The organism is Streptosporangium album (assembly GCF_014203795.1).
Taxonomy (GTDB): domain Bacteria; phylum Actinomycetota; class Actinomycetes; order Streptosporangiales; family Streptosporangiaceae; genus Streptosporangium; species Streptosporangium album.
The window spans coordinates 170,014-225,547 of record NZ_JACHJU010000006.1 but is presented as its reverse complement, the minus strand read 5'-3'; the positions used below and the strand labels follow the sequence as shown (position 1 = coordinate 225,547).

Sequence of the window (55,534 nt, the reverse complement as noted above, 5' to 3'; positions counted from 1 at the left end):
ACGCCGGTCGTCCCTGTCGCGACCGGTACGGCGTGCGCTGCTGGCCCGGCTCGACCGCATGGCCGTGCCGTACCTGGTCGAGGACCTGCACCGCCACTCCGAGGCGTGGAAGCACATGGCCGAGGTGCTGCACCCGTTCGAGCAGTACCGGCGCCACCCGGACGCGGCGCTGGCCTTCGCCGCGCTGCGCGGCACCCGGCTGGACACCGGCACACCCTTCGCCCGGGCGCTGCTGGAGCGCGCGGCCGAGCACCCCGGCGTGCTGCGGTTCGACGGCGTACGGCTGCGTCCCATCACCTTCGCCGCCTCGGTGGAGACCGCTCTGCGCGACGGCGACCACGCGCGGGCGCTGGAACTGCTCACCCGGCGCCCCGGCGAGCTGGTCAGGCGGGTCGTTCAGCTGGCCCGGAACACCCCGGCCGGACATCTCGCAGAGGCCGTGGCCGGTGCCGCGCCGAAGGCCTCCCCCGGCGTGCTGATCGCCGCGCTCGGCCAGCTCCGCACGCCCCCCGGCGGCACCCGCATGTTCCTGCCCCGCGGCGGCTCGGCCCGGATCTGGGCCGAGCCCGACACCCGCCGGCCGATCCCCGCGGACGCGGTCGCCTCGGTGTCGTCCGCCCTCACCGCCGAGATGCTCCGCCGGGCCGCGGCCCTGCCCGCGGTGGAGGTGGCGGTGCTCGACGAGGCGCTGGCCGATCTCCTGGCGCCGACCGCGGAGCGGTCGGCCTCCTCGGCTCTGGTGCGGCTGCCGCGCGGCAGCGTCCAGCCGATCCCCGCGGGAGAACGGATCCGGCTGTTCCTGCACTGGGCGGAGCCCGCGGAGCAGCGGGTCGATCTGGACCTGTCGGTGGCGCTCTTCGACGAACGGTGGCGGTTCACCGGCCTGTGTGACTACACCAGTCTGCGGCTGGGCGGCACCGCCGCCGTCCATTCGGGTGACCTGACCTCCGCGCCCGAGCCGCTGGGCGCGTCGGAGTTCGTCGACCTGGACGTCCGCGCGCTGCGCGCGCTCGGTGGCCGCTACGCGGTCCCGGTCGTCTTCAGCTTCAATGATGTGCCCTTCGACCAGCTCGTCCGTGGCTTCGCCGGGTTCATGGACGCGCCCGACGGACTGTTCGACCCGCTCGCCGTACGGCAGCGGTTCGATCTGGCCGGACCGGCCAAGATCCTCCTCCCACTCGTGGCGGATCTGTGGTCGCGCACGATGCGCTGGGCCGACCTCAACCTGTCCGCCGCCGGGGCCTTCCACAACATGGACGGCAACCACGAGCAGCTCGCCCGGCTGGGCGCCGCCCTGGAGGACGCGTTCGGGCTCGGTGACCGCGTCACCCTGTGGGAGGTCTCCTGCTGGCACGCCGCCGCCCGGGCGCCCGTGGTGGTCGTACGGCACCGCGACGGCACGACCAGCCGCTACCTGCGCGGCCCGGCCGAGGGGATGGGCGACTTCGCCGGTCGCCTCACGGCTCTCACCGTGCCCGATGACAGCCGGGAGACGCTCGGCGGAGCGGGCTTCGCCGGGGCCGTCGAAGGCGACCTCGAACTCGCCGACGGAGCGCAGGTGTATGCGCTGCACCCCCGCGACCTGGATCCGGCCCGGGTCCATATGCTCGGCGCCACCGACCTGGTGGGACAGCTCTCTCCCACGCCCCCGTCCGGCACGGCGTAGCCGCCCACCGATCGGGGATCCAGGGCGTGACCGCCCCCGTGCCGGCACCGGTCACGGGGGGGCGGATCGATGTGATGGCGCCGGCGCGATCGCGCTGGTGGGCGCTCCGGTACGGGAAGACGATGGGCGTGAATACATCGCGACGCCCGCCATCACGGGCGAGAGCACGACGGTGGCATATCGGAAGATGCACCTTCACGGTGAGGAAGTCCGCCGCTTCACTCCTGGCGAGAAGCCAGAGGTTCTGGAGATCGACGGATGGCGGCTGGGCCTGGCCATCTGTACGGTCACTCGGCGACGAATGACTCGCCCGGCCTTGAAACAGGCCCTGGCCACCCTTTCGTCGAGAGTGGGCCAGAGCCCCGGAAGGTCAGTCCGTGGCGCGGGAGTGATATCCGGGGACGGTGATCATCGGAGGCCGCTCGGCGACGGCCACGTCACGGACCGTCGGATGGTGGCCGCTCGGGCCCCGGCGGAACTGGGCCAGCCGTCGTGACGGGGTGTGCAGGGAGATCATCTTGTTCTGGCGTTCGAGACGGGACCAGGCGGTCTGCAGGATCTGGGAGGCCATGCCGCCGAGCGCCTCGGTCGACTGGTGGGAGTGGACACGCTCGCCCAGGTCGACCTGGGCGAGGGCGTCGAGACCCGCGAGTTCGAGCAGATCGATCAGCAGGCCCAGCTCCACACCGTAGCCGGTGACGAACGGGACCCGTTCGAGCACGGACCGGCGTCCGGCGTACTCCCCCGCGAGGGGCTGCACGAATCCCGCCAGCGGCGGCCAGTGCAGGTTGAGCAGGGGCCGCGCGACGAGTTCGGTGACCCGGCCGCCGCCGTTCTGCACGTTCTGCAGCGGCCGGTCGTAGCAACCCTTGACGTAGACCACGCCGGGATCGCCGAACAGCGGGCCGAGCAGCCCGGTCACGAACGAGGTGCGGAACTCGCGCAGGTCCGCGTCGATGAAGACCAGCAGGTCACCGGAGGTCACGGCGAGAGACTTCCAGAGCGCCTCTCCCTTGCCGTCCATCGGCTTCAGGTCGCCCAGGATCTCGTCCTGGGCGACCACCCTGGCCCCCGCCCGCGTGGCGCGCGTGGCGGTGTCGTCGGTGGAGCGGGAGTCGATGACCACCAACTCGTCGACGAGCGGCACCGTCTCCATCAGGTCATGCCGGATCGCGGCGACGATCTCCCCGACCGTCTCCCCCTCGTCCCGGGCGGGCAGCACCACGCTGACCGTCGTGTCCCTCTTGGCCTCCAGCAACCACGGCAACGGCCAGTCGTCCGATGATGAAGTGCGCCCACGCAGCCATGCCTCCACCTCAGGCAGCACGGCTCACCCTTCCCATCCCCTCGGAACTCACGGCTATCACCCTATGTGGCACCGATTGTCACCGGGTACCTGATCCCTGCCCCCCTCGGTAGATGGGAGGATCGGTTCAGACCGGAGCGAGGGGGGCGTCATGGACCCGGTGGTGGTGATGAGGGCGGCCCATACCGTCCGTGACGAGCTGGACCATCTGCTGGGCGGAGCCTCGGGGGAGCTACGGGAGCGCCTCGACCCGCTGCTGGCCGAGGAGGGCGAGCAGGACCCGGGACCGCTGGCCGACGCCGTGGTGATGCTCATCGCCCAGTACGGTCCCGCCTGGGAGCGGTTCACCCAGGTGCGCCACCTGAACGGCCAGGCGGCGGCCGAGGACCAGCCGGCCCCGGCTCCCCCCGGGCAGGCGCCCTTGCCCCCCGGGCAGGCGCCCTTGCCCCCCGAGCCGGACCGCGGCCCCTCGTTGCTCAACCGGCTGACCGGCGCCTTCCGGAGAAGGCGCGGGCAGCCGGATCCGGGCGGACCGGAGTGGGAGGCGTTCCCACTGATCGAGGCCCCCGGCGAAGTGGTCACGGGCTGGAGCGCCGAGGTCGAGGTGGGGCTCTGCCCCGCGCCTTCCCCGGAGAGCGGCGGACCTCCCGGCTCCGGGGAGCGGCAGGTTCCCTTCCCCCATGAGCCGGCCGATCTGGACATCCAGCTCATCGCCGAGGGGTTCGAGGCTCCCGGCGGGTGGCGGGTACGGCTCCGCGTCGACGGAGCCTCGCCGTACCCGAAGGCGACGGTCCGGCTGGTCGCCCTCCCGCAGGACCAGCCGGTGACCGCCCGGCAGATCCAGGCCGTCCATGCCGTCCGCGGTCAGGTGACCGGATTCGGCGTCCGCGCGCTCGCGGTGCTCGACTCCCCCGGCATGCTCGGCCGGGAGGTCGTCGCGCAGCCGGTCGCCGGAACCCGGGTCCGGGTCGCCGACGCCGGCGGGCCGGCGGACGTCACGGCGGTCATCGTCCACGGCGACCAGCCGGGACGGCTGTGGTGGACCTACCAGTCGCCGCACTTCACCACGCCCGACCAGGCCGAGACCTGCGACCTGGGAATGCGGACCTCCGAGTTCGGACGGCACGTGGCGGAGCAGGCGCAGAGCGTCGAGGACATGGGCCGGCAGATCGCCGCGAAGATGCCCCGGGGGTTCTGGGAGCTGTTGCACGCGGTGGCCGGGCGCGTGGCTCCGCGCCGCCCGAGCGTGCTGATCCTCTCCCAGGAACCGCACATCCCCTGGGAACTGGCGACGTTGGAACAGCCGCTCAACCCGGCTGTTCCCGCTCTGCTGAACTGCCAGACGGCGACCGGCCGCTGGCCCCTCGGCGGACGGCGTCCGGAGCTGCCCCCGCCGACGCGCGCACGGGGCGACAGCATGGCGGTCGTATACGGCGGGGCGGAGGCCCACCCGCTGATCACCGCCTACGGCGCCACCCGGGTCACCCCCGTGCTCGGCGACGTGCTGGCCATGCTCGGCGATCCGCCGGACGTGATCCATTTCGCGTCCGGCAGCTCGGCGCCCGAGGCTCTGGGCCGGGGCATGGCCGGCGGGCCGTTCGTCTTCCTGGAGGAGCCGGGAGACTGCCAGGCGTTCCTGCTCGCGGGCGCGAGCGGGGTCGTCGCCCCGCTGTGGCCGGTCGCCGACGGCCTGGCGCCGGAGTTCTACCGCCGCTGCCTGGGCGGGGAGCCCGTCGCCGAGGTATTGCGCTCCCTGCGCTGCCAGGTCCCCGCCACCGGGGCTGCCTACCAGTTCTTCGGCCACCCGTCGCTCATCCTGTCGCGGGGTCACTCGGCGGCGTGACGCTCCAGGAAGGTGTAGACGTCCGCCTCGTCCACACCGGGGAAGGATCCCGGGGGCAGCGCGGCGAGGACGTGGGAGTTACCGCGCGCCGACGGCCAGGCGTAGCCCTCCCAGCGCTGGGTGAGCTCGGCGGGCGGGCGGCGGCAGCAGTCACCGGTGGGGCACTCCGACTTGGTGCGGTGGGTGGTCTCCCTGCCACGGAACCAGCGTGACTCGCGGTACGGCACGCCGAGGGTGATGGCGAAGTCCCGCTCCCGCGAGGGGTCGACGTGGGCGACGCAGAAGTAGGTGCCGGTCGGCGAGTCCGAATACTGGTAGAAGACGGAGAACCTGTCCGGGGAGTGGAAGACCTGCCTCCCCGACCACTGCAGGCACATCCGCTGGCCCTCGATGGCGCCCTGCTCGTCCGCGGGGAAGACGATGCCGTCGTTCTCGTAGGCCTTGTAGATGATCCCGCCGGCGTTGTTGCGGACGAAGTGGCAGCTCAGGTCGAGGAAGTGGGTGGCCAGGTTGGTGAACCGGTGCGCGGCCATCTCGTAGGAGACGGCGAACACGTCCCGCAGGTCCTCAACACTCAGCGCCCGGTCCTGTTTGGCCTCTCTCAGGTACGGCACGGCGGTGGCCTCGGGCACCAGCACGGCGGCGGCGAAGTAGTTGGCCTCGGTCCGCTGGCGGAGGAAGTCGGCGAAGTCGCGGGGCTTGTGATGGCCCAGGGCGAGGTGGCCGAGGGTCTGCAGCAGGATTGTGCGGGGGGTGTGCATGCCGAGCTGCTCGTGCTTGACGTAGATCCGCCGGTTGCGCAGGTCGGTGATGGAGCGGACCGTGCGGGGCAGGTCCTGGACCGTCTGAACGGTGTAGCCGAAATGGGTGACCAGGGCTTGGACGGTGCTCTGCGACAACGCGCCCGCGCGGTAGCCGACCGCGGAGAGCGCCTCGGCCGCCGCCTTCTCGATCTCCTCGAAGTAGTTGCCCCGCTCACGCTGCATGCGGCGGAGCTCGGCGTTGGCGACACGCGCCTCCTCGGGGGTGGCGGTGCCCTTCGCCTGGCGTGAGCGCAGCTCGCCGTAGAGGCCGAGGATGTGTTCGAGCACGTCGTTGGGGACGCGCGCGGAGACCTTCAGCCTGGCCAGGCCGAGTCCGGCGTACAGCGGGTCGCGCTGCGCCTCCTCCAGCGCCATCTCCAGCTGCGCCCGGCGGCTGGGCGCCTGGCGGCGGAGCAGCTCCTCGACCGGCACGTTGAGCGCGGCGGCGAGGGACTTCAGCAGGGACAGCTTCGGCTCGCGCTTGCCGTTCTCCAGCAGGGAGAGCTGACTCGGCGCGCGGCTGACCCGTTCGCCCAGGTCGGAGAGGGTGAGCCCGCGCTGCTTGCGCAGGTGTCTCAGGCGCTGACCGAACGCGATGAGGTCGAGCTCCTGCGTCAAGGACAGCGGTTCTTCACCGACCAGGGATGCCATAGCACGATGCTAAACGAAATTTCGAGGATTATTTCACCCCTCCCCTCCCCCGCGACCCCCAACCGCCCGGATTGGTCTAGTCCATATCGCAAACTCTTAATTTCTTCTCTCTCCAATACCGGTCAGTATTAGCGATACAAGAAAATAATAGGTTTTTTCGGGAAGGTCGGCCTTGTTGACCCATTTCGCCCGAGCGCACACTCAGAGCAAGGCACCCAGGGGACGACAAGGAGTGAAAAATGAACGATCGCCTCAAGGGAGCCGCAGATGAGCTGCGGCGCGAATGGGAGACCAACCCCCGCTGGCAGGGCACCGAGCGGACCTACACGGCCGAGGACGTCGTCCGGCTGCGGGGGTCGGTCCAGGAGGAGCACACCCTCGCCCGGCTCGGCGCCGAGCGGCTGTGGGAGCTGCTCACCACCGAGGACTACGTGCACGCGCTCGGCGCGCTGACCGGCAACCAGGCCGTGCAGCAGGTGAAGGCGGGCCTGAAGGCGATCTATCTGTCCGGCTGGCAGGTCGCGGCCGACGCCAACCTCGGCGGGCAGACCTACCCGGACCAGAGCCTCTATCCGGCGAACTCGGTCCCGGCCGTCGTCCGCCGCATCAACAACGCGCTGCTCCGCGCCGACCAGATCACCTGGTCGGAGGGGGACCAGGACGCACCGCACTGGCTCGCACCGATCGTGGCCGACGCCGAGGCGGGCTTCGGCGGCGTGCTCAACGCCTTCGAGCTGATGAAGGGCATGATCGCCGCAGGTGCGGCGGGCGTGCACTGGGAGGACCAGCTCGCCTCCGAGAAGAAGTGCGGCCACCTGGGCGGCAAGGTCCTGATCCCGACCGGCCAGCACGTCAAGACCCTCAGCGCGGCCCGCCTCGCGGCCGACGTGCTGGGTGTCCCGTCCCTGATCATCGCGCGGACCGACGCCCAGGCCGCGACGCTTCTGACCACCGACGTCGACCCCCGTGACCAGGAATTCACCACCGGCGAGCGCACCGCCGAGGGCTTCTACCGCGTCCGCAACGGCGTCGACTCCTGCATCGCCCGGGGTCTGGCCTACGCACCCCACTCCGACCTGCTCTGGATGGAGACCTCCCTGCCGGACCTGGACGTGGCCCGCGAGTTCGCCGAGGCCGTCAAGGCCAGGTATCCCGACCAGATGCTGGCCTACAACTGCTCGCCCTCCTTCAACTGGAGGAAGCACCTGGACGACTCGACCATCGCCAAGTTCCAGCGCGAGCTCGGCCACATGGGATACAAGTTCCAGTTCATCACGCTGGCGGGCTTCCACTCGCTCAACCACTCGATGTTCAACCTGGCCCAGGGCTACGCCGCCGACGGCATGACCGCCTACGTCGAGCTCCAGGAGGCCGAGTTCGCCTCCGAGGCGCACGGCTACACCGCCACCCGCCACCAGCGCGAGGTCGGCACCGGATACTTCGACCTGGTCAGCACGGCCATCGCGCCGGACTCCTCCACCACGGCCCTGCGGGGCTCCACGGAGGAGGAGCAGTTCGAGAAGGCTCACTGATCCCTTCGGACCACGTCCGCCCGGGGACTTCCAGGGCATGGGAACCCCCGGGTGGACGTGACGACCAGGTCGTCGACCGAGGCCCCGCCGTACGGACTCCCCCCACGTCCGTACGGCGGGGCCTCCCGCTTCCGTCAGCCGGCTCCTTGAACGGTCGCCCGGCTCCGGAGGGCGGCCACCACCGTCTGAACGGTCCGCCCGGTCCTGAGTGGTTCAGACGGTGCGGGCCCGCGAGACGGCCGTCACCGGCCGCCTCAGCCGGTGACGGCCTCGATCAGCTTGCGACGCTGCTGCGCGCCGAGTCCACCGAGACGACGGGCCTCGTCCACGTCGGCCTCCTCCATGAGCTGCGCGGCCTTCACATTGCCAATGCCCGGCAGCGCGCGCAGGGCCTGCGACACCTTGATGCGCTTGGCGATGTCGTCGTCCCGGCCGAGCAGCTGTTCAAGGCTCACAGACCCGGACTTGACCTCGGCCAGAAGCTTGGCGCGGGCCGTACGGGTCTCGGCGGCCTTGGCAAGAGCGGCCTGACGCTGTTCGGGGGTTAGCTTGGGCAGAGCCATGTTGACTTCTCCTCAAATACTCGGATTGGGACGTCCTGTTACCCACAGCGACTCGGCTAATCATCGCCGAACCAGGGGAAACCGGCACATTTGACACAGACCATCACGATATGCCCGGATGGTTACCCCGGCCTTACCTGACTCTTCGTAACCTCAACCTCATGGGTATCTGGGAAGGGCCCGACGGCATAGAAGTCGAGGCGATCATGCTCAATGACCTGCCGTTCCTGCGCGTGACCCAGCGGATCGGAGGGCAGCGGGTCGTGCTGGCCTACTGCATGGACGTGCGCGACGTCGGACGGCTCGTGGACCTTGGAGAGCTCGTCGCGGCGTAGTGATCGGGCCTCGAGCGGCAGGAGTTACAGCCGAGTCCCATCCGATATGGAGGTGAACTTCTGCGGCCCCCGGGACGTCGGAGTAGACAGGGAGGCCCGTATGGGAGTTCTGGACGGCCTCGTTGACGAAGTCCTCCGCCTGGAGCTTCTCCTTGTTGAGGCCCTGCACGAGGAGGCGGAACGACTGGCCGCCCAGTCCGACCGCTGAACAGCGGAGGGTGCCCGTCGTCCGGCCGGGCGGCGGGCACCCTCCGTCACCCAGCCGCCGGCCGGCGACGGGCCGGCCCGGACCAGATCGTCCGGCGCGCGCCGGCGACGCCGCGGGGCGGGACGGGGCTCGATGGACACGGCCGGAATAGCGTTAACTGTCCTCATGAACAAGCGCGAGCTGATCGAGAAGGCCGCGGCCGAGGCGGGGCTCAGCAGGCGGCAGACCGCCGCGGCCCTGGACGCGATCCTGGGAACCATCCAGACGGCCGTGGCGGCCGAGGAGAAGGTGGCGATCCCCGGTTTCGGGTCGTTCGAGATCGTGCACAAGCCGGCACGGACCGGGCGCAACCCGCAGACCGGTGAGCCCCTGGAGATCGACGAGACCTGGACGGCGAAGTTCAAGCCGAGCCCCGGGTTCATGGGCCTCATCCGCCAGCGCAAAAAGGACTGACCGCGCTCCCCTGCCCGCGGGCGACGACCACGGGCAGGGGCCACAGGCGGACCCCGCCGCCGGCGCACCGATCTCCCTGGGAAACGGACGGCTCAGCGACGGACGGCCCGGGCGTACCAGCGGCCGTCGAGGTTGTCGATCCGCAGCCGCCTGCCGAAACACTCCGACAGGTTCTCGCCCGTCAGGATCTCCGCCACCGGGCCGGCCGTCTGAACGCGGGTGTCGCGCATCAGCAGGGCATGGGTGGTGGTGGCCGGAACCTCCTCCAGATGGTGGGTGACGGTGACCGTGGTCAGCGCCGGACGGGTCGCCGCCAGATCCTCCACGGCGGTGATCAGATCCTCACGGGCAGGCAGGTCGAGCCCCGCGAACGGCTCGTCCAGCAGCAGGACCACCGGGTCGGCCATCAGTGCTCTGGCCACCCGGACCCGGGCCCGCTCGCCCTGGGAGCAGACACGGAAGAGCCGGTCGGCGAGATCCTTGCACCCCAGGTCCGCCAGCAGCGTGTGGGCCCGCTCGTGCTGCGCCGGGCCGTACCGGTCCCACAGGGGGGCGCTGGTCCCGGTGTGACCGGTCAGCACGACGGTGTGCGCGGTGGCCCCCTCCTCCTCCAGCAACTCCTCGTCGACGAGCCGCTGGCTGGCCGCGACCAGGCCGATGTGGCGGCGCAACTCCCTCAGGTCGACCCGGCCCAGCCGCTGGCCGAGCACGGTGGCGACCCCCTCGGTGGGATGCCGTACGGCGGCCAGCAGCGACAGCAAGGTGGTCTTGCCCGCCCCGTTGGGCCCGAGCACCACCCAGTGCTGGCCATACTCCACCCGCCAGTCGATATCGGCCAGCAGGGTGCGCCCGACCGCCCGCACGCCGACCCCGCTCAGCTCCACCGCCCCGGACACGGACCCGTCCATCGGTCTTCCCCCTGACTCGATATGCGCCGACCACCATAACGGATGCACCAGTTTGCACCGTGGCCCGTCCATGCGGTGACGATCAAGGAAAAATGATCACTCCGGAACCGGCCGGCGGCTCGGGGAACAGACGGCGATCACCGGCCCGCCGGAGCCGGGCGGGCCCCCTCAGTCACCGATCTGCATCGAGGGACTCATGCTCGGCGGGGGCGGGGTTGCCGTCGCGGACGGCACCGGCGAGGGGACCGGGCTCTCCCCCTCTCCGGTCTGCGGAATCTGGGTGAAGGAGGGCGAGGGCCTCGGGCTGGCCGGCGTCGTGGGACAGTCCCTGTCGCGGCCCTTGCCGCGGCCCTTCCCCATCCCATCCGCGCAGGTCTGCGGCTCACCTTCCTCCGACGGGTCGTCACCGCCCCGCGGACGGTCCGGCCGGGGCTTGCCGTGATAGTCGCCCAGCGGGGGCACCGAGACGGTGTGGGTCGTGGTGACCCGGACCGTGGAGGGCGTCACCGGCGGCGTGGTCTGCGGCCTGTCCCCCGGCAGGCGGGGACCTCGGGAGGTGGAACCGAGGGTCGTCTCCTGGACGGGAACCACCATCGGCACCTGCTGGGGGGCGGCGGGGCCGCCGTCGACACCGGCCCCGCCGCTGCCGCTGCCGCCGCTGCCCGCGGCGACCACCGTGACGGCCGCCATGGACACCGTGGCCAGCGCCGCGAAACTCGCCTGCGACAGGTGAGCACCCTTGCGCGGCGCCGCCCGCCGGGAGGTTTTCGCGGACGTCGGCGGCTGCTCCGGCACCGGTCCCGCGGGAACGAGCCGCACGTGACCGCCCCCGGGCGGATGGGGCACCGGTGTCCAGATCTCGGCCAGCACCTCGGCGACCGCGACGCGGAGATCCCACGGCTCGCCCACGCCACCCGCCGCGAGCAGCGCGCCGAGCAGGTCGGCGGCCCGGGGCCGGTACGCGGGGTCCTTGGCCAGGCAGGCCTCGACAGCCGGACGCAGCAGGGCCGGCACCGAGGCGACACGGGGCGGCTCGACCATGACGCGCCGGGCCAGCCCGTCGGGCTCGCCGGCACCGAAGGGATGGTGGCCGGTGGCCGTATAGGCGATCAGGCATCCCCAGGCGAAGACGTCGGAGGCGGGCAGCGCGACACCACCGGTGAGCCGTTCCGGAGCCACCCAGCCGGGACTCCCCATGACCTGCCCCGCCTGCGTGTGCATGGCAAGGGCGTCCACGTCCCTGGCGATGCCGAAGTCGATCACCCGGGGCCCGGTGGCCGACAGCAGAACGTTGCCGGGCTTGAGGTCGCGGTGGACCAGCCCCGCCTCGTGCACGGCCACCAGCGCGGCGGCCACCCCGAGTGCGACGCCGTAGGCGAGGTCCGGGGTCAGCGGCCCCCAGGCGGACACCACCTGGGACAGCGCCGGCCCGGGGATGTATTCGGAGACCAGGTAGGGCCGGCCCCGGTCGGTGCCGTCCTCGACCACGGCGGCGGTGCAGAAAGGGATGACTCGCCGGGAGAATTCCACTTCCTCAGCGAAACGAGCGCGGAGCGTGGCATCGTTGAGATGCACCGGATGCGGGGTCTTCAGGGCTACCACCCCACCTTGCGGGTGTTCGGCAAGGTAGACCACGCCCATGCCGCCGGCGCCGAGACGGCCCAGCAGAAGGTAGCGGCCGATGATGACCGGGTCCCCGACGGTCAGCGGCCGCACACCGGGCGGCATGCCGCTTATGGGACCAGTTCCGCCACGCGCCATCCTGGATGAACCTCTCGTGTACCGGCTACGGCAAGCACACTGTGGCGGTATCCAAGGGAGCTTCGCCTCCGACCTGTCACAAGGGTTATGACAGGTAAGGCGAATGATCCCTCGCGGTAAGCCACCGGTGATGTCCAGGACATGTCGTGATACTGGATGTGCCGGCGTGACCGGAGAGCCATGCCCTGTCACGCCGCCGCGGAGCCGGACCGCGCGGGCGGTTTCCCTGCCGCGACGGCACCGGCGTCGGACCGTTCCGGAACGCTCTCCGCGGAGAGGTCCGGCGCCGCGGGCTCCCGCGCCGGAGCGTTCCCGGCGGAGAGCTCCCGCACGGCGCCGAGAAAGCGGGCGATGTGCCAGAAGACCCGACGGGCCTCGGGGACGAGGTCGGCGAGGATCGCGAAGACGTGGGGCATGCGGCGCCACTCCTCGTAGGTCACCGGGACCCCGCCGGCGCGGGCCCGCTCCGCGACACGACGCCCCTCGTCGCGGAGGACCTCGGTGGAGCCGGTGACGATCATCAGCGGCGGCAGGCCGCTGTAGTCACCGAAGACCGGAGAGACCAGCGGATCACGAGGATCGAGACAGGCGGTCCAGCGGCGGGCGAGCCAGTCGACACGGCCCGCCGGGATCAGCGGGTCGACCAGGCGGTTGGCCCGGCGGGACACATCGGTGAGGTCGGTCCACGGCGACAGGCACACCGCGGCGGCGGGCAACGGCAACCCCCTGCCGCGTAGCGCCAGCAGCGTGACCAGAGTGAGATGGCCGCCGGCGGAGTCGCCGGCGAACAGGATGCGGGCCGGGTCGTAACCGCGTTCCAGCAGGAACAGGTAGGCGGCGATCGCGTCCTCGAGGGACTCGGCCAGCGTGTGGGCCGGGCACTGGCGGTAGTCGACGGCCAGCACCGGGCAGCCGGCGGCGGCCGACAGGCGCCAGGTGATCGGCCGGTGCGTCGCCGGAGAACAGAAGAAGTAACCGCCTCCGTGGAAGTACAGCAGCACCCGGCTCTCGTCGAGTTCCCGATCGGCGCCTCCGTCGAGCCCCCGGCCCGCGCGGACCCACTCACCCGAGCACGTCCCGACCTGTTCCTGCCCCACGCTCACGTGGTCGGGCAGGGGGAGGCGCATCCTCCCCGCCAGCCCGAAGAGGCGGGAGGCCGCCACGACACCGACATCGGCCCTCAGCAGCAGACCGGAGATCGGTTTGAGGGTGCCCCGCATCACCGCGTTGAGGGCAGCAGCCTGCCAGCTCACCGGATAACCCGGGCAAACGTCCACGTCGATCTCGTAACGCATGCGGACCTCCACCAAAGAGGATTCCCGCAGAACATCCTTCCATTCAGCAGGTCCCTGCATTATCACTATTGAGGCCATATGTCGACCAAACCACGCCTGTGGCACGACCCGTCAGAGATAAACCCGTTGCCGCCGCCGGAGACACCCATGATGGCCGCCGGCTCGCTCGCCGTGAACGCGCTGGACGTCCTGGCGATCTGGGTGATCTTCCAGCACACCGGGTCGCCGGCCGGTTTCGACCTGGCCGAGGTGATGTTCCTGTACGGCACCGCGAGCCTGTCGTTCGCGCTGAGCGACATGCTCTTCGGCAACGTCGACCGGCTCAGCCCGCACATCAGGGCCGGCACCTTCGGCACCATGCTGATCCGCCCGGCCGGCGCGTTCGTCCAGGTGGCCACCGACCGCTTCGGCGTGCACCGTCTCGGCAAGACCGTCCAGGCCCTGATCGTGCTCTGCATCGCCCTGTCCCAGCTCGGCGTCCCGCCGGCGTTCGCGAACTGGCAGCCCGGGCTGTTCGTGCTGGACCGGCCCGGCCCCCTCGGCCTGCCGTACGGGCTGCGCTTCGCCGCCCCCCTCGCCGCCCTGGCCCTGGCCGTCCTCGCCGTGCTCGCCTGGCGGGCGGGCATCCGCCGCTACCGTTCGACGGGGAGTTGACCGCATGATCGAAGTCGACCGGGTCTGCCGCTCGTTCACCGTGGGCCGCCGCCGCGCGCGTAAGACCGTGCACGCCGTACGGGATCTGTCCTTCACCGTCGCGGCCGGAGAGTTCGTCGGCCACCTCGGCCCCAACGGCGCGGGCAAGTCCACCACGATCAAGACGCTCACCGGAATCCTCGCGCCCACCTCGGGCAGCGTCCGGGTGGCCGGGCTCGACCCGGCACCTTTACAAAGTAGATCAAAACGACTTCCGTCGCAGGCTGGACGACCTGACCGGCCTGCTCGGCCTCGCCGAGTTCATGAACACCCCGGTCCGTCGGCTCAGCCTCGGCCAGCGCATGCGCGGCGAGATCACCGCCGCCCTCCTCCACTCCCCCGCCGTGCTGGTCCTCGACGAGCCCACGATCGGCCTCGACGTGGTCAGCAAGGCCGCCATGCGCGAGTTCCTGCGCCGTCTCAACGCCGACCACGGCACCCTGGCCTTCGACGGCACCCTGGACGCGCTGCGCGCCACGGTCCCCGGCGAGACCTCCATCGAGGACGTGGTCGCCCGCCTCTATGCCGGCTGAGCGGGCACGCCCGGGAGTGCCGTTCAGGCCCGGCCGGAGCGGGCACTCCCGGGCGTCAGGCGTCCACGCCCACGTGCACGGTGCCGCCCTGGGGGTCGACCCCGGCGAGGATGCCCGTCGGGATGCGGAACACCCGGCCGGGAGCGGCGGGCCACCACAGCCGTCTGCGGCCGACGACCTTGCCGTCCTGCCGTAGGACGATCCGCGGGAACGGGATGTAACGGTCGCTCCACAGCAGCAGGCGGCGCCGGGCCGGAGCGGGATCGCCGGGGCGGAGGATCTCCGGCGACACCCACCGGAAGGGCTCGTCGGCGACGAGGCGCACCTGACCTGCCGGCGGGATCGGCGACCGGAAGGTGTCACGGATCTCGCCGGCGGTCACCCGCTCGCAGAAGCAGACCACGGTGCCGTAGGCGGGGTCGGCGGCGATCCTGGCGGCGTCCCGGTAGGGACGGAGGTACGCCTCCCCGATGTTGGGCATGTGCGGCGGCTCGGGCAGGTCCTCTCGTGGCACGAGCACCAGGCCGGCGTCGCGGGCGAGGTCGGCGACATGCTCGGCCACGGCGATGCCCGAGGTCAGACCGGTCGAGCGGATGCCGCCGGCCAGGACGTAACGTCGCCGCCCGTCGGCTTCCACGAGGTAGTCGGGGTGGTCGCTGGCCGCGCGGAGGCCGGCGTAGGTCGCCGTGACCTCCTCCCGCAGGAGCTCGGGCATCAGTTTCTCCCCCTTGCCCAGGAGGAACGCAAGGCCCCGCTCCGAGGTCCCGGTGTCGGTGCGGTCGGTGAGGTCCTCCGCGGTGGGGCCGAGCATGACGTTGCCGTAGATGGTGGGGCTGATCAGGACGCCCTTGCCGCGGGCGGTGGGCACGGGCAGGACGATCCTGTCGACCAGCGGGCGGGCGAGCTTGTCGTAGACCAGCAGCTCGCCGCGTCGCGGGGTGACGGTGAAACGGTCGTAGCCGAACAGCCGGTCGATGACGTCGGCGCCGAGTCCGGCCGCGTTGACGACCCAGCGGGCGTTCACCTCGCCGGCGGAGGTGCGCAGCACGGTGGAGTCGCCGTGGACCTCGACCGCCTCGACCGAGCGGCCCAGCAGGAGCGTCGCACCGCGTAGGACGGCGTCCGTGGCCAGGGCGAGGTTGGTGGTCCAGGTACAGATGATGGACTCGTCGGGGACGGTCAGACCGCCCAGAGCCCCTTCTCCGAGGTGGGGCACCTGCCGGTACACCTCGTCTACGAAGAAGGGCTCGGCCCGGCGCAGGGTGGTGGCCGGTGAGGCGGGGGAGATCATGCGGCGGGTTCGGTGGCGCCGGGCGGACTTCAACGCCCAGAGCGCGCACCGGCTCACCCGCGACTACGGGCACATCGTCTTGGAGGATCTGGGCGTCCGTGGCATGACCGCCTCGGCGTCCGGCACGATCGAGGAGCCGGGTTCGCGGGTCGCTCAAAAGTCTGGCCTCAATAAGGCGATCTTGGATAAGGGCTGGTATGGGCTGGAAGTCGCGTTGCGGTCCAAGGCGCGCTGTACCGGCAGCGTCATCGGTAAGGTCCCTGCTGCCTACACGTCCCAGACGTGCTCGGCTCCGGCCTGCGGGAAGGTGGACGCGAAGAGTCGCGAGAGCCAAGCCCTCTTCCGTTGCACCAGCTGCGGGTATACCGAGCACGCTGACGTGAACGCCGCAAAATGCATCAAGGCCAGAGGACAGGCGGCCGGGCCGGTCGTCTCAGGGCGTGGAGACTCGGGGTTGCCCGGGTCGGTGAAGCGTCAAGCACCCCGTTCCATAGCTCGCGGCGTGCCGCGAGCTGCCGCGTAGGCGGCACGGGAATCCCCGTCCCTCAGGGCAGGGAGCAGGTCAATTGTCAGATGGTGCAGCAGTGGGTGGTTCGAGCCGGGTGACGTTGCCGCGTCGCCCGGCTCACTGAACCCCTCAGGGGAGGACGACCACCCCGCCCTTACGGGTGATGGCCTGGTAGAGGCTCGGTGGCGGTGGTGCCTCGGTGATGACACCGGTGAGTTCATCCACACCGGCGACCCGGTGACGGGCGATCCGGTCGAACTTGCTGGAGTCGGCGAGCGCGTACGAGCAGGCCGCGTTCCGCAGGATCGTCTTGCGCACGGCCGCCTCCTCCAGGTGGTAGTCGGTCAGTCCGGCCACGGCGTTGATCCCGCCGGAGCCGAGGAAGGCGACATCCGCGTGCAGGTCGGCGAAGAACGCCTGGGCGATCGAGTTCGAGAGGGCGAGGTCTCCGCCGCGGAGCCTGCCTCCGCAGACGAGGACCTCGACGCCGGACCGCTCGGCGAGCTCCGCGGCGACCAGCAGGGAGCAGGTGGCCACGGTGCCGGAGAAGTCCAGTGGCAGGGCACGCGCGACGTTGACGGCGGTGGTCCCCACATCGATCACAACCGTCTGGCCGGGCCGTACCAGTGCCGCAGCTCCCGGACCGCCCCCGGCACCGGCGAACTGGACGTCAGCGCGATCACCGCCCGCCCGGGGACCACGCGACGGCCCTCCCGCCGGCGCCCTCGGCGGGCGGGGCTATTCGTAGTCGTCGTCCTCGTGCCGTGCCCGGCCGGACCAGCGGGAGGGCATGAGGATGGGGACGAACAGCGCGACACCGAGGAGGGCGTAGACGCCGTTGGCGAGCAGCAGGGCCATCCCCTGGCCCGCCGGTCCGAGCCCCTCGTGGAAGGAGACGAGGTCGGAGAGCATGCCGGCGGCCCGCTTGGCGTCGAGGGCGTAGACCACGTTCCAGGAGAGCAGGACCATCGACGGGATGAAGGCGGCCACCGGGGATACCCGGCCGGCGGCCACCAGGCCGAAGAACAGGCCGATCCCGGCCATGACGCCCAGCACGGTCCACGTCGCCGGACCGCTCTCGACCGGGAGCGTGGTCACGCCCACCCCGGCCTTCTGTACCGCCCAGCCCCCGCCGACCAGCAGGACAGCCGTCATGACCAGTCCGACGAGCAGCCCGAAGAAGTGCCGCATCACCACCACCTAGGCCTGGAGCGCTTGTCGCGGTCGCGGCAACCATAGCGACAAATGACATAAAACGGCAGACGTTGCAGGCGCCCGGGAATGGATGGAGCACCGTGCGGTCGATACCTCGAAATGGCAGGCGATGCGGGCACGTGAGAACATATGGCCCACCATGCATGCCAGGCTCCCCCTACGGTTGACGCGCGCGGCCGCCTTCTCGGCTGTCTGCGTGATGCTCGCCGCCCTCGGCCACCTGGCCGCGGGCGGGTCGGGACCCGCGCCGTGGGCGATGGTCGCCGGAACCACGGCGGTCACGGCCCTGGCCGCACTGCTCGCCGGGCGCGAGCGGTCCACCACGACGATCAGCGTGGGCCTGGCCGCCATGCAGCTGTTCCTCCACGAGCTGTTCGCCTACGGCGACCCCTCGGGGACCTCCCTGACCGCGCACCCGCACGGCCAGGGGCTGGGCGAGGGCCTGGGCATGCTGGTCGCGCACCTCACCGCCACGCTGATCACCGGCTGGTGGCTGGCACGCGGCGAGGCGGCCCTGTGGACGCTGCTCCGCGCGGCGGGACGGCGCCTCGGCGCGGTGCTCCTCCTGCTCTTCCTCCCCACGACGCCCGCCGCCCTCCCCCGGGTGGCCTTCCCCGCCGTCGTGCCCGTCCCGACGCGGGGCGTCCTCCGTCACACCGTCAGCCGGCGCGGTCCTCCACTTCCCGCCGCCTGACCCGCTCTCACCCCGTCACCCGCACGTCCCCGACATCCCGACGTGCTCAACGTCGTCACCCGTGCGCCCCGGCGTATGCGGCATTCCGATGTGCCCGGCGTCCCGGCGTGCTCGACGTCCGAAGCCCCGAGGTTTCCAAGTGGAGAATCCCCATGTCGTTTTCCTCTGCCTGCCGCCGTGCCGCGGCCGTGGCCGCCGGTGTCACCGCCCTCACCCTCGGCCTGGCGCTGCCCGCACTCGCCCACGTGAGCATCAATCCCGGCAGCGCCGAACAGGGCGGTTTCACCAAGGCCGCCTTCCGCGTCCCGAACGAGCGTGACACCGCCTCGACCAGCAAGATCGAGGTGACCTTCCCCACCGACCACCCGCTGCCGTTCGTCTCGGTCAAGCCGGTGCCCGGCTGGGAGGTCAAGGTCACCGAGGGCAAACTGCCCAAGCCGGTGACCACCGAGTACGGAGAGATCACCGAGGCCGTCACGAAGGTCACCTGGTCGGGCGGCAAGATCGGTCCCGGCCAGTTCCAGGAGTTCGAGGTGTCGATGGGCGCGCTGCCCAAGGACACCGACCACCTCCTCTTCCCCGTGACCCAGACCTACACCGGCGGCGAGGTCGTCAAATGGGCCGATGAGCCCAACGCCGACGGCTCCGAGCCCAAGCACCCGGCCCCGGTCCTGAAGCTCACGCCCGCTGCCGCCGGCGGCGACGGCCACGGCACGGCCTCCACCGCCCCGGCGGCTCCGGCGGCTCCGGCCACCGCCGCCGCGCCGTCGGTGGCCCCGGTCTCGGCCACCGCCGGCGCGGACTCCTCCGACGGCACGGCCCGCCTGCTCGGCGGCGCCGGCCTGCTGGTCGGCCTCATCGGCATCGTGGTCGGCGTACTGGGCATGCGCCGCGGCAGCCGTACCTCCTGACCGTTCCCCATCCCGCCAGGCGGGCCGGGGACCGACCGGACTCCGGTCCGATCCATCCCCCGGCCCGCCGCCAGGACGCCGACCGTGAAACGCCCGGCGTACGGCCGGCCTGGAATGAACGGTGAGGCGCTCTTCGCACGCCCGTATTCGAGGCCTCTCAGCAGGCTGCGGCGATACGGGTGAGGGCTTCGGTGAGGGTCTTCCGCGTCCCCCGAGCGCGCTTGGAAATCCGTCCGGGAGCTCGTCCTCGACGGCCGGGGCGATGCCCTCGCACTGGCCGCCGAGTTCGCCGAGATCGCCGAGCCGTCCACCGACAAGCTGCTCAAGCTCTGGTGGGAGGCCCCTGACCCGGACGGCTTCGCCGAGCACCTTCTCGCCCCTGCCTTCGCCGATGAAGGGCGTACCGAACTCGAGCTGGACGGCTGCGCGGCCGTCACCGACCTCACACCGCTCGCCGGGCTCACCGCATTGGAGACTCTCAGCCTCCGGCAGGCAGAAAGCCCCCGACGGCGTAACGCCTGTCCGGGGGCTTTCCTCGCTGCGAGCCGGCGAGGGGAGTCAAGCCCCTTGCCGTCTGCTCGCATGTCAGCAGGTGATGTCCTTGCTGGTGAAGCGGGCCCAGGCGATCGAGCCGAAGACGGCGATGTAGGCGGCGAAGACCAGCAGGCCCTGGCCCATCTCGCCGGTGGCCACCGGATCGCGCAGCACCCCGTCGAATCCGTTCCACCAGTGGGTCAGCAGGTACGGCTGGAGCCCGGCGAGCTGCGGGATGACGCCGAGCACCTGGGCGACGATCACGAGCACCACGGCCGAGGCGATGGCGCCGACGGCCACCTCGGTCAGCGTCGACAGTGCCAGGGCGACGGCGGCCAGTGCCGCCATGCCCGCCGAGACGTACAGCACGACGACGCCGATCCGCAGGATGCCGTCGAGCAGGGGGATCGTCGTCCCGGACAGCAGGGTGATCGGACCGGCCGGGAACAGCAGCACGCCGACGAGCAGCGCGGACAGCGCCACCAGGGTCACGGCCGCGAGGGAGAAGACGACGGCGCCCGCGTACTTGACGCCCAGCAGCCGGCCCCGGCCGGCCGGGGCGGCCAGCAGGTAGCGCAGCGTGCCGATGCCGGCCTCTCCGGCGATCCCGTCTCCGGCGACCACCACGACGGCGACCGGCAGCAACAGCTGCACCAGGACCGAGAGAGCGGCGAAGGTGAGGAACAGCCCGTTCCCGGTGACCTGTCCGAAGATCGCGGGCCCCCCGTCGCCCGCGTCTCCTCCGCCGAACGCCCGCAGCGCGACACCGATCAGCAGCGGGACCAGGGCGAGCACGCCGAGCATGGAGATGTTCCTCGGCCGCCGGAAGATCAGTCCCAGCTCCGAGCCCAGCAGCCGCAGCCACGCCCGGGGCGCGCCCATCGCGCGCGGCGGGGAGACCGGCGTCCCGCCCGGAACCGGCCCGGCGACGGCCTGCGCCGTGCCTTCACGGACCGGTGCCGCTTCCGCTCCTTCACGGACTGCCGCTTCCATGCCCTTACGGACCGGCGGCGTCCCCACATCGGCCGGCATGACCTCTTCCCCGCTAACCGTCGACATCGAAACCCTCCCCGGTAAGGCCCACGAACACGTCCTCAAGGCTCGGCCGCTGCACGGCCAGGCCGCGCACGGCCACCCCGCCGTCCACCAGTACCGCGCAGATCCGCTCCGGAGCGTCGGTGCCCAGCTCGGCGCTGACCTCCCCGTCGCCGGCGCGGACCTGCGCCAGTCCGAGCGCGGCGAATACGGCCGCCGCCTCGGCGATGTCCGGGGTCTCCACCCGGATCCGCACCGCCTCACCGGCCCGGAGCCCGGCGATGGGGCCCTGGGCGACCAGCCGCCCGGCGCGCATGACGGCGATGTGGGAGCACATGTGCTCCACCTCGGCCAGCAGGTGGGAGGAGACGAACACGGTCGTCCCCTCCGCGGCGATCTCCTTGACCAGCCCCCGCACCTCACGGGTGCCCTGCGGGTCGAGGCCGTTGGTCGGCTCGTCGAGGACGAGCAGCTCCCTCGGCCCGAGCAGTGCCCCGGCGATGGCCAGCCTCTGGCGCATGCCCAGCGAGTAGGCCCGGTAGCGTTTGCGGGCCGCGGCGGCCAGCCCGACCCGCTCCAGGGCGAGCCCGATCCTCGCCGCGGCGGTGCGCGGGTCGGCCGCCGGATCGGCGGCGTCGTAGCGGCGCAGGTTCGCCTCCCCCGACAGGTAGGGGTAGAACGCCGGCCCCTCGACCAGCGCGCCCACCCGTGGCAGTACGGTGCCCATCCCGCCCGGCATGGGCGTGCCGAGCAGCTCCCAGGTGCCCGAGGTCGGCGCGGCCAGACCGAGGAGCATGCGGATGGTCGTGGTCTTGCCCGAGCCGTTCGGGCCGAGGAAGCCGAAGACCGAGCCCCTCGGCACGGCCAGGTCGAGATCGTTCACGGCCACCTGGCCGCCCCGGAAGCGCTTGGTCAGCCCCCGCGTGACGATCGAGCACTCTCCGGTGGAGGCCGTGGCGGACGGCGAGGGCTCCTGGACGGTCAACATGGCTCTCCTCCTGGTTTCGCGTCCCTGGCGGCGGGCGCCCCCGGGCTCTCGGCGAACCCCGCCCGGTGGGGCCCGCCGCGGCGAGCCCCACCGTCGCCCGCCAGGAGTCGTGTGTCTCCCGGCGTCTTCCTCACCTCTGGCCGGCCACCTCGGTCAGCTTGTCGGGGGTGACCGCCCCGACGAGCAGACGGCCGTCGTCGGTCAGCAGCGCGGAGACCAGCTTGGTCCGGATGACCTTGCCGCTGCCCCACGTCCCGCTGACCGGCTCGGCCGCCTTCAGCAGGGCGTCGGCGATCGCGTTCTGGTCCTGCCCGCCGGGCCGCTCCCCCTTCTCCGGCTGCGCCTGGCCCATGAGGTCCTTCGAGGGGAGCACCATGACCGTGGTCCATCCCTCGCCCACGGTCGTGGCCTCTCCCTTCAGCTCCTCGGCCCTCTCCCGCTGGGCCTCCGGGCCGCCGCTCAGGTCGGAGAGCGACTTCTCCTCCACCTTCGTACCGGCCGGCGGGGTGAAGGCGAAGTTGTCCGGGGCGGGCGGGGTGAACGTCACCGAGGTGAACCCGACCTCGAAGGCCGGTTCGGCCGCGCTCTTGGCGTAGACCTGGACCCGCAACGGGACGAAGGTCTCCCCGTCGAGCGCCACCTTGACCTCCTTGACCAGGGAGGAGGCGTCCTTGGGCGCCAGGACGAGCTGGTAGGCCGGGCGGTCGGCGACCTTCTCGGTGTTGCTCACACTGACCACGGTTCCGGCCTCGGTCCTCTTCAGCAGCTCGCCGGCGAGCTGCTGCGGGGTGGTCGCCGTGGGCATGGCCTTCTGCTGGTCCGGTCCGGCCTGGGCGGCGCCCTTGATACGGGTGGCCTTGTTGGCCTCGCTCTCCCACAGCCAGGCCTGGTCGCCGTTGACGATCAGGTCGGTCTCGCTCATCCGCCCGGGCAGGGCGAAGCGGAACCGGTCCGCGCCGCCGTACCAGACCTTGAGTTCGTGCGAGCCCGCCAGCAGTGCCGCGGGCGACGAACCTCCCATGCCCGTGACATCGGGCAACCCCGGCAGGCCGAGGGACGCGGTCTGCATCACGGTGCCCGACATGGGCTTCAGGCCGGACTGGGTGGCCTGGGCCGCGTCGGCGAGCAGTTGCTCGGCGGTACGCTCGGGCAGCACCGGCTCTCCCTGGACCGCCGCGATGACCGGTCCGGCGCCGATGGCCCCGGCGACCACGGCGATCACCGCGATGGGCACTCCCCATCTCATCGCATGGCCTCGTCTCGTCCGCTCCGACATTTCACTCCCTCACGGTATGCCGTCAATCCCTGACATCTGTAGCTTGCGTGAACGGTCCTGTGCCGGAGCTGAGACAGACTGAGAGTGCTCACAGACTTCTCAGCCGTCTCTCAGGGCGGCTGCCCGAAGATGGTACGGACACCGGAGGAGGTGCAGGATGCGGGTTCTCGTCGTGGAGGACGAGCGGCGGATGGCCGCGGCGCTCCAGCGCGGGCTGCAGGCCGAAGGGTTCGCGGTCGATCTCGCGCATGACGGTGAGGACGGTCTGCACCTGGCCAGACAGGGCGACTACGACGTGGTCGTGCTGGACATCATGTTGCCCAGGATCTCCGGCTACAACGTCTGCAAACAGCTGCGGGCCGAGGAGAACTGGGTGCCGATCCTGATGCTGTCGGCCAAGGACGGCGAGTACGACATGGCCGACGGGCTCGATCTGGGCGCCGACGACTATCTGACCAAGCCGTTCTCCTACGTCGTGCTGGTGGCCAGGCTGCGGGCGTTGCTGCGGCGCGGCGCGGGCCGGCGTCCCGCCGTGCTGCGGGCGGGGGATCTGGCACTGGACCCCGCGCGGCGGCGGGTGTCCCGGGGGGAGACCGCGGTGGAGCTGACGCCCAGGGAGTTCGCGCTCCTGGAGTATCTGATGCGCCGCCACGACGAGGTCGTCTCCAAGTCGGAGATCCTGGAGCACGTCTGGGACACCTTCGACACCGATCCCAACGTGGTCGAGGTCTACGTCGGCTACCTGCGCCGCAAGATCGACGTGCCGTTCTCCCGGAGCGCGCTGCAGACGGTGCGCGGGGCCGGATACCGGCTGGCCGGCGATGGGGGCTGATCCGCGCTCCCGGCAGAGCGCGCGGGAGAGTCCCCCGGAGGGAACCCCTGGGGACACGCGGGAGGCCGGCGGGAAAGGACGGCGCACGGCCGGCTGGTGGCGGCGCAAGAGCCTGCGTTTCCGGCTGACCGCGGTGGCCTCGGCCGTGCTCGGGGTGGCACTGGCTCTCTCGGCCTACGTGATGATCGGCGTGCTCGGAAACTCGCTGCTGGCCACCATCGACGAGTCGACGTACCAGCGTGCCCGCGAGGTGGTGTCGCTGGCCGACGCCGAGCGGCTGCCGGACGAGCTGACCTCGCCGGACGGCATCCTCGTGCAGGTGATCGACGGCACCGGGCGGATCACCCACGCCACCACCGGCACCGACCGGCTGGTGCCCCTGCTGAACCGCGGGGAGCGGACGGCGGCGATCAGGGAGAACCGGGCGCGGTTCCTGAACGGCGCGCCGTACGGCGTCCCGCACACGTTGCGCGCGCGGGTGCTCAGCGCCGACCACGGCCTGACGGTGATCGCCGCGCGCCCCTTCAGCGAGGTGCAGGCCAGCGTCACCACAGCCGGGCACGTGCTGGTCGTCGGCACGCCGCTGCTGCTGATGCTGCTCGCCGGGGCCAGCTGGGTGATCATCGGCGGGACCCTGCGGCCCATCACCGCACTACGGCGGGGCGCCGAGGAGATCACCGACACCGCTCGCTCGCGGCGCCTGCCGGTGCCCGAGGCCCATGACGAGGTGCACAGTCTGGCCGTCACGCTCAACGACATGCTGGCCCGGCTGGAGAAGGCCGACACCCGCCAGCGGTCCCTGGTCTCCGACGCGGCGCACGAGCTGCGCAGCCCGCTGGCCAGCATCCGGCTCCAGCTGGAGGTGGCGCTCGGCCATCCGCACGGACAGGACTGGCGGGAGACGGCCGAGGGTGTGCTGGAGGACACCATGCGCCTGGCCCGGCTGGCCGAGGACCTGCTCGCCCTGGCCCGGCTGGACGAGCGCGGCGGCGCGCCGGGCCGCAGGGAGCCGGTGGAGCTGGACCAGCTGGTCCCCCAGACCGTCGAGCGGTACGGCGAGACCGTCACCGTGAAGATCGGCGACGGTCCGATGGTGATCACCGGGGACGCGCTGGATCTGGGGCGGGTGCTGGTCAACCTGGTGGACAACGCCCTGCGGCACACCAACGGCCCGGTGGCGGTGGAGTTGCGCGCCGAAGGCGCCGACGCGGTGCTCAGCGTCACCGACGACGGGCCCGGCGTCCCCGAACCCGACCGGGAGCGGGTCTTCGACCGGTTCACCCGGCTGGACAGCGCACGCAGCCGGGACGAGGGCGGAGCAGGACTGGGGCTGGCCATCGTCCGGGAGACCGTCAACGCCCACGGCGGCGCGGTCCATCTGGAGGACGCCTCTCCCGGACTGCGGGCCGTCGTCCGGCTTCCGCTATCTTGAGCGAGGTTTGACCGCCAAGTGATTGGCCGGGGATGCTTTCGGACCTAGCGTCGTTTTCATGACTTCCGCTGACGGCGGCCAGCGGGAGCTGATCCTGCAGGTCGCGACCCGGCTGTTCGCCGCGCTGGGCTATGACGCGACCTCCCTCAGCCAGATCGCCGAGGCCACCGGGATGGACGCCTCCGACCTCCTCCGGCAGGTCGGAGGCAAACGAGATCTGTATCTCGCGGTCATGGAACGGTTGCACGAGATCGAGATGGCCGACATGAGAGAGGCGGTCAAGGGCGCCCCCGCGTCGGACCCCGAGCAGGCGGCGAGCCTCGTGCACCGGATCATCGACTGCTATCTCGACCTGTGCGTGGCCAACCCCGAGCTTCCGGCGCTGTGGATGCACCGGTGGCTCTCGGACGCCAGCGACGTCACCGAGCTGGAGCAGCGATACACCGAGCCGCTGATGAGTCTCATCAGCGGCGCGATCGACCCCTCGGTGGCATCCGGCTACACCATCCCCGACCTCGACGTGGAATACCTCATGTGGTCGATGCTCTGGTGCGTGAACGGCTTCGCCCAGGGCGGGGTACTCGACAAGGAAGGCGTGCGCAGGCGCATGGACGACCCCGAGGCCCTGCGCAGGTTCCGCGCCCACCTTCACCGGAGCGTCCACCGTGCCACCGGCCTCCCCGGATCCCCTCCCTGACACCGGAGCGCTCCCCCGGCGGCGCGGGACTCGCGGCCGGCCGGGGGAGCCGCCCGGATGGCCGTCCTGGTCCGTTTCCTGCCGGTGATCTATACCTGATCCCGCGCCGCGCCCTGGCCTCGCAGTCCGGCGACGGTGGCCAGCGCGGTGCGGGCGGAGGCGGCGTCGTGCACCCGGAAGACCCGGGCTCCCTGCCAGGCGGAGACGGCCAGGGTCGCCATGGTGCCGGCGTGACGCTCGTCGACGGCGAGGCCCCCGAGGGTCTCGCCGACGAAGTCCTTGTTGGAGACGGCGACGAGCACCGGCCAGCCGGTGGCCACCATCTCGTGCAGGCGGCGGCTGACCTCCAGGGAGTGCCAGGTGTTCTTGCCGAAGTCGTGCGCCGGGTCGATCAGGATCGACTCCCTGCGGACCCCGGCGGCGACCGCCCGCTCGGCGAGGTCGGTGGTGTAGCCGATGACGTCGGCGACCACGTCGGCGTAGGCGATGCGGTGCGGGCGGGTGCGGGGGGCGACGCGTCCGGCGTGCGCGCAGACCAGCCCGATGCCGTGCTTGGCGGCGACCTCCGCCAGGGCGGGGTCGACTCCGCCCCAGGTGTCGTTGAGCAGGTCGGCGCCCGCCTCGGCGACGACCTCGCCGACCTCGGCGCGCCAGGTGTCGACACTGATGATCAACTGGGGGTGGCGCTCCCGGACCGCCGCGACCAGGTCGGCCACCCTGCGGATCTCCTCGGCGGGGTCCACCTCGTCGCCGGGGCCCGCCTTGACGCCGCCGATGTCCACGATGTCCGCGCCGCCGTCGACGGCCCCGTCCACCGCCTCCAGGGCGGCCGCGAAGCCGTAGGTCCTCCCCCTGTCGAAGAAGGAGTCAGGGGTGCGGTTGACCACCGCCATGATCGCGAACTCGCCGGGCCGGAACTCACGGCCGCGCAGGCGCAAGATAGTCATCGAGACCGAGCCTATCGCCCGGTGTCGGAGAGGCAGGCGCTCCCACCTGCGCCGCCTCTGTGAGTTTTCGGGTGGAACGGACGATGGTCCCTAGGCGGCCGACCCACCTTCGGCCACGGACAGGAACTCCTGGGCGATGGCGGGCAGCCGCCGTCGCGCGTGGACAAGGGCGATGACCCGGCGGACCGAGGGGGCGAGCGGACGGACCACCAGCCCGGCCCGGACCGCCTGCTCGGCCATCCCGCGGTACCACAGCAGGGAGGCCGTCCCCGAGCGGACCGTGTTCAGCCAGTTGCCCCGCTCGTCCAGCTGCACGGTCGGCACCGGGGTGACGCCGTACTTGGCGAACAGCGCGTCGAACTCCCTGCGCCGGGCGCTGCCGGGGATCGGCAGGACCAGCGGCATGCCGTTGAGCCTGTTCATCGGCACCGGGTCGGGCAGGTTCATGCCGGGCGGTGAGATCAGCACGATCTCCTGACGTTCCAGCGGATGGCTGATCAGATCGGTGGGGACGGGCAGGTCCGTCAGGCCGAGATCGGCCCGCTGGTCCCTGATGGCGTTCACCACGCCGTCCCGTCCGTCACAGCGGACGATGTGCACGCGCACTCCGGGATGCTCGGCGCTGTAGGCGGGAAGGAGACGTCCGGCCAGTCCCGGCTCAAGGCTGGGAGTGGAGGCGATGCGGAGCTCCGCCTCCGAATGACCGCTGCTGGACAGAGCCTCGATCTCGCGGACCGCGTCGAGTGCCTCCCGGGCGAGCTTGACCACACGGCGCCCCTGCGCCGTGACGACCACGCCACGCCCGGAACGGGCGAACAACGTCATCCCGAGCTCTCGTTCGAGATCCCTGATAGCGCGCGAAAGAGCAGGTTGCGCGATGTACAGGGATCTGGCCGCGTCTGTCATGGTGCGGTGCTCCGCTGTCGCGACCACATAGCGGAGCTGCTGCAGATTCATGGTTTTGAAGCTAAATCACCGGGCCCTGCCCGGTCCCGGACATCGCGGAGATCACCTCGGATGATTTCGGAATGTAATCGAATGCGGCGACATCCGTGACGGATGAGAAATCAGTATGCTTACGCCCCGAATTTGGCAAAAGTCCGGGCCTTCAGGCTGAATCGGACGCTCGGGTTAACGGGGAGACAGCGTGACAGGCAACGGGCACTACCCCCCACCTCCACCCCGGGGCCCACAGCAACCACCCGGGTGGGCTCCCGCCCCGCCGCGGGGAGCACCGCAGGGCTATCCGCCGCAGCCGCCCCCCGGCCAGGGGTATCCCCCGCCGACCCCGCCCCGGGGGAGGATGCCGTACGGCCAGGCGCCTCCCCCGCCGCCGCCGAACCCCCAGCACCGGCAGCCGTCGTACCCGCCTCCCCAGTGGCAGCCGCAGCGTCCCCGCTCCGGCGGCGGCGCCGGAGCGATCATCGGCGGGATCTTCGGCGTGGTCGCGCTGCTGTTCGTCGGGCTCGCGGTGATCGGGGCACTGATCAGGGGGGGCCGCCACGCGGATCCGGTCTCGCCGGTCGCGATCCCCACCTTCACCCCTTTCGAGCGGCCCACGAGCACGCCCGACTCCTCCGAGACCGCCGAGTCGCGTCCCACCGAGACCCGGACGAGCTCCTCCGACACCACGGTCACCCGCCCGGCCAAGCAGGTCCTGAACACCAGCCTGAAGAACAACACGCTCTACCGGACCGGGTCCCTGCCCCGGGTGAGCTGCCCGGCGGGCTCGGCCAGCATCTACAGCCACAGCCAGCTCAAGGCGCTGATCATCAAGACGTCCAGATGCCTGGACAAGGGCTGGGCACAGATCATGCGCGCCCAGGGCATGACGTGGCAGCGCCCGAACTACGCCATCACGTCCACCCGGGGACGCGGCGCCTGCGGGGACTTCCCCTCGATCGGCAACATCGTGCCCTACTACTGCCCGCGCAACGAGACCATCTACGCCTCGACCACGGCCATGGTCAAGGGATCAGGCAACTCCGGCGGGTACGGCCAGCTCACCGACTGGCACGGCGGGGTCATCAGCATGATGGCCCACGAGTACGGACATCACGTCCAGCAGTTGTCGGGCCTGTCCAACGGGTGGTGGGGGCAGACCCTCCGTTCCAGCAGCCAGAGCGGCAAGCTGGCGTTGAGCCGCCGGTTCGAACTCCAGGCCACCTGTTTCGGCGGGATGTTCATGCGCTCGGTAGCGGCCAGCTACCCGGTCACCCCGGCGCGGCGCAACACCCTCTACTACTTCTACTCGCGGGTCGGCGACTGGTCGGGCAATCCCCGCGACCACGGCTCCCCGGCGAACAACAACCGCTGGTTCCGGCAGGGCTACGAGAAGAACAAGGTGTTCCAGTGCAACACATGGCTGGCCCCGTCTTCATCGACGTCATAGCTTAGATGACCGTTAACTGAGAATTGGTCATCTGTCTGTCATTCCCAGATATGGGGGCTAGAATCCTGGCAATTCTGTGTAATCGGGGAACCTCGGCCGTTTTGCCAGGTGGACCGGGATAGCCATAGTAGGAAGCGGTGTGACGATGCACCTTGGGCAGGACTCGGGGGATCTCACCGGTGACGGCGGGAAACGGCGCACCGGGCGGCGCGGCTCGGGCCGTGAGGCACAGCCCGGTACAGGCGAGGCACAGGGCGCTCCTGACACGCCGGCCGCGGGAGCGCCGGGCGCCGGGCCCGCGGAAGGGCCCGAGCAGGCGGCGGAGGCCACCACGCAGGTGAGGAAGCCCGCGAAGGAGACCGGGCAGGACGGATCCGGCCAGGCCCGGGACACCGGACGCGTCCAGGTCTCCGGCCAGGCCACGGAGCCCGGACGCGCCACCCGCGGATCCGGCAGGGCCACGGGTTCCGGGCGCGGTCCCGGGGCCGAACCCGCACCGCCCGGCACCCCCGCCTCCCCGGACCGGCCGCGGTTCGCCAAGCCGATGACGACCGGCTCGATCATCGGCTGGACCCTCCTGTCAGCGATCCTGCCCGGCGCCGCGCACCTGCGCGCCGGGCGTCGCCGTACCGGCTACATCCTGCTCGGCGCCTTCGGCGTGCTGCTGGTGACCGCGCTGGTCGGCGGTCTCATCCTGGCCGGCAACGCCGGCTTCGCCACCCGGGACGGCTTCCTCCTGGCCGGAGCGATCCTCGCCGGGGCCGGCGCGCTCTGCTGGTTCCTGGTGGTGCTGTCGTCCTACGTCTCCCTGAGGCCCAACCGGCTGACCGGCAGGGGGCAGATCATCTCGGGCGTCGCGGCCGGCGTGCTGTGCGTGTCGGTGATGGCGCCGTTCGCGCTGACCGCGAGCACCGTGCTGACCGCCAAGGAGACGGTCAACGTCCTCTTCCCGAGCGTCCACGACGACCTGACGACGACCACCTACAAGCCCGAGGACCCCTGGAACGGGCGCGACCGGGTGAACTTCCTGCTCATCGGCGGCGACGGGGCCGGCAACCGGGAGGGTGTGCGGACCGACAGCATGACCGTGGCCAGCGTGCATGTCACGACCGGCAACACGGCCATGTTCAGCCTGCCCCGCAACCTGCAGCACGTCCGCTTCAACCCCACCGGACCGCTCGGCAAACACTTCCCCAACGGCTTCATGAGCGAGCTGCCCAACGGCGGGCTGCTCAACGAGGTCTGGCAGTACGGCGAGGAGCACCCCGAGGTCGTGCCGGGCAAGAACGGGACGCGGGGCCCCCGGGCGCTCATGGACGCCATCGGCTACACGCTCAACCTGAAGATCGACTACTACGCCCTGGTGAACATGTTCGGCTTCGCCCACCTGGTGGACGCCATCGGCGGGTTGAAGATCCGGGTGGACAACGACGTCAAGTGGGGCGGCCACTTCGGCACCGCGGGCACGATCAAGGCCGGTTACCAGAACCTGTCCGGCGAGGAGGCGCTCTGGTACGGCCGTTCCCGCGTCGACAGTGACGACTTCTCCCGCATGGCCCGCCAGCGGTGCGTCATCGGCGCCTTCGCCAAGCAGGCCACCCCCCAGGTCGTGCTCACCAACTTCACCAAGATCGCAACCGTCGCCAAGCAGATGGCCAAGACCAACATCCCCCGCGAGATGCTGGAGCACATCACCGACCTCGCCGTCCGGGTGAAGGACGCCAAGATCACCAGCCTGCAGTTCGTGCCGCCGGACTTCTGGCCCGGTTCCCCCGACTGGCAGAAGATCCGCGCCGCGGCCGCCAAAGCGCTGCGCCAGTCCACCCAGCCCAGCCGCCGCGCCCTGGCCGCCGGGGTGACGGCCTCTCCCGGCGCGAGCGGCAGCACCCCCACCCCCGCGCCCACGAGGACCGCGACGGTCCGGCCGAGCCAGACCCCCACCCAGAACGGCAAGGCCGCCAAGTCCCTCGACGAGCTCTGCGGGTTCTGACCCGCCCCGCCTGACAGAAGGCCGTGGCCCGGCTCCCTCGCGGAGCCGGGCCACGGCCTTGTCCGGACCGCCCTCAGCCGGCCTCGGTCATGTTCAGGCGGCCCTGGCGCTCCGGGGAAGCAGCACGAAGGCCCCCAGGTAGAGCAGACCCGCCACGATCAGCAGCGCCTGGTAACCGATGACCAGCGCCAGATACTCCAGGCAGCCGCCGACCATCGCGCCCAGCAGGTTGGCGCCGAAGGCGGTCGTGCCGTCGGCCGAGCCGGCGAAGCGCTTGGCGAACACCACGTTGGCCGCGAAGATCGGCAGGAACGCCACGGACACGGCGACCACCGCCCGCAGCGGCAGCGGCAGGCCCAGCAGCCAGGAGTTGGGCACCAGCCAGGCCAGGACCAGGCCGCCGAGGAGCACGCCGTACATGACGGGCAGGGGCGGGACCCTGAAGCGGCGCGTCACCTCCACCGCGGCGAGCACCGCGACCAGCACCCCGGCGAACACGATCGCGTTCACCACCCAGGTCGTCCCGAACAGCAGCGCGAACCCGGTCACGCTCTTGGTCTCCAGCAGCAGGAACGCCACGCCCAGCAGGAACAGGTCGGCGTAGGGGCGCATCCGGGCGTACGGCCCGGCGACCAGCCGGACCGCGAGCAGGCTCACGATCAGGATGAGGCCGAGGGTGATGACGTAGATCGCCGGGACCGTCCGGTCCTTCAGGTAGAGGAACGGCCGGTCGTCCCCGGTCGGCGGCGGGGTGCCGGCGGTCGCGCCGGCCCACTCGGCGCCGCAGCTCTGGGTCTGGGGGGTGAGACCCGCGGTGATCACGGCCTGCTGGCCGGTCTGGCTGACGATGTCCACGCACGGCTTGTGCCCGAAGGCGGCCTGCACGGTGGCGGCGAGCCGGTCCACCAGCCAGCTCTCCCGGTAGTAGTTGTACATCGAGAAGGTGCCGCCGGGCTTGAGGTGGTCCCTGGCCGCCTCCATGGCCTGCTGGGTGAACAGGTAGCTCTCCAGCCGCAGCGAGCTCGCCCCGGAGACCAGGGTGAGGGAGTCGGGCAGCGCGAAGAGGATGAGGTCGTACTTCCCGGAGGCGCCCTCCAGGAACGCGCGGCCGTCGGTGACCACGGTGGTGACGCGGGGGTCCGCGTAGGGCCGGTCCGGATGGTAGGTCTCGCCGAGCTCGTGGAGCTTGGGGTCGATCTCCACCGCGTCGACGTGCTTGGCGCCCTTGGACAGCGCGATCGCCACATCGGTCCCGCTGCCCGCGCCGACGATCAGGACGTCGTCCAGCTTCTGCGCCGCCGCCCGCTCGTACGGCAGCGCGTACTGCCGCTCCCACTCCAGCCGGTTGGCGGCCGGCATGGCCTGCTGGTGCGGGATGCCGTTGACCTGGATGTCCATCACCGGGACGCCGCCGTAGTCCTGCCGGTTGTAGGTCACCTTGTAGTAGGGCGACCACAGCGCCCCCGCCGTCAGCGTCTCCACCGCGAGCGCCCCGACGACGACCAGCGAGGGAACGGCCAGCGCGATCCGCCCGACGGCCGTGCGCGGCCACAGCAGCACCAGGTAGGCGGCCGCGGCGACCGTCCCCCACACGACGGGGGGCGCGCTGAGGAACGACAGCCCGGTGAACAGCGCGATGCCGGTGAGGCTGCCCAGCAGGTCGTAGCGGTAGGCCTCCAGGCGGTCCAGCTCGGGGAAGCAGCGCCCGACCAGCTCGGCCGGGCCCATCAGCACGATCGCCGCCGCCGCGAAGATCACCGGCAGGATCAGCCACGGCGGCGGGCCGTCGGTGTTCAGGCTGGTCCAGTACAGAACGCCTTCGGTCTGCCGGTCCACGGTGACCGGGAAGAACAGGATGACCAGCACCAGGATGGCCAGCGTGATCGGCGAATAGTACGGAGGTCGCGTCGTGCGCCCCACCCGCAGGAAGCCGAGCCCGATTCCGAGGAACGAACCGAGCAGGACAAAGTTTGTGAAATAGCTCAAATGCACGATGTTCGATCCGGTCCACCGGATCAACGCCAGCTCCAGGAAGAGCATGAAGGCGCTGGCCACGATCAGCCTCGGCCGGGTGCCCAGCCAGTGCGTGGACGGGGCGTCGGGAGGGGGATGTGGCGTCGTCTTGGCCGCTGCGGTCATGCCACTCAACGCTAGTGATCGCCCCGCCGCCGGGGAAGGAAATACCTGTCAGCGATTTGCACGGGTCAAAGAAGGTGAATGCCGATGCGTGATGATTTGAATGGGTGGACGCGATCCGGGTGAATGAAGGAACGTGGTGGAGTCCGTTCCCCCCGAACCTGGTGGTGCACCATGCGGGTCCTGATCCAGCTCCGCCCCTCTCCGGACGTCGTCGCGGCGGTCGCCGATCCCGACGTGACCGCGACGACGGCCGACGTCGCCGACGGCCTGCCCGGGGTCGTCCTGGACGCCTCCTTCACCCCGGTCGCCGTGCCCCGCCCGGTGCCCGCGGCCGGAGGCGACCCCCTCTCCCTGAACCAGGTGCTGACCTTCTCCCTCGCCCCCGACGACGCCTCGGTCATCGTCCGGGGGGAGATCTCCGACGACGAGGTGTCCACCCGGCTCACCCTGCTGCCCGCCCTCCGCAACGACGTCGTGGGCGTGTTCGCCGACCCGGTCATCGAGTCGAACCTCACCTGTGGCGGCGACGCCCCGGTGGGCGACTGGCACGACGTGGAGCGGCTGCTGCACGTCACGGAACTGCACGCGGAGGGACTGGACGGGGCGGGCGTCGCCCTGGCGATCCTGGACACCGGCATCAACGCCGCCCACGTGACCCGCCGTCTCGGGCGGGACCTGGTCCTGGACAAGGAGCGGAGCTGGAACCCCGACGGGGTCACCGGCAGGCCGGGCGAGTTCCCGGTCAACCACGGCACGATGTGCGCGTTCGACACGCTGATCGCCGCCCCGCGGGCGACGCTGATCGACGTTCCCGTGCTGCTCTCCCAGCGCCCCGGCGGCTCGGCCCTGGACGGCCTGCTCTCGGACGCGGTCGCGGCGTTCTCCCACCTGCGCACCGTCCTTGCGGGCCAGCCCGTGGAGTCACGGTCCCTGGTGGTCAGCAACAGCTGGGGCTCCTTCTCGCCCCGCTGGGACTTCCCCGTCGGCCACCCCGGCAACTACTCCGACAACCCGGCCCACCCGTTCAACCTGATCGTCGCCAGCCTGGAGCAGGCGGGCGCCGACGTGCTGTTCGCCGCCGGAAACTGCGGGCGCGAGTGCAAGGACGGCCGGTGCGCGTATCCGGACCGCCCGATCACGGGCGCCAACTCCCACACGGGCGTGCTGTCCATCGGCGGCGTGGACACCCGCGGCGAGCGGGTCGGATACTCCTCCCAGGGCCCCGGCCGCCTCACCCTCCGCAAGCCGGACATCTGCTTCTACACCCACTTCTCCGGGTCCAAGGCATTCGGCGACGGCGAGCCCGACTCGGGGACCTCTGCCGCCTGCCCCGTCGCCGCGGGCCTGGTCGCGGCCATCCGCACCCGCTGGCCCTCCTCCCGTCTCTCCCCCGCCCAACTGCGCGCCCTGCTCCGCCGCACCGCCGACGACCGCAGCGACGTCGGATTCGACTACGACTACGGCTACGGCGTCGCCGACACGGCGGGGGTTCTCGCATCGTTGCGGCGCAGGTCCAAAGCCGACCGGTAGGGCGCGGTTCCGGCTCCCGCTCCCGCTCCCGCCCGGGACCTCCGGGCCGGAGCGGGAGCCGTGCCGGGCGGCCGCGTCGCGGAGGTGTTCCGCGACGCGGCCGCCCGGCACGCGGGGTCAGATCAGCGCGTCCTTGTAGTACACGTTGGCCCGCCGGGCGCCGGCGACCCCCGAGGCGAATCCGAAGCAGAGCCGCACCTCCTTCGGGCCGGCGACCTGGATCGCCATGCCCTCCGGCTCACGGAATTCGACCTCCGCGCCGTCTGTCACGAACTGCCGGTCGACGACCGCTCCCGTCCGCCAGTCGACGCAGGTCAGATACGTGTTCCCGGGCGCCGCACCGGACGTTCCCTCCAGGAGGTACAGGTACGACCCGTAGGTCGCGTATCCCTGGAAGGAGTACGTCAGCTCCGGCTGGGCGACCACGGCGAGCGGGTCGTACCGGTGGCGCCGGACGTCCTTCAGGTCGTACAGCGCGTAGCGGAACGCTCCGTCGACGCGGTGCCGCATGACCAGCCGGCGGTTGACGGGGTCGATGCCACAGGTCGTGCGGTCCGCGCCGGGCACGGGGACGTGCCGTACGAGGCCGGGAGAGTCCGGGGTGAGAACGGAGCCGTCGACGAACGGGAACCGGCACAGCCGGGAGCCCCAGCCGCTGACACCGTCGTCGGAGACCGAGTCGACCTCGGTCCACAGGAACGTGTCCCGCCCCTGGGGCTCCGCGCCGATCTGCACTCCGTGTCCGAAACCGAGCAGATACATGTGGCCGGTCTCGCGGCCGTCGCGGTCGAGCCGGGTGAGGCACAGGTCGCCGTTCTTGGCGCGCACCGCGCCGCTGACGGGCTCGGGCTCGCCGGGCAGCTGCAGGCCACCGGCCATGAGCTGGACGACGTAGAGGTGACCGTTGACGTCGTCGAACGCGAACGACTGCATGACGGTCACGTCGTGCAGGGGCACATCTCCAAGCAGCCGCGCACCTGGTGCGGCACAGTCGAAACGGGCGGCCCGCGGCACGGTGGCCGCGGCGGCGGGGCGAGCCGCGAGGAGCACGGCGCCTGTCACGGCACCGCCGATCAGGAAGGTACGTCGTGTCGGCATGGGGGGATCTCCGTCACTGGAAACGTTTGACGACGCCGTCGGCGAGGGCGTCGGCCGCGGCGGCGAGGTGCGCCCCCGCGGTATCGAGCCGGTTGAGCAGGAGCAGTGAGGTGAGGGACGGTTCCGGTCGGGTGAGCAGGACCGCGACGGCCTGCTGGTACGCGGGACGCACACCTCCTTTCTTCGCGTGCAGCGCCGCGTCGGCGGCGGCCTGTGGCCGGTCGGCGAGAAGCTCGACCGCGGCGGTGAGCCGGCCGACGCCGTCGGCGAGAGCGGCCAGCACCGGTCCGTGCAGAGGGTCGGGCGAGGCCTCGTAGAGATCCACCTCGCGGACGAAGTCACGCAGGGCGTCGAGGATGTCGTCCACGCTGCGGGAGAGCCGGAACAGGTCCTCGCGGTCGACGGGGGAGGTCACGCTACGGCGCAGCCGGGTGATGAGCCGCGCCCGGTCGGCATCGCCCTCGTGCTCGACGAGGGCCATGCGGCGGCGGGCCTCCGCGGGACGCAGATCACCGTCGACGGCGGCGCGGGCGAGCACCACACCGCGGGCGGCGGCGCGTAGCTGGGCGACCACGAGACCCGCGAGCGTCCGGTCGGTACGGCCGGACAGGTCGCGCAGGACACGGCGTACGCGTCCGGGGCTCACAGCCGCGCCCCCGCACGTGCCCGGGTCATCTCAGCACTCCGATCGCGGCGTGGGTGAGCGCGGCGAGCCCGTAGGCGAGCGGTAGCGTCAACAGCCAGGCCCGGCCCAGGGCGAGGACGCCGCGCCATCGCACGCGGCGGGCGCCGCGAGCGAGACCGGTGCCGATGAGCGCCCCGGCGAGAGACTGGGTCATGCTCACCGGGGCGCCGAGCGCGGCGGTGCCGAGAACGACGCCCGCGCCGGTGAACTCCGTGGCGACGAGGGTGTCGGTGCGCGTGGGCGTGAGCGTGCCTCCCAGACCGGCCGCGAGCTTGGGGAGCCCGGCCAGCCCACCGACGAGAAAGCAGCCGCCGAGCAGCACGAGCACCGGTGCGAGGTCCGCCGCACCGTGGAACGCGCCGTCGCGGGTGGCGAAGTACACGGCGAGAACCTTCTGCCCGTCGTTGGCGCCGTAGGCGACGCATCCGGCGGAGAAGGCCGCGGTGTGCAGCCATCGCAGCCGGACACCGGCCGTGCCGACGTGCGGCAGACCGCGCACCAGACGGCAGGCGGCGCCCGCGACGAGCGCCACCAGGGGAGGCAGCCCGCGGGCACGGGTGCCCAGGCCGACCTGGGCACCGGCGTCGTTGAATCCGGTGAACACGGCGAAGACAGCTGTCACCACCATCCCCACCTCCATCGGGTATGCCTTCTTCCCATCCATCTGTGTTGTATCGGCCGCAAGTTAACATTAATTTGCCTGTACTTATCAACATCAAAGCGGAATCAGAGCGCAAATATCGATAGATTCGGTGCCTCGGCTACCTGCTCTGACACGGGGACGCCTGGAGTTCTACCGTAAACAATGTTAAGTTCACATCGCTTAATGACTCTTCCGTCCGAGCGGGGGCCGCGACTTCTCATGCGCACAGACCAACCAGCCCAGGTGTGGGCGGGTGTCGACGTCGGCACTCAGAGCCTGCGGGTCGTCCTCGTCGACGACACCGGCCGTGTTGCCGGACGTGGCGCGGGAAGCCTGACCAGCCACCGCACGGGTGCCGTGCACGAGCAGGACCCGGCGCAGTGGTGGGCGGTGCTCGGCAGCGCGTTCCGCCAGGCCCTGAAAGACGTCGATCCCCGGGCGGTCCTCGGGGTGGCGATCTGCGGCACCTCCGGCACCTTCCTGCTCGCCGACGCCTCGGACGGCGTACCCCGCACCCCCGCGCTGATGTACGACGACGCCCGGGCCTCCGCCGAGGCGCCTGACGTGACGGCCGCCCTCGGCTACGCGACGCAGCCGTCATGGGCCCTGCCGAAGCTCGTGCACCTGCTGCGCACCGGTCCCGCCCCGCTACGCGCCGACCTGGAGTCCGGGCGCGTCCGGTTGGTCCACTGCCCCGATCACCTCGCCGAACGCCTGGTCGGCGGGCCCGTCGCCACCGACTGGAGTCACGCGCTCAAGACGGGATACGACCTCGACGGCCTCGACTGGCCCACCGAGGCGCTCGGCAGGCTCGGCCTGCCCCAGGCGGTCCTGCCCGCGGTGGTGCGGCCCGGCACTCCGCTCGGCACGGTGTCCGCGTCTGGGGCGGACCATACCGGGCTGCCCGCCGGCATCCCGGTGCTCGCGGGCATGAGCGACGGCTGCGCCGCCCAGATCGCCGCCGGGGCGCTCGCCCCCGGTAGCTGGAACTCCGTGCTCGGCACGACCCTCGTCCTCAAGGGGGTCACCGCCACCCGCATCGTCGATCCGGCCAACGTGATCTACTCACACCGCCATCCCGACGGCGGCTGGCTGCCCGGCGGTGCCTCCAGTGTCGGCGCCGGCATCCTCGAACGCCGGTTCCCGAGTGTCGACCGCGACGCCCTCGACCGGGCCGCCGCCCGGTACGAGCCCTCAGGAGGCATCGCCTATCCCCTGCTCGGCCGCGGCGAGCGATTCCCTTTCGTCGCTCCGGACGCGGAGGGCTTCGAGCTCGGCACCCCGGTGGACGAGGCCGACCGGTATGCCGCCGTCCTGCAGGGCGTCGCGTTCGTCGAACGGCTCGCCTACGCCACGCTGCGCCATCTCGGCGCCGACGTGGACGGGCCGCTGTCGGTGACCGGCGGCGCCGTCCGCAGCCGATACTGGACACAGCTGCGCGCGGACATCCTGGGCCGGCCGATACGTCTCCCGGCGAACCCCGAACCGGCGTTCGGCATGGCCGTCCTCGCCGCCGCCGGAGACGGCCGCCTCTACGCGACGTCCCAGCGCTTCGTCCGCATCGCCGAGACCGTCGAGCCCCGGTCCGGAGCCGCCGAGCGGTTCGCCGACGCCTACGGTGGTTTCGTCGACGAGTTGGCCGCCCGCGGCCATCTCGACCCCGGACTCGCCCGCTACGCCAAGGAGCAACCGTGACCACGACCGTCGTCCTCGCCCGCCACGGCCGGACCTCCTGGCACCATCCCAACCGCTACACGGGCCGCAGCGACATCGGGCTCGACGACGTCGGGACGGACCAGGCGCGGGCACTGGCCGCATGGGCGCCGTCCCAGGGATTCACGAGCCTGGCCAGCTCACACCTCTCACGTGCGGTCGCGACCCTCGCACCGGTGGCGGCGGCGCTCGGGCAGCCCCCCGCCGTCGACCCGAGGCTGCGCGAGCTCGACTTCGGCATCGCCGAGGGGCGCACCCTGGCCGACGTCCGCGCGGACCGTCCCGACGTCGCCGACCGGTTCGTGGCCGACCCCTCCGGGGACCACTTCCCGGGCGGGGAGGCTCCCCCCGACGCCGTGACCCGCGCCATGGCGGGGCTCGGCGACCTCGTCACCGCCGATCCCGGCGGGCGGATCCTCGTCGTCGCCCATTCCACCCTGATCCGCCTGCTGGTCTGCGCGGTGCTCGGCGTGCCGCTCGGCGACTACCGGAGGCGGCTGCCGTCCCTCGACCCGGTCTCCACGACGACCTTCCGATTCTCCGGCGGAGACGGTCCGGTGGCGCTGCTGGCGTACAACGTGCCCGTGTCCCGAGGATGGACCGCATGACGACCTCCAAGTCCTCCGAGCGCAACCGTCCCGCCCAACGGCAGGCCGAGATCGCCGAGCTCGTGCTGCAGCGCGGCTCCATATCGGCCAACGATCTTTCCGAGCTGTTCGGCGTCAGCCTCATGACCATTCACCGCGATCTCGACGAGCTGGAGCGTCAGGGCATCGTGCACAAGTTTCGCGGCGGCGTGAGCGCACAGCCGTCCAGCGTCTTCGAAAGCAACGTGACCTACCGGCTGCGCGCCGCCCGCGAGGAGAAGATCGCTCTCGCCCACCGCGCCCGCACGCTCATCGAGCCGGGCATGGCCGTCATGCTCGACGACTCGACGACCACGCTGGAACTGGCCCGCCTCCTTGAGGACGCCGCCCCGCTGACCGTCATCACCAACTTCCTGGAGACCATCAAGCTGGTCGCGGGAATGCGCGGCATCCGGTTGATCGCCCTCGGCGGGGAGTACTACCCGACGCACGACTCGTTCCTCGGCGTGCCGTGCATCGAGGCGATCGAGGCGCTACGCGTCGACATGTTGTTCGCCTCCGTCTCCGCGGTGTCGAACAACTACGCCTACCACCAGGAGCAGGAGATCGTCCTGGTGAAGCGGGCGATGATCCGCGCGGCCCAGAGGTCGGTGCTCGCGGTCGATCACAGCAAGCTCGGCCGCGTCGCCCTGCACCGGCTCGTTCCGCTGTCCGACTTCGACCTCGTCCTCACCGATTCCCGCGCCCCCGAGGACAGCCTGCTGGAGATGAGAGAGAACGGTATCCGCTATGACGTCGTCTGATCCGGTCGTCGTCGGCGTCGACGTCGGCACCACCGTCACCAAGGCCGTCGCCTTCGACAGCGACGGCACGGCGTTGCTGCGCACCGCCCGGCCCACGGTCCTCGACCGGCCCGGCGACGGCCGGTACGAACAGGACATCGACACGGTCGTCGCGTCCGCCGTCGGCGTGCTCGCCGAGCTCGCGCGCGGCCTCGACCGGACGGTGGCGGCCGTCGGCATCACGGGCCAGGGCGACGGGGTGTGGCTCGTCGACGCCGAGGGACGGTCCGTGCACCCCGCGATCTCCTGGCTCGACGCCAGGGCCGCCCCCGTCATCGAGGCGTGGGAGACCGAGGGGCTGCTCGACTCCGCCTACCGCCGCACCGGGACCCTCATGTTCCCCGGCTGCTCGGGCCCCGTCCTCGCCTGGCTCGACGCGCACGAGCCCTCGGTGCTCGACCGCGCGGCGACGGCCGGATACTGCAAGGACATCGTCATGCAGGCTCTCACCGGGCTGCGCGCGACCGACCCGTCCGACGCGTCCGCGCCGTTCCTCGACCCGCTCCGCCGTGACTACGACGAGGAACTGATCGCCGCGTGCGGCCTCGCGCACCGCCGGCATCTGCTCGCCCCGGTGACCACCGCTCCGACCGGCGCGCTGAGCCGGTCGGCCGCGGCGGCGACCGGGCTGCCCGCGGGCACGCCCGTCGTCGCCGCGCCCTACGACCTGCCCGCCTCGGCGCTGGGCGCCGGCGTCACCGAGGTCGGCGACGGGCTGCTCATCGTCGGTACCACCCTCGCCTGCCAGGTTCTCGTCGACACCGTCGACACCGGCGGCGAGGCGTGCGGGCTCACGCTGAGCACGTGGCAGGACCGGCGCTGGCTGCGGGCGCTGCCCGCGATGGTCGGTACCGCCGCGCTCGACTGGGTGCTGCGCCTCGTCGGCGCGACCGTCTCCGACCTGCCGCGGCTGCTCACCGACGGCAGCTCGAACGGGCTGTCGATGCTGCCGTTCCTCGCCGAGGCGGGAGAGCGCGCCCCGTTCGTCGCGCCCCGCGCCCGTGGCCGGATCGACGGGCTGCACCTCGGCGTCGGTCCCGCCGACCTCGTCCGCACCACCTGCGAGGCGATCGCCTACAGCGCCCGGCACTGTCTGACGACGGCCGGGCTCGCCGGGTCGCTGACCGCGTGCGGCGGCGGCGTCGCGTCCGCGGCGTGGGCGCAGATATTCGCCGACGTCCTCGACCGCCCGCTCCACGTCCTCTCCGGTGACGAGACCGGTGCCCGCGGAGCGGCCCGCGCCGCGGCCGAGACTCTCGGCAGGCCCGCCACGGCGCCACCCCCCGGACGGACACACCATCCCGACCCCGCCGCGTCCGCCCGTTACGCCGCGGGTTACGAGCGCTACCTCACCCAGATCACGGCTGCCCGCCCCGCGTGGGTCGCCTCCGGATAGCAGAACAGAAGGGACTCCCCCTGTGAAAGTCCTCGTCGCCGGTGACCACTTCGTCACCAATGACCTACTCCTTGGCGCGTTGAACGCCCAACTCGACGTGGGGTTCGACGTCACGACGCTGACGCTGCCGTGGCCGCACACGCCCTTCGGCCCGGTCGCCGAGGTCGACGAGGCGTCCGGTGACGAGGACGCCCTCATCGAGGCGCTCGACGGAGTCGAGATCGCCATCACCCAGATGGCCCCGTTCACCGCCCGGGTCATCAACGCCTCCGACACGCTGCGGCTCATCGTCGTCGCGCGGGGCGGGCCCGTCAACGTCAACCTCGACGCGGCCTCGGCGCGCGGTGTCGACGTCCGCTCCACGCCCGGCCGCAACGCCGTGGCCGCCGCCGAGCACACCGTCGCCCTGCTGCTCGCCGCGCTGCGCCGCATCCCCGCCACCCATGCCTCGACGGTCGCGGGAGAGTGGCGCAGCGACCTGTACGCCCTCGACGCCGTCGGCTCCGAGCTCGCCGGGACCACCGTGGGCCTCATCGGGTACGGCGCGATCGGACGGCGCGTCGGCCGCATACTCGCCGCCTTCGACGCCGAGGTGCTCGTCTACGATCCGTACGCCGACCCCGCGACCCTCGACGGCGCCACGCCGGTCGGCCTGGACGAGCTGCTCGAGCGCTCCCGCGTCGTGAGCGTGCACGCCCGCCTCACGCCCGAGACCCGCCGCCTCGTCGACGCCGCCGCGCTCGCCCGCCTGCCCAGGGGCGCGGTGCTCGTCAACACCGCCCGCGGTGGGCTGCTGGACTACGACGCCGTCGCCGACGCGCTGCACGACGGAAGGCTCGGCGCCGCGGCGTTCGACGTGTACGACGTCGAGCCGCCGCCTGCCGGCTCACGGCTGTTCTCGGCTCCGAACGTGGTGTGCACCCCCCACCTCGCCGGGGCGACGGTGCAGACGGCGCAGCGCGCCGCACGCCAGTGCGCCGACGCCGTGGCCGCGTTTCTCGCGGAGACGCGGTGAGTGCCTTCACGCCGCTCCTGCCCGTGGCGGAGAAGGCGGTGGAGCTCGCCGCGGGTCTCGTCCGTGAGGGGCGGCCGGGCGTCCTCACCGCCAAGGGCGAGCGGGACATGGCCACCGAGGTCGACTTCGCCGTCGAACGCGCGGTCCGCGACTATCTGCGGCAGGAGACCCCCGCGATCGGGTTCCTCGGCGAGGAGGAGGGCACCCGGGGGGAGGGTGAGCTGACCTGGGTGCTCGACCCGATCGACGGCACCGTCAACTTCGTGCACGGGCTGCCGCTCGTCGCGGTCTCCCTCGGGCTCGTGTACCGGCGACGGCCGGTGCTCGGAGTGGTCGACCTGCCGCTGCTCGGCAACCGTTACACGGCGGTCCAGGGCGCCGGCGCCCACGCCGACGGCAGCCCCATGCGGGTGAGCGCACCGCGGCGGCTCGCCGACGCGGTGATCGCCGTGGGCGACTACGCGGTGGGCGCCGACGCCGCCGCGCTCAACGCCGAACGTCTCGCGGCGACCGCGGAGCTCGCCGCGCGTGCCCAGCGGGTAAGGATGCTGGGCACCGCGGCGGTGGATCTCGCCTGGGTGGCGCAGGGCCGCCTGGACGGCCTGATCATGTTCTCCAACAATCCGTGGGACACCGCCGCGGGCATCGCACTCGTACGCGAGGCGGGCGGAGACGTCGTCGACCGCGGCGGCGCGGAGCACTCCATGGACTCGGAGGTGACCGTGGCGGGATCCGGCCCCGTCCTCGACGACCTCGTCGCGCTCACAGGCCCACGCCCCTGACGCGTTGTAACGATATTCTTAACGTCTGAAATAACAGAGCGGTTGCAATATGGGGTGGCACAACGGCCACCCCTGCCCGCCAGCACCACCCTAAATGCGGAAATTTGTCCGATTAATTCCATTTTGCCGTGAGCAAATAGAGCATTCCCCCTCTTGCTTGGCATGTAACCATCGTGTTAACTAATTTCGTGAACAGAACGCCAAATAGTGTTAAGAGCGTTAGGTTCCGGCCCCGCCTCCCGCCGCAAGGAGAATCCGTGTTCCTCACGATCGCGCACCGTGGCGACCCCCTCGTCCACCGCGAAAACACCCTCCCGTCGTTGCGCTCCGCGGTCGGCAAAGGTGCCAACACCCTTGAGTTCGACCTGCGCCTCACCAGGGACGCCCACATCGTGCTCCTCCACGACGCGGGCCTCGGACGGCTCTGGGGCCACGACGCCGACATCTCCGACCTCACTCTCGCCGAGGTGCGCGAGACCGGCGGCGAGTATCAGGTGCCGACCTTCGGCGAGGTGCTCGACGCGTTCGACGACACCACGTTCCTCGTCGACCTCAAGACCGACGACGTGATCGCCCCCGCGGTCGCCGCGCTACGCCGGCACGGCGACGCCTTCGACCGGTCCATCTTCGTCGCCGCCCGTCGCGGTGGCCGTGAGGCCCTGATCAGGCTGCGCGCGGACGCGCCCGACGCCACGATCGGCCTTGACTGGACCGAGGAGCAACCGCCGCCCGAGGAACTGCTCGAGGCCATGCGCCCGCAGTACTTCGGCCCGCGCTGGAAGGTCGCCGACGCGGCCGGGGTGCCCGCGATGCGTGAGCGCGGCTACCGCGTGTGGGTCGGCCCTCTCGGCGACGAGGCCGAGGTCGTCGCCGCGATGGAGTACGGGGTCGACGGGGTCGTCGCCGACGACATCTCCTCGTTGCTGCGCCTGCGTACGGACGCCGGGACGTCCTGATGCCGGCCGCGACGACCACCACCGCCGGGACGGCGCCTCCCACGACGGCGCACAGGATCCCGTCCGGCGCCGGCGGGGCACGGCGGCGCCGACGCCGCGAGTACCTGATGTTCCTTGCGTTCGTCGCACCGAACTTCCTGTTCATCGTGGTGTTCTCGTACTGGCCGGTGCTCTACAACGCCTACCTCAGTCTCACCGACTGGGACATGATCTCGCCGATCAAGAACTTCGTCGGTCTCGACAACTACGTCGACATGTTCACCAGCCTCGGGTTCGCCGACGTACTGCTGACCACCGTGTACTTCACCGTCGGCGTCGTGGGCGGCAGCATGCTCCTCGGCCTCGGCATCGCGCTGCTGCTCAACCTGAAGCTCAGAGGTCGCACGTTCGTCCGGACGATGGTGTTCGCCCCGCACGTGCTCTCGGGCGCGGCGGTGGGCCTCGTGTGGGCGTTCATCTTCGACCCGAACTACGGCCTGTCACGGGTGTTCTTCTCCGCGCTCGGCGCTGAGTCACCCTCGTGGCTCACCGACTCCGACTGGGCGCTGCCCGCGGTCATCATCGTCTACCTCTGGAAGAACACCGGCTTCGCCGCGATCGTCTACCTCGCCGGACTGCAGGGCCTGCCCAAGGACGTGTACGAATCGGCGGCCCTGGACGGGTCCGGCCCCTGGACGACGTTCCGGAGGTTCACCCTGCCGCTGCTGTCGCCGGTGACGTTCTTCCTCGTCGTCACCTCCACGATCGGCTCGTTCCAGGCGTTCGACGTCATCGCGCTGACCACCGGCGGCGGTCCCGGCGACGCCACCACCATCCTGTCGTGGTTCGTCTACGACTCCGGGTTCCGGAGCTTCCAGGCCGGCCCCGCCGGAGCGAGTTCGATCGTGATGTTCGTCATCCTCCTGGCGATCACGCTCGTGCAGACGCGGTACCTCGAGCGGAAGGTGCACTACAAGTGAGAATCGCCCGCACCGTTCAGTACGCCCTGCTCGTCGTCATCGGCGTCATCATGGTCGGCCCGCTGTACTGGCTGCTGTCCTCCTCCCTGAAGGACCCGTCGCAGATCTACACCTGGCCGCCGGTCTGGTTGCCCACCAATATCCGTCCCGGCAACTACAGCGACGCCTGGAACGCCGCCCCCTTCGCCGACTTCTACCTCAACTCCGTCATCACGACGTTCGCCGGCAGCATCCTTGAGGTCGCCAACGCCGTGCTCACGGCGTACGCGTTCGCGTTCCTGCGGTTCCCCGGCAAGCGGGTGCTGTTCGTCGTGCTGCTCGGCGCGATGATGGTGCCCGGCCACGTGACGCTGCTGCCCAACTACCTGACCGTCTCCGAGCTCGGCTGGATCAACACCTACCAGGGGATCGTCATCCCCGGTGTCGCCTCGGCCTTCGGGGCGTTCCTGCTCCGCCAGCACATGCTCACTCTGCCCGGCGCGCTCATCGAGGCCGCCCGCATAGACGGCGCGGGCCATCTGCGTGCCCTGTGGAGCGTGGTGCTGCCCATGTCTCGGCCGATGCTCGTCACCGTCGGCATCGTGTCGCTGGTCAGCAAGTGGAACGACTTCATCTGGCCGCTCATCGTCACCAACACGGCGTCGATGCGCACTCTGCCCGTCGGACTGCTCCTGCTCAAGAACCAGGAGGGATACACGAACTGGGGTGCCGTCATGGCCGCCGCCATGTTCGTCGTCGCCCCCGTGCTCATCGTCTTCTTCCTCGCTCAGCGCCACATCGTCACCGGCCTCACCCAGGGTGCGGTCAAGGGCTGACCCTCGTCGCCTCCTCGAAAAGGATCCCCCCATGAACACGTCCTTCTCCTCGTTCAACAGGCGGCAGTTTCTCGGCACCGCCGGCGCCGGCCTGCTCGCCTTCACCTCCGTCGGTTGCGGCGGCGGTTCCGGCGCGGGCATGGCACAGCCCGAAGGCAAGGTGCCCGGGCAGTACGCCAAGCGGCAGCGCATCGTGATCTGGTTCCCCTGGACCGGTGGTCCCGGCGAGGCGTTCCAGCGGCTCGTGGCCAAGTTCAACGGCTCCCAGAACGACATCTACGTCGAAGCGCAGTTCCAGGGCACCTACGATGAGACCACCCAGAAGCTGGCCACCGCCCTGCAGGCCCGCCAGATCCCCGACCTGTGCGTCTTCAGCGACGTGACCTGGAACAAGTTCTACCTCAATGACACCCTCGAACCGCTGAACGGATACTTCGGCAAGGGGCTCAAGGCCGCCGACTACACCGACCAGCTCATCGCCGAGGGCACCGTCAAGAACGAGGTCTGGTGGGTGCCCTTCGCCCGGAGCACCCCGATCTTCTACTACAACAAGGACCTGTTCGACGCCGCCGGGCTGCCCGACCGGGGCCCGAAGACCTGGAGCGAGCTACGCGAGTGGGCCCCCGCCCTCACCGCGCAGAAGGTCGCCGGCCAGTCGCCCAAGCTCACCGCCTACGCCCAGATCGACGGCGACTGGCAGTTCCAGGGCACCGTCTGGCAGTGGGGTGGCAACTACTCCAAAGGGCTGGAGGTCACCGTCGACACCGGCGGCGCGGTCGAGGCCGGCGAGTGGCAGCGCAAGCTCATCCACGACGACAAGCTCGCCTACATGGCGCAGAGCCCGAAGCTCGACTTCACCAACGGGCTCATCGCGACCCTCACCGAGTCCACCGGCGCGCTCACCGGCATCACCAAGGACGCCCCGTTCAAAGTCGGCACCGCGTTCCTTCCCGAGGAGACCGCGTTCGGCTGCCCCACGGGCGGCGGCGGCATCTCCGTCATGGCCGGCGCGCCCAAGGAGCGCAAGCAGGCGGCCTTCGAGTTTCTGACGTTCCTCGCGAAGCCCGAGAACGCCGCCCAGTGGACGATCGACACCGGGTATCTTCCCGCCACCAAGGCCGCGGCGGCCACTCCCCAGATGCAGAAGCTGTTCACCGACAACCCGAACTTCAAGAAGGCGGTCGACCAGCTGCCGAAGACCCACGAGCAGGACCAGGTGCGGCTGCAGGTCCCCAACGCCAACCGGGTGCTCTACGGCGGCCTCCAGAAGATCTACGCCGACAACCAGCCCGCGGCGGCGGTGTTCAAGACCGTGGCGGAGGAGCTGAGGAAGAGCACGGAGTCGGTCCGCAAGACGATCGAGAGGCGCATGTAGGCCGGTCCGGCCCGCAGGGACCGGGCATCCGCGTCCGGATGCCCGGTGCGACGGAACACCCCGGAGCGCTCCCCTCTCCACAGCGCGGGCGCGAAGCGTAGCGTTGGTCCCATGCTCCTTGTCACCGTACGGCTCCCGCCCCAGGCGACCCTCTCGCAGGCCATCCGCCACCTGGGGCTGTCGGAGAAGGAGGTCGACACCGGCTACGGCCTGGTGCTCATCGATCCCGACCAGGGCCTGTACGGCCTGCGCGTGAGTGAGGAGGCCGCCCGCGCCCTCGACCCGGAGGCGGGCGGCGGCCCCTACTCCGACCCGAGGATCGAGCCCTACGGCCCGCCGGAGTGAAGCGGGGCGACACCCGGGCCATGGGACGCGGCCGGCCCTCCGGTCCGGGCACGCGGAGCCGCACGCTGACCGCGCGGCTCCGCCCGGCGCCGCCGGTCAAGCGTTCTCGCGGTTGAAGACGCGGGTGCCGACCGTCACGCAGACCACGGAGAGAATCAGGGTGACCGCGACTCCGGCCGCCACGGCCGGAGTCGCGTAGTGTCCGGCGAACAGCTCGCGGACGGCTTCGAGGACATAGCGGAACGGGGTCGCCAGCGACAGCGCGTTCAACCAGCCGGGCGCCATCGACATCGGCAGGAAAGCACCCGACAGCAGGACCAGCGGGACGATCCCGGTGCTCATGATCGGCGGGAACAGGTCGGGGTTCATGGTGAGCGCGAGCGCGTTCGACAGGGCGGCCAGGCTCACCCCCAGCAGTGCCATGAGGACGAGCCCGGCCAGCACGCCGGGGACCGCCGCGCGCATGCCGAAGGCGTAGCCCACCACGATCAACATGATCGACTGGATCAGCAGGGTGACCGAACTGCCCAGAACCCGGCCGAGCAGCAGGGACACCCGGTGTGCCGGGGTGACCCGCAGCCGCTCCAGCACACCCGACCTGGCGTCGAAGACGACGCCGAACCCGGCCATGCCCGCGCTCAGCAGTCCCACCTGGACCAGCAGGCCGGGGATCAGCGTCTCCCATGTTCCGATGGTGGCGAACAGCGGACCGAACAGCACCAGGTAGAGCAGGGGCTGCAGGACGCCGAAGATGATCCCGGCCTTCTGCCGCAGGGAGAGGCGGACGTTGTGCCGGAAGATCAGCCAGGTGTCACGGACGATGCTCATCAGGTCGCTCACCGCTCCTCATCCGTCATGGAGGCGACTCTCGCCTCGCCGGCCGTCGCGCCGGGCTCGCTCCCCGGCGTCTCCTCCCTCAGGGATCGGCCGGTGATGGACAGGAAGACGTCGTCGAGGGTGCCGACGCCGTCCTTGAGCTCGGCCGGGGTGCCCTCGGCGACGATCACGCCGTGGTCGATGATGAACAGGCGGTCGGCCAGCGCGTCCGCCTCGTCGAGGTAGTGCGTGGTGAGGAAGACCGTGAGCCCCTCCTCCTTGCGCAGGCGCCTGATGTGGTCCCAGAGGTCGGCCCGGCTCTGCGGGTCGAGACCGGTGGTGGGCTCGTCGAGGAAGAGCAGCGACGGGCCGTGGACCAGGCCGAACGCGAGGTCGAACCGGCGGCGCTGGCCACCGGACAGCGCGCCACCCGGCCGCGCCTCCAGTCCGGTGAGGCGCAGTCGGCCGAGCATCTCGGCGACCCGCCCGCGCGCCTCGGCGGGCCGCATGCCGTACAGCATGGCGTGGAGTTCGAGTTCCTCGCCCACCGGGTTCGCCGGGCCGACGCCCCCGCCCTGGGACACGTAGCCGATGCGCCGCCGTACGCCCCGGGGGTCGGCGAGCAGGTCGTGCCCGGCCACCGTGGCAGTGCCTCCGGTGGGGCGGAGCAGCGTGGTCAGCATGCGCATGGTGGTCGTCTTCCCCGCGCCGTTGGGACCGAGGAAGCCCACGATCTCCCCGGCCTCCACGGCCAGGTCCACACCCCGGACGGCGTCGACGCCACCCGGGAAGGTCTTGCTCAGACTCGATGTCTTGATCATTTGATCGCCTCCGGAATTAAAGTAACACCAAATTTGGTGTCACTGCAAAATTTGCCCGGCCCCATAGAATGGAGGTATGAGCGAGGGCCTGCGCGAGCGCAAGAAGAGAGAGACCCGGCTACGCATCTCCGACATCGCGACGGGGCTGTTCCTGGCCCGGGGGTTCGACAACGTGACCGTGGCGGAGGTCGCCAGGACTGCGGACGTCTCGGTCAACACGGTCTTCAACTACTTCGCGACCAAGGAGGATCTGCTCTTCGACCGGCAGGACGAGGTGGAGGAGCTGCCCAGCAAGGTCGTGCGCGAGCGGGGACCGGGAGAGAGCGCGGCGGAGGCGCTGCGCCGTGACTTCCTGGACGCCCTGGACACCCGACACTGGCGGTACGGCTTCCACGAAGGGAGCGACGACTTCGCCCGGATGCTCGGCGCGAGCCCGTCGCTCGCCGCCCGGGTACGGGAGATGAACGAGCGGCGGGAACAGGCCCTGGCCAGAACCCTGGCGGACGAGGTCGACGCCGACTCCGACGACCTCACCCCCAGGCTCGTCGCCGCCCAGATCTGCGCGACGCTCCACACGTTGATGACGTACACCGTCCAGCGCATGCTCGCCGGCGAGAGCACGGACACCATAGCCCCGGATCTACGCGAACAGGCCGGCCACGCCTTCCGCCTCCTGGAGTCGGGGATCGGCGACTACTGCATCCGCTGGGAGGACATCCCGCGGGCCGGCGGGGCCGATACCTCCAGGGCTATTCCGTAGGCGGGACGGCCCGCGCCGAGGGCGATCTTTTCCGGTACCGGTTCCCGTAGCCGCCTCCCGCCCACCCCGACGGGCACACGGACTCTCCCTCCGGGCCGGCGGGGGCGGGATGCCCGCCGTACGGAAAAGACGATCTTCGGCGATATGATCTCCCGGCAGTCCACTCGGCCCTACGACCCCCGGGGAGTCATCCGTGCCGACGCGCGAGCGTGTCCGCGCCGTACTGGAGACCCCGCGTTTCCAGCGGTTCATCATCGCGGTCATCGTGACCAACGCGGCCACCCTGGGACTGGAGACCTCGGCTGTCGCCGTCGGGCGGTACGGCACGGCGCTGACCGTCGTCGACCATCTGGCGCTCTACATCTTCGTGGCGGAGCTGACCGCCAAACTCTACGTCGACCGGCTGCGATTCTTCCGCGACCCGTGGAACCTCTTCGACACCCTGATCGTCACGGTCTCCCTGCTGCCCACGGCCGGAGGGTTGTCGGTACTACGGGCGCTGCGGATCCTGCGGGCACTGCGGTTGATCTCCGTGGTGCCCAGCCTGCGCAGGGTGGTGACGGCCCTGCTCACCGCGGTGCCGGGGATGACGTCGATCGTCCTGCTGCTCGGCCTGGTGCTCTATGTCGCGGCCGTGATGGGCACCAAGCTCTATCACGCCACCGCGCCGGAGTATTTCGGCGACCTGCCCACCTCGCTGTTCACCCTGTTCCAGATGATGACCGGAGACGCGTGGTCCGACATCACCCGGGAGGTGATGGACGAGCACCCGTCGGCGTGGGTGTTCTTCGTGCTTTTCATGCTGGTCTGCACCTTCGTCGTGCTGAACCTCTTCATCGCGGTGGTGGTCAGCGCGATGGAGGACGAGCACACCGAGGAGTCGGTCCAGGCGACGCGCGACCTCGGCGTGACCGTGCTCGCGGAGCTGGCCGCCCTCCGGGCGGAGGTGCGGGAGCTGCGAGAAGGGGCGCCCGTGACGCCGGGGGCGGGCGACCGGCGGGTGAGCGCCCCGGCACCCCGGCGACGAGGGTCGGCGCGCGGGCGATCCGGCAGCAGATGACCGGCGTCCGGACGCTCCGGCGCCCGGACGGCCCGACGCTCCTGTGACGCGACGGTGACCGACCGCCGGACGCCCCCGGTGGGTCAGCGGGAGTAGAACTCCACCACGAGCTGCTCGTCCACCGGGACGGCGATCTGCTCGCGCAGCGGGCGGTCGACCACGGTGAAGCGGAGCTCGGCGTGGTCGACGTTCAGGTAGGGGGCGATCCGGTCGTCGGCGTAGACGCCCTCGGCCGCGGCGACGAACGGCTGCATCCCGCGTGACCGCTGCCGCACCGCGATGACCTGGCCCGGCTTCACCAGGTAACCGGGGATGTCCACCTTGCGGCCGTCCACGGTGAGGTGACCGTGGGTGACGTACTGGCGGGCCGCGTAGATGGACGGGGCCAGGCCGGCGCGCAGGACGAGCGAGGCGAGGCGGCTCTCCAGAAGCACCACCAGCTCGGCTCCGGAACGCCCGGTGCCGCGTAGCGCCATGTCCCAGTAGCGGCGCATCTGCCGCTCGGACACGTCGTAGTACCAGCGCAGCTTCTGCTTCTCCATCAGCCGGAGGCCGTAGTCGCCGGTCTGCCGCCGGCTGGTCTTGCGTCCGTGCTCGCCCGGCGGGTACGGACGCTCCTCGAAGTAGCGGACGGCCTTGCGGGTCAGCGGGACGCCCGCCCGGCGGGACAGGCGCACCTTGGGTCCGGTGTAGCGCACACTCACTCCTCTGTGATTAGGTTTACCTAAGTGAGGTAAGCCTAACCTTAACTACAAGTGTCCTCCGACCTCAAGGAGAACAGGTCCATGCAGCAGCCCGTCACCGCTCCGCCCATCCCCGAGCGTGTCCGCACACTGGCGGCGACCGCCGCTCCCACCCATGTGTCCCTCTCCGGTACGGCCCGGCCCGCGATGCCCGCCAGGGGCGGGGTGGACGGCGCCGGGCGGCCGGTGCTGCTGGTCGCGCCGGGAGACCCGCTCCACGGAGTGCGCGACGAGCCGGTGGTCACCGTCGATCTGTCCGCGGACCGTTCCCTGGACGGCCTGGAGCTCTCCCGCGGCCTGCTCAAGGTGCAGGGCTGGGTGCAGGCCGTACCGGCCGACGAGGCGCGGGAGACCGCGGTGGCGATCGCCGAGCACTGCCCGGACGAGGCGCTGTTCGAGGCCGTGGAGAGCACCGGCGGCCCCCGGCTGCTCCGTGTCGACGTCGGTCAGGTGATCTACCTCACCGGCCCCGAGTCGGGCGTCCTGGACGCCGAGGAGTATCTCGGCGCCGAGCCCGACCCCCTGATGAACGACGCCGAGCGCATGCTCCGCCATGTGAACGCCGCCCACCGGGGACAGGTGGAGAACACGCTGCGCTCGCTCCTGGCCGCTCCCGTCTCCAGGGCCTGGCTCTGGGAGCTCGACCGCTTCGGTGCGACCATCCGTTCCGGCATCGAGGACCCCACCCTGGTCCGCCTGCCCTGGCCCGTTCCCGTGACCGACGCCGGATCCCTGGAGCAGGCCCTGCGCTGCCTGCTCTGCCATCACTGACGACGGGTACGGGCGGGTCGCGACGGCGGCGATCCCCCGGCCCTCGATCGCTCCCGGCCCTGTGGACAGTATTGCCCCGCCACCCAGACAGCTGAGGCTCTGCCACAATGCGTGGGCATGAAGATCACGCGTAGCCGAACGGTAGTGATCGCTTGCGTGCTCGCGCTGACGGCGTGCACGGCCGAACCATCGCCGGTGGCCGGCCCGCCGGCTTCAGCAGGCCAGCCGGAGACGTCCGCGTCGAGCGCGGCACCGCAGTCGTCCCCGACGGCCTCTCCGGTTTCGACGCCTGTATGGCAGTCGGTGGAGCCGGACGGTGAGCAGTACGCCACCGCTCTGAACGATGTGGCGGCGACGGGTCCTGACACGGCCTGGGCGGTCGGTCATCACGCCGACGCGGAGGACGAGTCTCCCTGGGGAGTTCTGCTGCGCATGGACGGCCTGCGATGGCGGGTCGGGCAGAACATCTGGGGTCGCATCTCCGGCGCGCTCAGCTCGGAGTTGAGAGCAGTGGACGCCGACGACTCCGGCAACGCCTGGGTCGTCGGCAGCGTCGATGCCATGGGTGAAGACGGCCCGGATCTCAAACGGTTCCCCTTGGCCTTGCGCTGGGACGGCCGAAACTGGGACATACACACACCCTTCGAAGACGCCTGGGACCTGCACACGTCCTTCAAAGACCGCAAGGATCATTGGCTGACCGACCGGCTGACCGACGTCGCCGTGGACGGCCGGCGAGCCGCTCTGATCGGGCTGCGCGGCCGGGAGTCCGCCGGTGAGATCAGCTCGCCCATCCTCTTGACCTGGAACGGCAGGCGTTTCAGCAGGCGGGAGTATCGGCGTGGAGGCAGGTTCAACGCCGTGGACGCCGGAGCGGGGCACATCTGGATCGCGGGCATGTCGTCCAGCGGCCGATGCACGGACTCGCACCCGGCGATCTGGCACAGCGCGTCCCCCGGTAGCGCGCCGACGCAGATGAGGCTGCCCTGGCTGGGACGCGGCTCGTTGCGGCATATCTGGCAGAACGGCCCGTCCGACGTGTGGGCGGTGGGCGAGACCGGCACCCGGTGGGCCTGCGACCAGGACGGGCCGGGCGGACCGCTGGTCCTGCACTGGAACGGAACCTCCTGGAAGAAGATCAAGCTGCCCCGGTGGAAGGTGACGCTGCAGAGCGTCACCGCCTTCGCCGCTGACGACGTGTGGGTGGCCGGGGTCGAATACGGCGGCGACGATGTACCCACGCGGGTCACGTTGCTGCGCTACAACGGACGACGATGGACCCGCGACTACCGCGGCGTCGCCGGCGAGGTCTGCGGTGACGGCTTCACGATCACTCGTGTCCCCGCCACCTCCCGTCTCCTGCTGGCCGGGAGGGCGGGCTGCGGCGACGACGAGAAACCCTCCCTCCACGTCCGCCGTTAGGCCGTGTCCGGAGTTTGGATCTCAGGTGGGTCGGAGGCTTCGAATCCATAGGATGGCGCCTCGCAGGTGGAGCCCGGCGAGGTAGCCGTCCGGCTTCTCCGGAATGACCGCCCGGATGCCGCGTCTGCGCAGGTAGGCGCGGTTGGCGCGTCTGCGCAGGTAGGCGCGGTTGGCGCGGGAGGAGTACGCCTTGGTGGCGTGCCGCTCCCGGAGGAGACGGCCCGCCACGCCCTCGTCCGGGCCCACCGGCAACCGCACGGCGAGCCCTTCTACGATTCCGGAGAAAAATTCGCCGCCATTCTCGACCTACGCCGGAATTAGGAGAGAAAATCACTCCGAGAACGGGCGGCTAATTCTCCGCCCCCACCTCGCGGGTGCTGCGGATAACTTCGTCGACGAACCCGTAGTCCTTGGCCTCGGTGGCGGTGAACCAGCGGTCGCGGTCCCAGTCGGCCTCGATCTGCTCCAGCGTCTGGCCGGTGTGGAAGGCGATCCGCTCGCGCATCATCTGCTTGGTGTAGAGCATCTGCTCGGCCTGGATGGCGATGTCGGTCGCCGTCCCGCCGATGCCGCCGGACGGCTGGTGCATGATGACCCTGGCGTGCGGCAGCGCGTACCGCTTGCCGGGGGCGCCCGAACAGAGCAGGAACTGCCCCATCGAGCCCGCTATGCCCATGCCGACGGTGGCGACGTCGTTGGGGATGTACTGCATCACGTCGTAGATCGCCATGCCCGCCGGCACCGAGCCGCCGGGCGAGTTGATGTAGAGCCAGATGTCACTGCGGTCGTTGTCGGCGGAGAGCAGCAGCAGCTCGCCGCAGATCCGGTTGGCCACCTCGTCGTTCACCTCGCTGCCGAGCACGACGATCCGCTTGCGGAGCAACCGCTGGTACAACGGGTCCTCGAACACGGGCTGTGGACTGGTCATCTCTTTCACCTGCCCCGAATCCAGAATTTATGAACGATGAA

Annotated in this window: 53 protein-coding genes and 1 pseudogene (1 of these 54 cut by a window edge); 31 read left to right on the top strand and 23 right to left on the bottom strand. The window is 70.9% G+C overall.

Translation table 11 applies throughout. The annotated features are described in order from the left end of the window. A protein-coding gene (locus FHR32_RS39855; protein WP_184759779.1) for an MXAN_6230/SCO0854 family RING domain-containing protein crosses the window boundary here: on the top strand, positions 1-1,666 show its 3' portion. Its footprint begins 923 nt before the window's first position; 1,666 of the gene's 2,589 nt are visible here — the last part of the coding sequence; its start codon lies beyond the left edge, outside the window; the stop codon is at positions 1,664-1,666. Positions 1,667-2,036: 370 nt separating this feature from the next. Here the strand turns inward: FHR32_RS39855 and FHR32_RS39850 are convergent, their stop codons facing one another. Beyond that, positions 2,037-2,993, bottom strand: a complete 957-nt coding sequence (locus FHR32_RS39850) for a glucosyl-3-phosphoglycerate synthase (protein ID WP_184759778.1) — start codon at positions 2,991-2,993, stop codon at positions 2,037-2,039. 130 nt (positions 2,994-3,123) lie between these two features. Between FHR32_RS39850 and FHR32_RS39845 the strand changes: the two genes are divergently transcribed. Continuing rightward, positions 3,124-4,815: a hypothetical protein gene (locus FHR32_RS39845; RefSeq protein ID WP_184759777.1), complete on the top strand. Its 1,692-nt coding sequence runs from the start codon at positions 3,124-3,126 to the stop codon at positions 4,813-4,815. Here FHR32_RS39845 and FHR32_RS39840 read toward each other — a convergent pair. Next, positions 4,800-6,269: a helix-turn-helix domain-containing protein gene (locus tag FHR32_RS39840; protein ID WP_376773450.1), complete on the bottom strand. Its 1,470-nt coding sequence runs from the start codon at positions 6,267-6,269 to the stop codon at positions 4,800-4,802. The genes FHR32_RS39845 and FHR32_RS39840 overlap by 16 nt on opposite strands. Positions 6,270-6,508: 239 nt before the next feature. On the opposite strand from FHR32_RS39840, the gene aceA reads away from it, so the two are divergent. Continuing rightward, a complete protein-coding gene (gene aceA / locus FHR32_RS39835; protein WP_184759776.1) occupies positions 6,509-7,801 on the top strand; it encodes an isocitrate lyase in 1,293 nt (430 codons plus the stop codon). A gap of 254 nt (positions 7,802-8,055) precedes the next feature. Here aceA and mihF read toward each other — a convergent pair whose 3' ends face one another. Continuing rightward, positions 8,056-8,364 carry an integration host factor, actinobacterial type gene (gene mihF / locus FHR32_RS39830; RefSeq protein WP_184759775.1) on the bottom strand — a complete coding sequence of 103 codons (309 nt, stop codon included), beginning with the start codon at positions 8,362-8,364 and terminating at the stop codon, positions 8,056-8,058. Positions 8,365-8,525: 161 nt separating this feature from the next. Between mihF and FHR32_RS39825 the strand changes: the two genes are divergently transcribed. Beyond that, positions 8,526-8,699: a hypothetical protein gene (locus tag FHR32_RS39825; protein ID WP_184759774.1), complete on the top strand. Its 174-nt coding sequence runs from the start codon at positions 8,526-8,528 to the stop codon at positions 8,697-8,699. Between the two features lie 373 nt (positions 8,700-9,072). After that, positions 9,073-9,360: an HU family DNA-binding protein gene (locus FHR32_RS39820; protein WP_184759773.1), complete on the top strand. Its 288-nt coding sequence runs from the start codon at positions 9,073-9,075 to the stop codon at positions 9,358-9,360. A gap of 92 nt (positions 9,361-9,452) precedes the next feature. Here the strand turns inward: FHR32_RS39820 and FHR32_RS39815 are convergent, their stop codons facing one another. The 3 genes from FHR32_RS39815 to FHR32_RS39805 all read right to left on the bottom strand — a co-directional run bounded on the left by FHR32_RS39815 (position 9,453) and on the right by FHR32_RS39805 (position 13,324). Further along, positions 9,453-10,268, bottom strand: a complete 816-nt coding sequence (locus tag FHR32_RS39815; RefSeq protein WP_184759772.1) for an ABC transporter ATP-binding protein — start codon at positions 10,266-10,268, stop codon at positions 9,453-9,455. 168 nt (positions 10,269-10,436) lie between these two features. Then, positions 10,437-11,996: a serine/threonine-protein kinase gene (locus tag FHR32_RS39810; protein WP_184759771.1), complete on the bottom strand. Its 1,560-nt coding sequence runs from the start codon at positions 11,994-11,996 to the stop codon at positions 10,437-10,439. 221 nt (positions 11,997-12,217) lie between these two features. Then, a complete protein-coding gene (locus FHR32_RS39805) occupies positions 12,218-13,324 on the bottom strand; it encodes an alpha/beta hydrolase (RefSeq protein WP_184759770.1) in 1,107 nt (368 codons plus the stop codon). Between the two features lie 147 nt (positions 13,325-13,471). On the opposite strand from FHR32_RS39805, the gene FHR32_RS39800 reads away from it, so the two are divergent. Next, positions 13,472-13,978, top strand: a complete 507-nt coding sequence (locus tag FHR32_RS39800) for an ABC-2 family transporter protein (protein WP_246468554.1) — start codon at positions 13,472-13,474, stop codon at positions 13,976-13,978. A 4-nt stretch (positions 13,979-13,982) separates the two neighbouring features. Continuing rightward, positions 13,983-14,502, top strand: a pseudogene (locus FHR32_RS39795) (ATP-binding cassette domain-containing protein); the annotation flags it as partial. A gap of 103 nt (positions 14,503-14,605) precedes the next feature. Here the strand turns inward: FHR32_RS39795 and FHR32_RS39790 are convergent. Beyond that, complete coding sequence (locus FHR32_RS39790) at positions 14,606-15,841, bottom strand: FAD-dependent oxidoreductase (RefSeq protein ID WP_246468553.1); 1,236 nt, start codon at positions 15,839-15,841, stop codon at positions 14,606-14,608. On the opposite strand from FHR32_RS39790, the gene FHR32_RS39785 reads away from it, so the two are divergent. Then, positions 15,840-16,364, top strand: a complete 525-nt coding sequence (locus FHR32_RS39785; protein ID WP_312882918.1) for an RNA-guided endonuclease InsQ/TnpB family protein — start codon at positions 15,840-15,842, stop codon at positions 16,362-16,364. The two genes, FHR32_RS39790 and FHR32_RS39785, sit on opposite strands and share 2 nt — an antisense overlap. Before the next feature lie 114 nt (positions 16,365-16,478). Here the strand turns inward: FHR32_RS39785 and FHR32_RS39780 are convergent, their stop codons facing one another. Together FHR32_RS39780 and FHR32_RS39775 are read right to left on the bottom strand one after the other, a co-directional pair. Further along, positions 16,479-16,952 carry a DeoR/GlpR family DNA-binding transcription regulator gene (locus tag FHR32_RS39780; protein WP_312882917.1) on the bottom strand — a complete coding sequence of 158 codons (474 nt, stop codon included), beginning with the start codon at positions 16,950-16,952 and terminating at the stop codon, positions 16,479-16,481. Positions 16,953-17,087: 135 nt separating this feature from the next. Next, on the bottom strand, positions 17,088-17,540 hold the full coding sequence (locus FHR32_RS39775) for a hypothetical protein (RefSeq protein ID WP_184759768.1): 453 nt from the start codon (positions 17,538-17,540) through the stop codon (positions 17,088-17,090). A 223-nt stretch (positions 17,541-17,763) separates the two neighbouring features. Here FHR32_RS39775 and FHR32_RS39770 point away from each other — a divergent pair, with 223 nt between their 5' ends. Both FHR32_RS39770 and FHR32_RS39765 read left to right on the top strand, forming a co-directional pair. After that, positions 17,764-18,258 (top strand): MFS transporter, encoded by a 495-nt coding sequence (locus tag FHR32_RS39770; RefSeq protein WP_246468587.1) that lies wholly within the window; start codon positions 17,764-17,766, stop codon positions 18,256-18,258. A gap of 152 nt (positions 18,259-18,410) precedes the next feature. Further along, positions 18,411-19,169, top strand: a complete 759-nt coding sequence (locus FHR32_RS39765; protein WP_184759766.1) for a YcnI family copper-binding membrane protein — start codon at positions 18,411-18,413, stop codon at positions 19,167-19,169. Between the two features lie 585 nt (positions 19,170-19,754). Here the strand turns inward: FHR32_RS39765 and FHR32_RS39760 are convergent. The 3 genes from FHR32_RS39760 to FHR32_RS39750 all read right to left on the bottom strand — a co-directional run bounded on the left by FHR32_RS39760 (position 19,755) and on the right by FHR32_RS39750 (position 22,972). After that, entirely contained in the window at positions 19,755-20,762 is a 1,008-nt protein-coding gene (locus tag FHR32_RS39760) for a DUF2705 family protein (RefSeq protein WP_246468552.1), read from the bottom strand. Beyond that, on the bottom strand, positions 20,749-21,726 hold the full coding sequence (locus tag FHR32_RS39755; RefSeq protein WP_184759765.1) for an ABC transporter ATP-binding protein: 978 nt from the start codon (positions 21,724-21,726) through the stop codon (positions 20,749-20,751). The genes FHR32_RS39760 and FHR32_RS39755 overlap by 14 nt, the downstream gene beginning before the upstream one ends. Before the next feature lie 130 nt (positions 21,727-21,856). Beyond that, positions 21,857-22,972 (bottom strand): LolA family protein, encoded by a 1,116-nt coding sequence (locus FHR32_RS39750; RefSeq protein WP_246468551.1) that lies wholly within the window; start codon positions 22,970-22,972, stop codon positions 21,857-21,859. A gap of 187 nt (positions 22,973-23,159) precedes the next feature. On the opposite strand from FHR32_RS39750, the gene FHR32_RS39745 reads away from it, so the two are divergent. Genes FHR32_RS39745 through FHR32_RS39735 form a run of 3 tightly spaced genes read left to right on the top strand, consistent with a single transcriptional unit; the run spans position 23,160 to position 25,963 of the window. Continuing rightward, a complete protein-coding gene (locus tag FHR32_RS39745; protein WP_184759763.1) occupies positions 23,160-23,834 on the top strand; it encodes a response regulator transcription factor in 675 nt (224 codons plus the stop codon). Further along, complete coding sequence (locus FHR32_RS39740; protein WP_184759762.1) at positions 23,824-25,266, top strand: sensor histidine kinase; 1,443 nt, start codon at positions 23,824-23,826, stop codon at positions 25,264-25,266. Before FHR32_RS39745 ends, FHR32_RS39740 begins: the two co-directional genes overlap by 11 nt. 58 nt (positions 25,267-25,324) lie before the next feature. Beyond that, positions 25,325-25,963, top strand: a complete 639-nt coding sequence (locus tag FHR32_RS39735) for a TetR/AcrR family transcriptional regulator (protein ID WP_184759761.1) — start codon at positions 25,325-25,327, stop codon at positions 25,961-25,963. An 89-nt stretch (positions 25,964-26,052) separates the two neighbouring features. On the opposite strand, the gene folP is transcribed toward FHR32_RS39735, so the two are convergent. Both folP and FHR32_RS39725 read right to left on the bottom strand, forming a co-directional pair. Beyond that, entirely contained in the window at positions 26,053-26,910 is an 858-nt protein-coding gene (gene folP / locus FHR32_RS39730; RefSeq protein WP_184759760.1) for a dihydropteroate synthase, read from the bottom strand. Positions 26,911-27,000: 90 nt separating this feature from the next. Then, the gene (locus tag FHR32_RS39725) at positions 27,001-27,867 is read right to left on the bottom strand and encodes a LysR family transcriptional regulator (protein ID WP_184759759.1); all 867 of its coding nucleotides are present in this window, start codon (positions 27,865-27,867) and stop codon (positions 27,001-27,003) included. 346 nt (positions 27,868-28,213) lie between these two features. Here FHR32_RS39725 and FHR32_RS46450 point away from each other — a divergent pair, with 346 nt between their 5' ends. Continuing rightward, complete coding sequence (locus FHR32_RS46450) at positions 28,214-29,302, top strand: neutral zinc metallopeptidase (RefSeq protein ID WP_184759758.1); 1,089 nt, start codon at positions 28,214-28,216, stop codon at positions 29,300-29,302. Positions 29,303-29,447: 145 nt separating this feature from the next. Further along, positions 29,448-31,292, top strand: coding sequence for an LCP family protein (locus FHR32_RS39715; protein ID WP_221466893.1), 1,845 nt, complete (start codon positions 29,448-29,450; stop codon positions 31,290-31,292). 93 nt (positions 31,293-31,385) lie between these two features. Here FHR32_RS39715 and FHR32_RS39710 read toward each other — a convergent pair whose 3' ends face one another. Further along, positions 31,386-33,431: a spermine/spermidine synthase domain-containing protein gene (locus FHR32_RS39710; RefSeq protein ID WP_184759756.1), complete on the bottom strand. Its 2,046-nt coding sequence runs from the start codon at positions 33,429-33,431 to the stop codon at positions 31,386-31,388. A gap of 171 nt (positions 33,432-33,602) precedes the next feature. Here FHR32_RS39710 and FHR32_RS39705 point away from each other — a divergent pair, with 171 nt between their 5' ends. Next, positions 33,603-34,961 carry a S8 family serine peptidase gene (locus FHR32_RS39705; protein WP_184759755.1) on the top strand — a complete coding sequence of 453 codons (1,359 nt, stop codon included), beginning with the start codon at positions 33,603-33,605 and terminating at the stop codon, positions 34,959-34,961. Positions 34,962-35,078: 117 nt separating this feature from the next. Here the strand turns inward: FHR32_RS39705 and FHR32_RS39700 are convergent, their stop codons facing one another. The 3 genes from FHR32_RS39700 to FHR32_RS39690 are packed head-to-tail and all read right to left on the bottom strand — an operon-like array spanning position 35,079 to position 37,372. Further along, complete coding sequence (locus tag FHR32_RS39700; RefSeq protein WP_184759754.1) at positions 35,079-36,059, bottom strand: phage baseplate protein; 981 nt, start codon at positions 36,057-36,059, stop codon at positions 35,079-35,081. A gap of 13 nt (positions 36,060-36,072) precedes the next feature. Further along, positions 36,073-36,705: a DUF47 domain-containing protein gene (locus FHR32_RS39695; RefSeq protein WP_184759753.1), complete on the bottom strand. Its 633-nt coding sequence runs from the start codon at positions 36,703-36,705 to the stop codon at positions 36,073-36,075. A gap of 25 nt (positions 36,706-36,730) precedes the next feature. Then, positions 36,731-37,372, bottom strand: coding sequence for an inorganic phosphate transporter (locus FHR32_RS39690; RefSeq protein WP_184759752.1), 642 nt, complete (start codon positions 37,370-37,372; stop codon positions 36,731-36,733). Positions 37,373-37,606: 234 nt separating this feature from the next. Between FHR32_RS39690 and FHR32_RS39685 the strand changes: the two genes are divergently transcribed. The 11 genes from FHR32_RS39685 (at position 37,607) to FHR32_RS39635 (ending at position 48,172) form a co-directional block, all read left to right on the top strand. Continuing rightward, positions 37,607-39,082 (top strand): FGGY-family carbohydrate kinase, encoded by a 1,476-nt coding sequence (locus FHR32_RS39685; RefSeq protein ID WP_184759751.1) that lies wholly within the window; start codon positions 37,607-37,609, stop codon positions 39,080-39,082. Beyond that, positions 39,079-39,708, top strand: coding sequence for a histidine phosphatase family protein (locus tag FHR32_RS39680; RefSeq protein WP_184759750.1), 630 nt, complete (start codon positions 39,079-39,081; stop codon positions 39,706-39,708). The genes FHR32_RS39685 and FHR32_RS39680 overlap by 4 nt, the downstream gene beginning before the upstream one ends. Then, the gene (locus FHR32_RS39675) at positions 39,705-40,490 is read left to right on the top strand and encodes a DeoR/GlpR family DNA-binding transcription regulator (protein WP_246468550.1); all 786 of its coding nucleotides are present in this window, start codon (positions 39,705-39,707) and stop codon (positions 40,488-40,490) included. Before FHR32_RS39680 ends, FHR32_RS39675 begins: the two co-directional genes overlap by 4 nt. Then, entirely contained in the window at positions 40,477-41,925 is a 1,449-nt protein-coding gene (locus tag FHR32_RS39670) for an FGGY family carbohydrate kinase (protein WP_184759748.1), read from the top strand. The genes FHR32_RS39675 and FHR32_RS39670 overlap by 14 nt, the downstream gene beginning before the upstream one ends. Before the next feature lie 22 nt (positions 41,926-41,947). Then, positions 41,948-42,940 (top strand): 2-hydroxyacid dehydrogenase, encoded by a 993-nt coding sequence (locus FHR32_RS39665; protein WP_184759747.1) that lies wholly within the window; start codon positions 41,948-41,950, stop codon positions 42,938-42,940. Further along, entirely contained in the window at positions 42,937-43,722 is a 786-nt protein-coding gene (locus tag FHR32_RS39660) for an inositol monophosphatase family protein (RefSeq protein ID WP_184759746.1), read from the top strand. Before FHR32_RS39665 ends, FHR32_RS39660 begins: the two co-directional genes overlap by 4 nt. Positions 43,723-43,979: 257 nt before the next feature. After that, the gene (locus tag FHR32_RS39655; RefSeq protein WP_184759745.1) at positions 43,980-44,678 is read left to right on the top strand and encodes a glycerophosphodiester phosphodiesterase; all 699 of its coding nucleotides are present in this window, start codon (positions 43,980-43,982) and stop codon (positions 44,676-44,678) included. Further along, positions 44,678-45,637: a carbohydrate ABC transporter permease gene (locus tag FHR32_RS39650; protein WP_184759744.1), complete on the top strand. Its 960-nt coding sequence runs from the start codon at positions 44,678-44,680 to the stop codon at positions 45,635-45,637. The genes FHR32_RS39655 and FHR32_RS39650 overlap by 1 nt, the downstream gene beginning before the upstream one ends. Further along, a complete protein-coding gene (locus FHR32_RS39645; protein WP_221466852.1) occupies positions 45,634-46,452 on the top strand; it encodes a carbohydrate ABC transporter permease in 819 nt (272 codons plus the stop codon). Before FHR32_RS39650 ends, FHR32_RS39645 begins: the two co-directional genes overlap by 4 nt. Positions 46,453-46,483: 31 nt before the next feature. Further along, positions 46,484-47,827, top strand: a complete 1,344-nt coding sequence (locus FHR32_RS39640; RefSeq protein ID WP_184759743.1) for an ABC transporter substrate-binding protein — start codon at positions 46,484-46,486, stop codon at positions 47,825-47,827. Between the two features lie 111 nt (positions 47,828-47,938). Continuing rightward, positions 47,939-48,172: a hypothetical protein gene (locus FHR32_RS39635; RefSeq protein ID WP_184759742.1), complete on the top strand. Its 234-nt coding sequence runs from the start codon at positions 47,939-47,941 to the stop codon at positions 48,170-48,172. Between the two features lie 96 nt (positions 48,173-48,268). Here FHR32_RS39635 and FHR32_RS39630 read toward each other — a convergent pair whose 3' ends face one another. Together FHR32_RS39630 and FHR32_RS39625 are read right to left on the bottom strand one after the other, a co-directional pair. Continuing rightward, complete coding sequence (locus tag FHR32_RS39630) at positions 48,269-49,012, bottom strand: ABC transporter permease (RefSeq protein ID WP_312882916.1); 744 nt, start codon at positions 49,010-49,012, stop codon at positions 48,269-48,271. Then, entirely contained in the window at positions 49,009-49,809 is an 801-nt protein-coding gene (locus FHR32_RS39625) for an ABC transporter ATP-binding protein (protein ID WP_246468549.1), read from the bottom strand. Before FHR32_RS39625 ends, FHR32_RS39630 begins: the two co-directional genes overlap by 4 nt. A 76-nt stretch (positions 49,810-49,885) precedes the next feature. On the opposite strand from FHR32_RS39625, the gene FHR32_RS39620 reads away from it, so the two are divergent. Continuing rightward, complete coding sequence (locus FHR32_RS39620) at positions 49,886-50,569, top strand: TetR/AcrR family transcriptional regulator (RefSeq protein WP_184759741.1); 684 nt, start codon at positions 49,886-49,888, stop codon at positions 50,567-50,569. Positions 50,570-50,762: 193 nt separating this feature from the next. Further along, a complete protein-coding gene (locus tag FHR32_RS39615) occupies positions 50,763-51,629 on the top strand; it encodes an ion transporter (protein WP_184759740.1) in 867 nt (288 codons plus the stop codon). Between the two features lie 83 nt (positions 51,630-51,712). Here FHR32_RS39615 and rpsD read toward each other — a convergent pair whose 3' ends face one another. Next, positions 51,713-52,327, bottom strand: a complete 615-nt coding sequence (gene rpsD / locus FHR32_RS39610) for a 30S ribosomal protein S4 (RefSeq protein WP_184759739.1) — start codon at positions 52,325-52,327, stop codon at positions 51,713-51,715. Positions 52,328-52,414: 87 nt separating this feature from the next. Between rpsD and FHR32_RS39605 the strand changes: the two genes are divergently transcribed. Together FHR32_RS39605 and FHR32_RS39600 are read left to right on the top strand one after the other, a co-directional pair. After that, a complete protein-coding gene (locus FHR32_RS39605) occupies positions 52,415-53,143 on the top strand; it encodes a DUF2470 domain-containing protein (RefSeq protein ID WP_184759738.1) in 729 nt (242 codons plus the stop codon). A gap of 303 nt (positions 53,144-53,446) precedes the next feature. Continuing rightward, positions 53,447-54,565 carry a hypothetical protein gene (locus tag FHR32_RS39600; RefSeq protein ID WP_184759737.1) on the top strand — a complete coding sequence of 373 codons (1,119 nt, stop codon included), beginning with the start codon at positions 53,447-53,449 and terminating at the stop codon, positions 54,563-54,565. 21 nt (positions 54,566-54,586) lie between these two features. On the opposite strand, the gene FHR32_RS39595 is transcribed toward FHR32_RS39600, so the two are convergent. Beyond that, positions 54,587-54,823, bottom strand: a complete 237-nt coding sequence (locus FHR32_RS39595; RefSeq protein WP_184759736.1) for a hypothetical protein — start codon at positions 54,821-54,823, stop codon at positions 54,587-54,589. Positions 54,824-54,914: 91 nt separating this feature from the next. Continuing rightward, positions 54,915-55,493 carry a ClpP family protease gene (locus tag FHR32_RS39590; RefSeq protein ID WP_184759735.1) on the bottom strand — a complete coding sequence of 193 codons (579 nt, stop codon included), beginning with the start codon at positions 55,491-55,493 and terminating at the stop codon, positions 54,915-54,917. Positions 55,494-55,534: the final 41 nt, after the last annotated feature.

Excerpts from the sequence above, each read along its gene's own strand:
- FHR32_RS39635 (WP_184759742.1), top strand. The coding sequence starts at position 47,939 with ATGCTCCTTGTCACCGTACGGCTCCCGCCCCAGGCGACCCTCTCGCAG.
- FHR32_RS39825 (WP_184759774.1), top strand. The coding sequence starts at position 8,526 with ATGGGTATCTGGGAAGGGCCCGACGGCATAGAAGTCGAGGCGATCATG.
- FHR32_RS39805 (WP_184759770.1), bottom strand. The coding sequence starts at position 13,324 with ATGCGTTACGAGATCGACGTGGACGTTTGCCCGGGTTATCCGGTGAGC.
- folP (WP_184759760.1), bottom strand. The coding sequence starts at position 26,910 with ATGACTATCTTGCGCCTGCGCGGCCGTGAGTTCCGGCCCGGCGAGTTC.
- FHR32_RS39800 (WP_246468554.1), top strand. The coding sequence starts at position 13,472 with ATGATGGCCGCCGGCTCGCTCGCCGTGAACGCGCTGGACGTCCTGGCG.
- FHR32_RS39590 (WP_184759735.1), bottom strand. The coding sequence starts at position 55,493 with ATGACCAGTCCACAGCCCGTGTTCGAGGACCCGTTGTACCAGCGGTTG.
- FHR32_RS39715 (WP_221466893.1), top strand. The coding sequence starts at position 29,448 with ATGCACCTTGGGCAGGACTCGGGGGATCTCACCGGTGACGGCGGGAAA.
- FHR32_RS39840 (WP_376773450.1), bottom strand. The coding sequence starts at position 6,269 with ATGGCATCCCTGGTCGGTGAAGAACCGCTGTCCTTGACGCAGGAGCTC.
- aceA (WP_184759776.1), top strand. The coding sequence starts at position 6,509 with ATGAACGATCGCCTCAAGGGAGCCGCAGATGAGCTGCGGCGCGAATGG.
- FHR32_RS39650 (WP_184759744.1), top strand. The coding sequence starts at position 44,678 with ATGCCGGCCGCGACGACCACCACCGCCGGGACGGCGCCTCCCACGACG.
- FHR32_RS39625 (WP_246468549.1), bottom strand. The coding sequence starts at position 49,809 with ATGATCAAGACATCGAGTCTGAGCAAGACCTTCCCGGGTGGCGTCGAC.
- FHR32_RS39790 (WP_246468553.1), bottom strand. The coding sequence starts at position 15,841 with ATGATCTCCCCCGCCTCACCGGCCACCACCCTGCGCCGGGCCGAGCCC.
- FHR32_RS39755 (WP_184759765.1), bottom strand. The coding sequence starts at position 21,726 with ATGTTGACCGTCCAGGAGCCCTCGCCGTCCGCCACGGCCTCCACCGGA.
- FHR32_RS39765 (WP_184759766.1), top strand. The coding sequence starts at position 18,411 with ATGTCGTTTTCCTCTGCCTGCCGCCGTGCCGCGGCCGTGGCCGCCGGT.
- FHR32_RS39820 (WP_184759773.1), top strand. The coding sequence starts at position 9,073 with ATGAACAAGCGCGAGCTGATCGAGAAGGCCGCGGCCGAGGCGGGGCTC.
- FHR32_RS39845 (WP_184759777.1), top strand. The coding sequence starts at position 3,124 with ATGGACCCGGTGGTGGTGATGAGGGCGGCCCATACCGTCCGTGACGAG.
- FHR32_RS39620 (WP_184759741.1), top strand. The coding sequence starts at position 49,886 with ATGAGCGAGGGCCTGCGCGAGCGCAAGAAGAGAGAGACCCGGCTACGC.
- FHR32_RS39740 (WP_184759762.1), top strand. The coding sequence starts at position 23,824 with ATGGGGGCTGATCCGCGCTCCCGGCAGAGCGCGCGGGAGAGTCCCCCG.
- FHR32_RS39760 (WP_246468552.1), bottom strand. The coding sequence starts at position 20,762 with ATGTCGACGGTTAGCGGGGAAGAGGTCATGCCGGCCGATGTGGGGACG.
- FHR32_RS39685 (WP_184759751.1), top strand. The coding sequence starts at position 37,607 with ATGCGCACAGACCAACCAGCCCAGGTGTGGGCGGGTGTCGACGTCGGC.
- FHR32_RS39815 (WP_184759772.1), bottom strand. The coding sequence starts at position 10,268 with ATGGACGGGTCCGTGTCCGGGGCGGTGGAGCTGAGCGGGGTCGGCGTG.
- FHR32_RS39605 (WP_184759738.1), top strand. The coding sequence starts at position 52,415 with ATGCAGCAGCCCGTCACCGCTCCGCCCATCCCCGAGCGTGTCCGCACA.
- FHR32_RS39735 (WP_184759761.1), top strand. The coding sequence starts at position 25,325 with ATGACTTCCGCTGACGGCGGCCAGCGGGAGCTGATCCTGCAGGTCGCG.
- FHR32_RS39675 (WP_246468550.1), top strand. The coding sequence starts at position 39,705 with ATGACGACCTCCAAGTCCTCCGAGCGCAACCGTCCCGCCCAACGGCAG.
- FHR32_RS39690 (WP_184759752.1), bottom strand. The coding sequence starts at position 37,372 with ATGGTGGTGACAGCTGTCTTCGCCGTGTTCACCGGATTCAACGACGCC.
- mihF (WP_184759775.1), bottom strand. The coding sequence starts at position 8,364 with ATGGCTCTGCCCAAGCTAACCCCCGAACAGCGTCAGGCCGCTCTTGCC.
- FHR32_RS39640 (WP_184759743.1), top strand. The coding sequence starts at position 46,484 with ATGAACACGTCCTTCTCCTCGTTCAACAGGCGGCAGTTTCTCGGCACC.
- FHR32_RS39705 (WP_184759755.1), top strand. The coding sequence starts at position 33,603 with ATGCGGGTCCTGATCCAGCTCCGCCCCTCTCCGGACGTCGTCGCGGCG.
- FHR32_RS39810 (WP_184759771.1), bottom strand. The coding sequence starts at position 11,996 with ATGCCGCCCGGTGTGCGGCCGCTGACCGTCGGGGACCCGGTCATCATC.
- FHR32_RS39725 (WP_184759759.1), bottom strand. The coding sequence starts at position 27,867 with ATGAATCTGCAGCAGCTCCGCTATGTGGTCGCGACAGCGGAGCACCGC.
- FHR32_RS39770 (WP_246468587.1), top strand. The coding sequence starts at position 17,764 with ATGCTCGCCGCCCTCGGCCACCTGGCCGCGGGCGGGTCGGGACCCGCG.
- FHR32_RS39710 (WP_184759756.1), bottom strand. The coding sequence starts at position 33,431 with ATGACCGCAGCGGCCAAGACGACGCCACATCCCCCTCCCGACGCCCCG.
- FHR32_RS46450 (WP_184759758.1), top strand. The coding sequence starts at position 28,214 with ATGCCGTACGGCCAGGCGCCTCCCCCGCCGCCGCCGAACCCCCAGCAC.
- FHR32_RS39775 (WP_184759768.1), bottom strand. The coding sequence starts at position 17,540 with ATGCGGCACTTCTTCGGGCTGCTCGTCGGACTGGTCATGACGGCTGTC.
- FHR32_RS39785 (WP_312882918.1), top strand. The coding sequence starts at position 15,840 with ATGCGGCGGGTTCGGTGGCGCCGGGCGGACTTCAACGCCCAGAGCGCG.
- FHR32_RS39750 (WP_246468551.1), bottom strand. The coding sequence starts at position 22,972 with ATGAGATGGGGAGTGCCCATCGCGGTGATCGCCGTGGTCGCCGGGGCC.
- FHR32_RS39745 (WP_184759763.1), top strand. The coding sequence starts at position 23,160 with ATGCGGGTTCTCGTCGTGGAGGACGAGCGGCGGATGGCCGCGGCGCTC.
- FHR32_RS39670 (WP_184759748.1), top strand. The coding sequence starts at position 40,477 with ATGACGTCGTCTGATCCGGTCGTCGTCGGCGTCGACGTCGGCACCACC.
- FHR32_RS39700 (WP_184759754.1), bottom strand. The coding sequence starts at position 36,059 with ATGCCGACACGACGTACCTTCCTGATCGGCGGTGCCGTGACAGGCGCC.